At 23.6% G+C, this 57,671-nt stretch carries 51 protein-coding genes and 1 pseudogene (1 of these 52 running past the window's edge); 8 read left to right on the forward strand and 44 right to left on the reverse strand.

Translation table 4 applies throughout. The features are described 5' to 3' along the window. Positions 1-303: 303 nt before the first annotated feature. The 3 genes from AAHM99_RS01390 to AAHM99_RS01400 all read right to left on the reverse strand — a co-directional run bounded on the left by AAHM99_RS01390 (position 304) and on the right by AAHM99_RS01400 (position 2,490). On the reverse strand, positions 304-1,380 hold the full coding sequence (locus tag AAHM99_RS01390; protein ID WP_342274999.1) for a hypothetical protein: 1,077 nt from the start codon (positions 1,378-1,380) through the stop codon (positions 304-306). Between the two features lie 4 nt (positions 1,381-1,384). Then, on the reverse strand, positions 1,385-1,921 hold the full coding sequence (locus AAHM99_RS01395; RefSeq protein WP_342275000.1) for a hypothetical protein: 537 nt from the start codon (positions 1,919-1,921) through the stop codon (positions 1,385-1,387). A gap of 326 nt (positions 1,922-2,247) precedes the next feature. Further along, the gene (locus tag AAHM99_RS01400; RefSeq protein WP_342275001.1) at positions 2,248-2,490 is read right to left on the reverse strand and encodes a hypothetical protein; all 243 of its coding nucleotides are present in this window, start codon (positions 2,488-2,490) and stop codon (positions 2,248-2,250) included. A gap of 238 nt (positions 2,491-2,728) precedes the next feature. Between AAHM99_RS01400 and AAHM99_RS01405 the strand changes: the two genes are divergently transcribed. After that, positions 2,729-2,863: a hypothetical protein gene (locus AAHM99_RS01405; protein ID WP_342275002.1), complete on the forward strand. Its 135-nt coding sequence runs from the start codon at positions 2,729-2,731 to the stop codon at positions 2,861-2,863. A gap of 430 nt (positions 2,864-3,293) precedes the next feature. Here AAHM99_RS01405 and AAHM99_RS01410 read toward each other — a convergent pair whose 3' ends face one another. Continuing rightward, on the reverse strand, positions 3,294-4,664 hold the full coding sequence (locus AAHM99_RS01410) for a hypothetical protein (RefSeq protein ID WP_342275003.1): 1,371 nt from the start codon (positions 4,662-4,664) through the stop codon (positions 3,294-3,296). Positions 4,665-4,959: 295 nt separating this feature from the next. Here AAHM99_RS01410 and AAHM99_RS01415 point away from each other — a divergent pair, with 295 nt between their 5' ends. Next, positions 4,960-5,121 (forward strand): hypothetical protein, encoded by a 162-nt coding sequence (locus tag AAHM99_RS01415; RefSeq protein WP_342275004.1) that lies wholly within the window; start codon positions 4,960-4,962, stop codon positions 5,119-5,121. A gap of 418 nt (positions 5,122-5,539) precedes the next feature. Here the strand turns inward: AAHM99_RS01415 and AAHM99_RS01420 are convergent, their stop codons facing one another. The 9 genes from AAHM99_RS01420 to AAHM99_RS01460 form a co-directional block, all read right to left on the reverse strand. Beyond that, positions 5,540-5,701 (reverse strand): hypothetical protein, encoded by a 162-nt coding sequence (locus AAHM99_RS01420; RefSeq protein ID WP_342275005.1) that lies wholly within the window; start codon positions 5,699-5,701, stop codon positions 5,540-5,542. Between the two features lies 1 nt (position 5,702). After that, entirely contained in the window at positions 5,703-7,787 is a 2,085-nt protein-coding gene (locus tag AAHM99_RS01425) for an AAA family ATPase (RefSeq protein ID WP_342275006.1), read from the reverse strand. Positions 7,788-8,325: 538 nt separating this feature from the next. Further along, positions 8,326-9,198 (reverse strand): IS3 family transposase, encoded by an 873-nt coding sequence (locus tag AAHM99_RS01430; RefSeq protein ID WP_342275062.1) that lies wholly within the window; start codon positions 9,196-9,198, stop codon positions 8,326-8,328. A gap of 13 nt (positions 9,199-9,211) precedes the next feature. Continuing rightward, positions 9,212-9,529 carry a helix-turn-helix domain-containing protein gene (locus AAHM99_RS01435; RefSeq protein WP_342275007.1) on the reverse strand — a complete coding sequence of 106 codons (318 nt, stop codon included), beginning with the start codon at positions 9,527-9,529 and terminating at the stop codon, positions 9,212-9,214. A gap of 160 nt (positions 9,530-9,689) precedes the next feature. Next, positions 9,690-10,709, reverse strand: coding sequence for a hypothetical protein (locus AAHM99_RS01440; RefSeq protein WP_342275008.1), 1,020 nt, complete (start codon positions 10,707-10,709; stop codon positions 9,690-9,692). A gap of 34 nt (positions 10,710-10,743) precedes the next feature. Further along, on the reverse strand, positions 10,744-11,697 hold the full coding sequence (locus AAHM99_RS01445; RefSeq protein ID WP_342275009.1) for a hypothetical protein: 954 nt from the start codon (positions 11,695-11,697) through the stop codon (positions 10,744-10,746). Next, positions 11,690-13,126: a Z1 domain-containing protein gene (locus AAHM99_RS01450; protein ID WP_342275010.1), complete on the reverse strand. Its 1,437-nt coding sequence runs from the start codon at positions 13,124-13,126 to the stop codon at positions 11,690-11,692. Before AAHM99_RS01450 ends, AAHM99_RS01445 begins: the two co-directional genes overlap by 8 nt. Beyond that, complete coding sequence (locus tag AAHM99_RS01455) at positions 13,119-14,984, reverse strand: ATP-binding protein (protein WP_342275011.1); 1,866 nt, start codon at positions 14,982-14,984, stop codon at positions 13,119-13,121. The genes AAHM99_RS01450 and AAHM99_RS01455 overlap by 8 nt, the downstream gene beginning before the upstream one ends. A 2-nt stretch (positions 14,985-14,986) precedes the next feature. Then, on the reverse strand, positions 14,987-16,723 hold the full coding sequence (locus AAHM99_RS01460; RefSeq protein ID WP_342275012.1) for a DUF262 domain-containing protein: 1,737 nt from the start codon (positions 16,721-16,723) through the stop codon (positions 14,987-14,989). Between the two features lie 82 nt (positions 16,724-16,805). Here AAHM99_RS01460 and AAHM99_RS01465 point away from each other — a divergent pair, with 82 nt between their 5' ends. Then, positions 16,806-17,933: an MAG4270 family putative restriction endonuclease gene (locus tag AAHM99_RS01465; RefSeq protein WP_342275013.1), complete on the forward strand. Its 1,128-nt coding sequence runs from the start codon at positions 16,806-16,808 to the stop codon at positions 17,931-17,933. A gap of 1 nt (position 17,934) precedes the next feature. Next, entirely contained in the window at positions 17,935-19,119 is a 1,185-nt protein-coding gene (dcm, locus tag AAHM99_RS01470) for a DNA (cytosine-5-)-methyltransferase (protein WP_342275014.1), read from the forward strand. Positions 19,120-20,061: 942 nt separating this feature from the next. Here the strand turns inward: dcm and AAHM99_RS01475 are convergent. From AAHM99_RS01475 to AAHM99_RS01530, 12 genes are all read right to left on the reverse strand, one after another. Then, a complete protein-coding gene (locus AAHM99_RS01475; RefSeq protein ID WP_342275015.1) occupies positions 20,062-20,511 on the reverse strand; it encodes a hypothetical protein in 450 nt (149 codons plus the stop codon). Positions 20,512-20,514: 3 nt separating this feature from the next. Next, positions 20,515-21,147, reverse strand: a complete 633-nt coding sequence (locus AAHM99_RS01480; RefSeq protein ID WP_342275016.1) for a hypothetical protein — start codon at positions 21,145-21,147, stop codon at positions 20,515-20,517. Between the two features lie 106 nt (positions 21,148-21,253). Further along, on the reverse strand, positions 21,254-21,817 hold the full coding sequence (locus tag AAHM99_RS01485) for a DDE-type integrase/transposase/recombinase (protein ID WP_342275017.1): 564 nt from the start codon (positions 21,815-21,817) through the stop codon (positions 21,254-21,256). A 278-nt stretch (positions 21,818-22,095) separates the two neighbouring features. Continuing rightward, complete coding sequence (locus AAHM99_RS01490; RefSeq protein WP_342275018.1) at positions 22,096-22,392, reverse strand: hypothetical protein; 297 nt, start codon at positions 22,390-22,392, stop codon at positions 22,096-22,098. A gap of 506 nt (positions 22,393-22,898) precedes the next feature. After that, positions 22,899-23,753, reverse strand: coding sequence for an ROK family protein (locus AAHM99_RS01495; RefSeq protein WP_342275019.1), 855 nt, complete (start codon positions 23,751-23,753; stop codon positions 22,899-22,901). 22 nt (positions 23,754-23,775) lie between these two features. After that, positions 23,776-24,513 carry a class I SAM-dependent methyltransferase gene (locus AAHM99_RS01500; RefSeq protein WP_342275020.1) on the reverse strand — a complete coding sequence of 246 codons (738 nt, stop codon included), beginning with the start codon at positions 24,511-24,513 and terminating at the stop codon, positions 23,776-23,778. Positions 24,514-24,913: 400 nt separating this feature from the next. Further along, complete coding sequence (locus tag AAHM99_RS01505) at positions 24,914-25,042, reverse strand: hypothetical protein (protein ID WP_339030533.1); 129 nt, start codon at positions 25,040-25,042, stop codon at positions 24,914-24,916. A 37-nt stretch (positions 25,043-25,079) separates the two neighbouring features. Next, complete coding sequence (locus AAHM99_RS01510) at positions 25,080-25,853, reverse strand: hypothetical protein (RefSeq protein ID WP_342275021.1); 774 nt, start codon at positions 25,851-25,853, stop codon at positions 25,080-25,082. 279 nt (positions 25,854-26,132) lie between these two features. Then, positions 26,133-26,927, reverse strand: coding sequence for an HAD-IIB family hydrolase (locus tag AAHM99_RS01515; RefSeq protein ID WP_342275022.1), 795 nt, complete (start codon positions 26,925-26,927; stop codon positions 26,133-26,135). Between the two features lie 113 nt (positions 26,928-27,040). After that, a complete protein-coding gene (locus AAHM99_RS01520; RefSeq protein ID WP_342274793.1) occupies positions 27,041-27,604 on the reverse strand; it encodes a DDE-type integrase/transposase/recombinase in 564 nt (187 codons plus the stop codon). A 278-nt stretch (positions 27,605-27,882) separates the two neighbouring features. After that, positions 27,883-28,179, reverse strand: a complete 297-nt coding sequence (locus tag AAHM99_RS01525; RefSeq protein WP_342274802.1) for a transposase — start codon at positions 28,177-28,179, stop codon at positions 27,883-27,885. Positions 28,180-28,330: 151 nt separating this feature from the next. Next, the gene (locus AAHM99_RS01530; RefSeq protein ID WP_342275023.1) at positions 28,331-28,576 is read right to left on the reverse strand and encodes a hypothetical protein; all 246 of its coding nucleotides are present in this window, start codon (positions 28,574-28,576) and stop codon (positions 28,331-28,333) included. A gap of 96 nt (positions 28,577-28,672) precedes the next feature. Here AAHM99_RS01530 and AAHM99_RS01535 point away from each other — a divergent pair, with 96 nt between their 5' ends. Then, the gene (locus AAHM99_RS01535; RefSeq protein WP_342275024.1) at positions 28,673-28,981 is read left to right on the forward strand and encodes a winged helix-turn-helix transcriptional regulator; all 309 of its coding nucleotides are present in this window, start codon (positions 28,673-28,675) and stop codon (positions 28,979-28,981) included. Positions 28,982-29,180: 199 nt separating this feature from the next. On the opposite strand, the gene mtnN is transcribed toward AAHM99_RS01535, so the two are convergent. The 5 genes from mtnN to AAHM99_RS01560 all read right to left on the reverse strand — a co-directional run bounded on the left by mtnN (position 29,181) and on the right by AAHM99_RS01560 (position 34,024). Beyond that, the gene (gene mtnN, locus AAHM99_RS01540; RefSeq protein ID WP_342275025.1) at positions 29,181-29,837 is read right to left on the reverse strand and encodes a 5'-methylthioadenosine/S-adenosylhomocysteine nucleosidase; all 657 of its coding nucleotides are present in this window, start codon (positions 29,835-29,837) and stop codon (positions 29,181-29,183) included. Next, a complete protein-coding gene (locus AAHM99_RS01545; RefSeq protein WP_342275026.1) occupies positions 29,837-30,937 on the reverse strand; it encodes a nicotinate-nucleotide adenylyltransferase in 1,101 nt (366 codons plus the stop codon). Before AAHM99_RS01545 ends, mtnN begins: the two co-directional genes overlap by 1 nt. A 4-nt stretch (positions 30,938-30,941) precedes the next feature. Further along, positions 30,942-31,799, reverse strand: a complete 858-nt coding sequence (locus AAHM99_RS01550) for an HAD family hydrolase (protein ID WP_342275027.1) — start codon at positions 31,797-31,799, stop codon at positions 30,942-30,944. 71 nt (positions 31,800-31,870) lie between these two features. Next, positions 31,871-33,592, reverse strand: coding sequence for a hypothetical protein (locus AAHM99_RS01555; RefSeq protein WP_342275028.1), 1,722 nt, complete (start codon positions 33,590-33,592; stop codon positions 31,871-31,873). Positions 33,593-33,781: 189 nt separating this feature from the next. Beyond that, a complete protein-coding gene (locus tag AAHM99_RS01560; RefSeq protein ID WP_342275029.1) occupies positions 33,782-34,024 on the reverse strand; it encodes a hypothetical protein in 243 nt (80 codons plus the stop codon). 164 nt (positions 34,025-34,188) lie between these two features. Between AAHM99_RS01560 and AAHM99_RS05620 the strand changes: the two are divergent. Further along, a pseudogene (locus AAHM99_RS05620) lies at positions 34,189-35,541 on the forward strand (transposase family protein). Positions 35,542-35,677: 136 nt separating this feature from the next. Here AAHM99_RS05620 and AAHM99_RS01575 read toward each other — a convergent pair. From AAHM99_RS01575 to AAHM99_RS01590, 4 genes are all read right to left on the reverse strand, one after another. Beyond that, positions 35,678-37,081, reverse strand: coding sequence for an ISNCY family transposase (locus AAHM99_RS01575; RefSeq protein ID WP_342275032.1), 1,404 nt, complete (start codon positions 37,079-37,081; stop codon positions 35,678-35,680). Between the two features lie 454 nt (positions 37,082-37,535). Beyond that, positions 37,536-38,312: a hypothetical protein gene (locus tag AAHM99_RS01580; protein ID WP_342275033.1), complete on the reverse strand. Its 777-nt coding sequence runs from the start codon at positions 38,310-38,312 to the stop codon at positions 37,536-37,538. A 179-nt stretch (positions 38,313-38,491) separates the two neighbouring features. Continuing rightward, positions 38,492-40,765, reverse strand: a complete 2,274-nt coding sequence (locus AAHM99_RS01585; protein ID WP_342275034.1) for a hypothetical protein — start codon at positions 40,763-40,765, stop codon at positions 38,492-38,494. A gap of 39 nt (positions 40,766-40,804) precedes the next feature. Next, positions 40,805-41,536: a hypothetical protein gene (locus AAHM99_RS01590; RefSeq protein WP_342275035.1), complete on the reverse strand. Its 732-nt coding sequence runs from the start codon at positions 41,534-41,536 to the stop codon at positions 40,805-40,807. A 154-nt stretch (positions 41,537-41,690) separates the two neighbouring features. On the opposite strand from AAHM99_RS01590, the gene AAHM99_RS01595 reads away from it, so the two are divergent. Beyond that, positions 41,691-43,043 carry a hypothetical protein gene (locus AAHM99_RS01595; RefSeq protein ID WP_342275036.1) on the forward strand — a complete coding sequence of 451 codons (1,353 nt, stop codon included), beginning with the start codon at positions 41,691-41,693 and terminating at the stop codon, positions 43,041-43,043. Positions 43,044-43,090: 47 nt separating this feature from the next. Here AAHM99_RS01595 and AAHM99_RS01600 read toward each other — a convergent pair whose 3' ends face one another. Further along, a complete protein-coding gene (locus AAHM99_RS01600; protein ID WP_342275037.1) occupies positions 43,091-44,494 on the reverse strand; it encodes an ISNCY family transposase in 1,404 nt (467 codons plus the stop codon). Positions 44,495-45,334: 840 nt separating this feature from the next. Continuing rightward, on the reverse strand, positions 45,335-47,164 hold the full coding sequence (locus AAHM99_RS01605) for a lipoprotein (RefSeq protein WP_342275038.1): 1,830 nt from the start codon (positions 47,162-47,164) through the stop codon (positions 45,335-45,337). A 796-nt stretch (positions 47,165-47,960) separates the two neighbouring features. Between AAHM99_RS01605 and ispH the strand changes: the two genes are divergently transcribed. Continuing rightward, complete coding sequence (ispH, locus tag AAHM99_RS01610) at positions 47,961-48,845, forward strand: 4-hydroxy-3-methylbut-2-enyl diphosphate reductase (RefSeq protein WP_342275039.1); 885 nt, start codon at positions 47,961-47,963, stop codon at positions 48,843-48,845. A gap of 20 nt (positions 48,846-48,865) precedes the next feature. Here the strand turns inward: ispH and AAHM99_RS01615 are convergent, their stop codons facing one another. The 8 genes from AAHM99_RS01615 to AAHM99_RS01650 all read right to left on the reverse strand — a co-directional run. Next, entirely contained in the window at positions 48,866-49,660 is a 795-nt protein-coding gene (locus AAHM99_RS01615; RefSeq protein WP_339030501.1) for a Nif3-like dinuclear metal center hexameric protein, read from the reverse strand. After that, positions 49,653-50,348, reverse strand: a complete 696-nt coding sequence (locus AAHM99_RS01620; protein ID WP_342275040.1) for a tRNA (adenine(22)-N(1))-methyltransferase — start codon at positions 50,346-50,348, stop codon at positions 49,653-49,655. Before AAHM99_RS01620 ends, AAHM99_RS01615 begins: the two co-directional genes overlap by 8 nt. Before the next feature lie 3 nt (positions 50,349-50,351). Then, positions 50,352-51,743 carry a sigma-70 family RNA polymerase sigma factor gene (locus AAHM99_RS01625; protein ID WP_342275041.1) on the reverse strand — a complete coding sequence of 464 codons (1,392 nt, stop codon included), beginning with the start codon at positions 51,741-51,743 and terminating at the stop codon, positions 50,352-50,354. Next, complete coding sequence (dnaG, locus tag AAHM99_RS01630) at positions 51,743-53,695, reverse strand: DNA primase (RefSeq protein WP_342275042.1); 1,953 nt, start codon at positions 53,693-53,695, stop codon at positions 51,743-51,745. Before dnaG ends, AAHM99_RS01625 begins: the two co-directional genes overlap by 1 nt. A 16-nt stretch (positions 53,696-53,711) precedes the next feature. Beyond that, entirely contained in the window at positions 53,712-55,079 is a 1,368-nt protein-coding gene (locus AAHM99_RS01635) for a glycine--tRNA ligase (protein ID WP_339030493.1), read from the reverse strand. 102 nt (positions 55,080-55,181) lie between these two features. Next, positions 55,182-55,964: a DNA repair protein RecO gene (gene recO / locus AAHM99_RS01640; RefSeq protein ID WP_342275043.1), complete on the reverse strand. Its 783-nt coding sequence runs from the start codon at positions 55,962-55,964 to the stop codon at positions 55,182-55,184. Between the two features lie 9 nt (positions 55,965-55,973). Next, complete coding sequence (gene era / locus AAHM99_RS01645; RefSeq protein WP_342275044.1) at positions 55,974-56,876, reverse strand: GTPase Era; 903 nt, start codon at positions 56,874-56,876, stop codon at positions 55,974-55,976. Between the two features lie 11 nt (positions 56,877-56,887). Continuing rightward, positions 56,888-57,671, reverse strand: partial view of a hypothetical protein gene (locus AAHM99_RS01650; RefSeq protein ID WP_342275045.1) — the 3' portion only. 362 nt of this gene lie beyond the right edge of the window; only the last 784 of its 1,146 coding nucleotides appear in the window; its start codon lies off the right edge, out of view; its stop codon occupies positions 56,888-56,890.

The raw sequence follows: 57,671 nt of genomic DNA on the forward strand, positions 1-57,671 counted from the left end.
CATTAAATTTAAAAAATATTTGATTTTTTTTGTTTGTTCCAATTTATGTAATTCAGAGTTCAATTTTGAAGTTAGTTCATTTAAAAGTAAATAATTTGTATGATTTACATTATCTCATTTTCGTTTTATCTCGATTATTTCTTTCATATTTCCTTCTATTTCAAAATTAATTTTTTTTATTTCATTATTAATATTTAAATTTAGTTTGAATATTTTTTCTAATTGCTCTTCAGAGATATCTTTTTTATAAAAATTATCATCAGTTTTTATTTGTTAATTCATTATATTTTTGGTCAATTTTTTTTATTTGATCTTCATATTTAATAATTTCATTATTCAAAATAGTAATTTTTTGTTTAATTTCTTTTGATTCTTTATATTTAATTCATGATTAGATTTTCATGAAATTATATCTTCAAAGTTTATTTTTTGTACTTTTCCTGAGGAATTAATAATTGGTAACTCAATGGGAAACAAATTATCTCTCATATAAATAAAATTATCCTTAATTGACGAATATTGACTCATTATTTTGGATAACAAAGATTTTTGAAAATACTTTTGTTTAAGAATATTAGTTATCTTTAATTGATCTTTAATATCATTATAGTGTTTATCAAAGTCTCTTTTCATTTTATTAACAGTCTCTATGTCATTAAAACCTTCAATATTATTTCTACTATTAATTTCTCTAATAGTAGCTTTATATATATCTTTATTTAACTTTAATTTTTGATTTTTCTTTTCCAAATTTTTACTATTTATTAAAATATTAAAGTCATTTTCATTAAATTTATTAGAGAAAACTCCTATAAGTAATTCCAAATTTTTCCTCTCAATAAATTGTGTATCATCAAATGATGCAAAATCTATTCCTCATTCAGATTGATCAATATAGAAAAATTCAAATATTGATGATAAATATGGACTAATTAATTCTGTACTTCTATATTTTTCTTGAAATCTAATTCAACCAATATTAAAAAGTTTATCTAAAACTCAATTAGAAAATGCCTCATAATTTAAAACTAAATTTGAGTTACTTTTATTTTTTTGATTTTTGTTACATTGAATTAATAATTCCATTTCTGAATCAAATAAATAAACTGTTCTCCTTTTATCAAATATTTTACTTACAATATAATATATTTCATTACAAATAGAAAATTCTAGTATTGTTGCTAAATTTTTTACTTCATCTTCTAATTCATCCAAGTCGATGGCACTACCTAATGAATAAAATATTGATTTTGCTAACGTTGATTTACCAGCCCTGTTTTCAGCTCTAACAAAATTAAAACCTTTTGAAAATTTTTGGTAAAAAAATTCCTTTTTATTATCGATATTAATAATCGTTATGGAGTTATATAATAAATTCATTCTTTTATTCACTTCCTACTATAAATAAAAGAATAATCAACGCAACTATTTTCTTATCAAGAATTAGCAATTGTTTTTCTAAATATCCATATAAAATAATATATAAATCATTAATTTTCTCATTAATAATTCCAATTCCTTTGTAATTTTTTAAATCCAATTTAATAATGAGATCATTTAAATTAAAAAATTTATTAGTTGTTATTATTATTTTAATTAGTGATTCTATTAATTCTAATAAACTCTTTTTATCATTATAGCAATTTCTTATTGTACTCAAGGCAATTTTAAGATTATTATTTTTGATAATATTAAAACTATCAACTAATAAAATATAACTATCATAAATAGCATCTAGAGAATAATCACTATAATTAAAATATTTGATAACTTGATTGAAGGTTTCAATATTTATAGAATTAGAATTAGTAGAAATATCTTCTATACTTTTTTCTAAGATTTTAATATCTGAATACAATAGCCTACCACTCAACACTTTATTTAAACATATATGAATTTCTTCTAAACTATCAATATCCAAACTCAACTTCTCTTTTGTTAAATAGTAATTTTTAATTAAAGAAAAATTTTCTAACTCTATATTCCTAATAGGCTTATTTACTATATTAAAATATAAATCTTTAATATCCTCAAATTTTAAATAAAAAGATTCATCATTAATTTTATTTAAAAATTTATTTTTAAAATTATCTGTTAAATTATCAAGTTTTTCTGGATAATTAACAAAATTAGTTCTATCACCTAATGAAATTCCCTTTCTATTTGTAAAAAATTCTCATGATATATTTCAAAGATTATAGTCACTAAATTTTGAAAAGTCAGTCTTTAAATTTTTAAAAAAACAAACTATATTTCTTTTATTTCAGAAATATTCACATATCCAGTTTTCACTTTTTCTGAAGCTTTTACTTGAATTGCTATTAGAGTTTTTTCCTTCTTATCAAAGAATAGTATGTCCTCCCCCATTCTATGAATAATATAAGTATCATCACTATTTGAAAAAATTAATTGCATAATTTTTTCAATTTCAAGTTTAAGACCAATTATTTGATTTTGTTCCCCTTGTTCTCTTACTAATATTCCACTCATATAAATACCTCAACCCTTAATTTAATTTTAATATACTTTTATAATATCAAATATATTATAATTTAATTCACAATTCTTTATTTTTATTTAAGATGTATATGAGTAATAAGCAATTATGTCCCTACATATTAACAAGCGATTATTTCCTTCTTTATAATCAATAAATGGAAGTTTTATGAAAGGACTACTACTAAATACCATTAAATAAGAACAACTAAGATTAATTAAGCAATTCTCTTTGAGAAAAGACTTTATTAAAAATACAACCTTTAAATTAGGTTATAATCTTAGACACACAAGAAGAAAACTTAAAGAATATCAAGAGATTGGAGCAAAAACTTTTATTCATAAAATACCTATAAAATACCTATAAATAAAATTCAACAATCATTTAAAGATGAAATAATTGAATTATTTCAAACTAAATATTATGACTTTAGTATTAAACATTATTGAGACCTAAATTGAAAAAAGAAAATAACTTACTTACAATTAGGTACATATTAATTGAAGAAAATATTTTAATTGAGACTCTTAACAGAAAAACAAAAAAAATATCTGTAAAATTTTAAAGGTCCTAAACCAAGAAAATTTAACAAGCGAGTATCTTTCAAAATCAATTATAACAAACAAACCCCACCCTACGCAAAAGAAAATTGTGAAATTTGGAGAGATATATGAAGCTGATACTTCAAATAATCAGTAAGTTAAAAACTTAAAATGTCTTTTGCATATTGTAATTGATAAAGCTAGTAAAAGGATTTTGGCAGGTTATTTCAATGAAAGAATGCGATACCCTAAGTTTACCAGTTTGCAATATTTGCAAACTGTTTTTTTCTATTTATATTATATTTAAAATCATGATTTAAATTTCACATTTCTACAAAATTTGCGAACTTATTATGAAAATCCTTCATTGAAGTAAATTCATTACTATATTGTTTATAAAATTTATTTTTCACTCATCCATTAAGTGATTCGGTTGGAGCATTATGTTTAAAACCCGCTTCAGACATAGAATGAATTAAAAAATTACTGTTCTTATTAACAAAACTAAATATCATTTTATTGGCAAATGCTGTGCCTCTATCTGTTTGTATTAAAAATTTGGATATTGAGAAGTTCTTAACATAATTTTTAATTTTATTAAAAACTTTAAAAGCACTATTACTATTTTCTGTTCTATTGAAGGAATAAGAAACTATATTGTTATTAGATCAGTTGTATCCAAAAATGACAACTTGATTTTCTAATACTCCCTTGATTTTTATTTTCATATGGCTTCCATCAACTCCAATAACATTTTCCTTTTTAAAATTGTTCATAACTAAATCTTTTCTAATGTAATTATTGTTCCTATTGATTACTAAGTTAGTTCTCTTATTTCTTTGAAAAGTAGGCATTTTGAATATATTCTCTCTTTCAATTTTTCTTATTTCTTTAATTGAAATATTTAGATTGTAAGTTTCCAGAATTCATTTATTGATTATATTAGCTCCTGAAACAAAGCCTTTAAAGGCTTTGAAGTATTGTTCAATATAAAAAGTAGCATTTTTTAAAACTTTTCTTTCAAAAATTGGAAAACTTGGTAATGCTAATTTCTCATTGAAAATTTTTATTGGGGATATTAGATCAAATCTTCTTTTAAATTTTGAATAACCTTGTTTAGATACATAAAAGAAATTAATTAATTTATTAGTTCCCATTCCATATAATGCTTCAAATTTGTATATTATACAAAAAGAATAATGCTTATAAATTTTTGTCTTTGTTATCTGAATTAAATCCCTCTTGCTCATTTTCATCATGTTGATGATCATCTCCGCTGTGCAAGAAGGAATGGACTTTTCCAAAATTTCATATCTTGCATTTGAAAGTAGTACTAATTCATTTGACTCCTTTAATTGTTTCTTTAATTTAGCTATTTCTTTTTCATAATTTTTTATACTTTTATCTTTAAAATCTTTTTTCAATTTATTTGCCATTATAGTAAACTCCTTACAAAAGTTAGTATTATTATAGTTCAAATTTGAGTATTCTCTATTTCATAAATAAACTAATTGTATTCCAGAAATTAAATTAAATTCTTCTACTAATTTTTTTGGTGTATAACCTTGATTAAACTTTTTTGTAACCTCTATTTTTAATTCTTTACTGTATTTTGTTTTTTTCATTTTTTCCTTTCATTAAAAAAACCAGTAGTAAAACTACTGGTAAACTTAGGTTACCTTTTTCTGAACAAGAAACTACTGAAAGTTATTATAATATCTATAAAAAAACCTTTAAACATTGGGGTTTACCGAAATTAAATGTCAATGATAATCACAATGTCTTGAGTAGTAAAAATAAGTGTGATCACTTTGGTGATAGTGTTTCAAATACACAATTGTAATTTATTTTTTCACTCTTTAGGAGTAAATACAAAAACAACTTCAGTCCCTCAAGAAAAAGCATTAGTCGAAAGGACTTTTGGAACATTACAAAAAAAGATGACCACAAATAATTAGTCCCTTAGATTTAAAAAATATTGAGCATCTAAATAATTATTTAGCCCCTCTTATTCAAGAATACAATCAAGATTTTTCAATCCCTTTAGACCAATTAGAATCAGTAACTAGAAAATTTGATTAAGAAGAAGATATTGTTTTCTCTTATCGAAGTGAAAGAATTATTGATAATGGTCATAATATTAGTTTTAAAAAAACTAAGTGATTTATTTGTAAGGGCTTTACTCCAATTTACTTTAAGCCAAAGTTAAAAATAATGTTTATGGAAACTATAAATAAAAAGTATTACCACTAATTGGAAATGACATTTATAATCTTATTCAAGCTGAAGATGAAAGTTTACATGGAAATGTTAAAACAACACTATCTAATGAAGAATTTGAAACTACTAAAGTACCCAAAATTAACTCTCCTTAGAAAGCAACTAACTGATATTTTTTTGATAGAAAAAGAAAAAATACAAGATCTATTTATTAGATAAATCTTGTATTTTGGGACATAATCGCTTATTATCTACATTTAAAAGTAAAAACGTATAAATTTTAATAATCTTTTTGAGTATAAAATGCAGTTAGTGAATAAGTAATTTGATTTTTAGGATGTAAAATATAATTTTTTAATGCAGTTTTTTTAGTTTTTTTAGCCTCTTCAATAATTTTGTGACCTTCATAAAGAATTTTGAAATTAAAATTTTTTGGTTGCATTTTATCAAAATCAATTGTTTCAATCTTCTATATTTAAATTTAAAAATACACCTTCTATTTTTTGATCATCTAAATTTATAGGTAATCCTAATAATTCTGAAAAAAGCATTAAATTATTTAACATTTCTCTTATTTTTTCTACTTTTATTTTTGACTTATAAAAATTTTCACTTATCATTTTATTTATTTCAATAGCTTTATTTTTATTTATTTCATTATTAGAAAAAATTACTTTTATATCTTCTATAGGATCCTTAAAACTATTTAAAGCCATTAATGACATTTTTATATTTAATATTGTTCTATAAATTTTAAAAATAATTCATCTTCATATTGATATATCATTTAAATCAGTAATTTCTTGAAATGACTTTACAAATAATGATATATCATCATTTGATATATCATTAATATTAATATCTAAACATTTACTTGACCCCAAATATAATAACTTAGTATTATTTTTCTCCTCATCATTTTCATGAAGATTTGATAGCATTAACATAAGATAATTAAAATTATGCGTCAAAATTATTATATTCTCATAGTAAGATCCTAAAACATTAAATAAATAATCTCTAATTGCGTGTTGTGTATTAACATCTAATGTTGAAACCGGATCATCAAGTATTATATACTTTAGTTTATTTTCTGTTGAATAAAATTCAGTAATTTTAACAAAAAATATAGCCAAAGCTAATTTATGCTTTTGTCCTTCACTTAGAGTATTTAATTTGCTTTCATCCAACATTTTTAGACTTATTTTTCTTTGAGAAGATTTTTTATCAATTACTATTTTCATTTCTCTATCACAACCAAAAGATTTTAAAAGAAAATTTAATTTTTCCTGCAAGTTTTTTTTATAAATATCATATTCTTGTTCTAATTGAAATTCTCATTTAGTTTTAAGTAAATTCATTTCATTTTCAATTATAGTTGGAGAATAATATTCATTTAAATTTTTATTCAAAATATAATTTCTAACTTCAATAAGCTTATCTTCTATAAAATCTAATAAAATATCTCTTTTTATTTTTATATCTTGATAAATAATTTCCTCATTTTCTGTAATTTTATTTTTAAAAATATCTATATCATCTTTAATTTTTTTTAAACTTTCTGTAATTAGTGGAAAATATTGAGTATAAATATCAGTTTTTAAAAATTCATTACAGCCATTAATTATTTCATTAGTTACTTCCAATAAATCACTTTTATTTTGCAAAATCTGCATTTCTAATTTATTTTTTCAGTTTTCTTTTTGATTATCAATATTTTTATTTTCACAAAAAAGACAATTATTAACACTCTCATGTAATAATAATCCATCTCTAATTCAATTTTTATATTTTTCTTTATCATTAGTTCTAAAAAAACAATTTTCTGCTTCTTTCATTTTATTTAAATTTTCTAAATAAGATGAATTTTTATTCTTAATTTCATTATTAAGTAAATCAATATCTTCATTAATAATTTTGTTTAAAATTTTATTATCTTTTATAAATTTTAAAGCTATTTGAATATTTGCTTGTTCATTGATGCTCCTAATAATTATTTCTAATTCTTCATCTGTTTCAATTTTAGTTTTTAAGAAAGCTTCTATTTTTATACTATTAAAATTTTCTTCATCTGTTTTATCAAAATCATAAGAAAAACTATAATTATTTTCAATATCTGAATATAATATTTCTACATTTTGGTAATATTTATTTTTCTGAAAAATTTTATTCAAACTAGAATTTATTTGATTTATTCTTTCTTTATTTTTTTTAAATTTTTCCTCTAATTTTATTAGTTGTTTTTTAATTTTAATTTCATGTTCATCAATAAGCAATTTTGTTAAAGAATCTTTAGTATTAGAATCATCTTTAATTCCATCTTTATCTACGATAAATAAATTTTTATTTATAAAATCAACATTAAATACTTTTGATTCATTAACTTTTATTTCTGCTTCTCTTGAAAATGTTGTTTTTCCAACACCATTTCCACCGTATATATATGTATTTTTTTTACTAATATCTATTGTGTGTTCAATTTTATTTTGAGGATTCATAAATATTATTTTGTTTTCATTTGTTTTCATTTTTACCCTTTTCCAATATTTTTTTTAATTTTTCTAATTTAATTTTTTTGAATAAAATTGCTTGCTGTTGTTTTAATAATTTGATTATCTAAATCCTTAATTTTTATATTTTTTTGTATATTAAGTCTATTTCAAATTTCTTCAGCTACATTTGGTGCATTTAAACCGTAAATTGCTACATTAATTCAATTTTTAAAATACCATTTATTCCTTTAATTCCGATAATGTTATTTGTACCAATCTCATCAGAAACACATAATAAAAGACTATTTATAAATTTTTCTATTTTTTATTAATTTCAGATTTTTTTTATTTTTGATATTTTGCATTTTGATCCTCTATTCTTTTCTTTTTGCTTGTTTTCTTGAAATAACTTCTGAATCTTAATTTCCAAATAAAATTATACTTAACAGTGATTGTCCAATAAATAAATTCACTTCCCTTTTTTATTTCCTATTTATTATACCTCCTAGATAAAAAAAGTGAGGCTAATAACTAAGCATATTATGTCAAGTATAGAATAGCTTTTTTATTCTATTTAGAACACCATGTTTCTCATGGTGTTTTTTTCATGCTTTACCATTATTCTTTTAAAATTATAAAATTGAATGTACTCCAAAAGTTCTTGAAAAGAGCTCAAGTTCTTTTGATATCACTCTTTTTTTAAAGAAGAGAAAAAAGTTTCACAAGCAGCATTATCTAGTGAGTTTCCAGGTCTACTTAAAGATATAGAGATTTTATTTATCTTACAATACATCTGACTAAAAATTGATGTATATTGAAAGCCATTATCTGAGTGAATTATTAAGTTTTTATTTTTTAGCATATAGCCTTCAGCCATTTTCAAAGTTCTAAAATAAATTTTATTATCATTTCTCATAGATATATCATATCCAACTATAAAGCCAGTATTAACATCATTCATAATACTCAAATATGCAAACTTATTATAACCATAAGGCAAATATGTAACATCCGTTACAAATAATTCACCTTTATCAAAACTATTTCATTGCCTATTAACAATATTAGGGTATTTAGAATTTCTAACTTTAATTTCTTTTGGTTTTATATTTCTCTTTATTCTAATATTTGATCTCAATCCCAAAAGTTTCATATATTTATAAACTAATTTATTTAAAAAATTGATATTATAAAAGCGCTTTAAAATTATATTGATTCTAGGATAACCATAAATATGATTATAATAATTAAATATCTCTAAAATATAATCGACTAAAACCTCATCAAACTTATAATTAAATGAGGGCTTTTCTTTTTTTACTCATCTGTAATAACTTGATTGTGTTGTTTTAAATGCTTTACATAAAAAAATAATTGATCAATCAGATTTATTTTTCTCAATATAGTTATACTTTAATTGTTGTTTTTTTCTGAATCCTCCAGGAATTGATTGAACTTTTTTAGTATCTCATTCTCCATTTCCAAAAGTTTATTTTCTTTTTAAGTTCCAAAATCTCTTTTCTAAATGTGTTATTTTTTAACTCTATATCAATTTTTTTAATTCCTGCGGTTTGTTCCTTTCTTGAAGAAATTTTCTTTAGATATTCAATTCCATACTCCTCATAGCCTAAAGTTCATTTTCTTGCAGCAGAATATGAAATATTATGTTTTTTTGCTAATTTCTTTCAACTTTGTTGATTAACTGCTCAGTCCTTTGCAACTTCTATTTTAGTTTCCAAAGATACCATATTAGATTTATTTCCTTTAAAATTTGCCATATAAAAAATCCTCTTCTATATAGAATTATATTAGAATTTTTTTATTATAACTCTATACATAGAGGACTATATTCATACAACAAATAGGAGTATCTTTTATTCTATGATAAAATTACTTGTTATAAAAAATTGCTTACATTAAAATAATTTATTATTAATTTTAATTATTTTTAATATAGTGATTATTTACATCTAAAATACTTTCTAGGATGCCATTTTCCATTAATTCATCCTTACTGGAAACTATTTTAAAATAGAAATCTTCAATATCCATATTTTCTAAAACACAATAATTATCTTCACTTTCATTTACAATTGTTATAAAGTTCTTACTGCATAATAATTCCTTATCAATAAATATTTTCAAATTAGTTAATACATAAATAATACATTTATATATTTTTTCATTACTGATTCCTTCTACCATTTGAAAGTTAGAAACTCATTTATATATAGTATTAATAGTATAAGTTATATTTTCATCAATTTTATAATTATTAAGTTTGTTCAACTCAAAATATTTTTTAATATATAATTCCAAATTCTTATAATCATACTGTCCTTGTGATTCATATAGCTCTTTTTCCATATAATAATTACAACTAACACATTCAGAGTCTATTTCACAAGGACTGTCATAATAATGAAAATCTTCATCTTTGAAAGCACTAACTTCTAAATTATCTGAAAATATTTTTAATTTTCTAAGCTTTTCTATTTCATTCAATAGATCATTTTTATCAGTTTCTTGAAAAAAATTAGAGTTGATTTCATAAATATTAACAAAAGGATTATTTTCAAAAATACCCTCAAGAAAACCATATAATGCTTTATCTGCTGTTAATATTACAAAGATATTATTATGAGATTTTAAATTTATCTGCTTAAAAATATCTAAAACAAGAAGTAAGTCCTTTGATTTAATTTCTGACTTTTTTGCATTACTGCTTTTATAAATTTTATCAAAAATATTCTTAGCAATTTTATCATTATAACTATCTTGCATGTATTTTGTTCTAAAAAAATACTTGCTTAGCTCATTTAATTTTTCTTTATGCTTAATTTCAATATCTACTAATTGTGGAATTAATAAAGTGTCTTCTAAATCTTTTGAAAATAAAAACCTTATTTCCTTATTACTTATTAAATTTGTATCAATAATAAAATTTATTTTATTCATAATTTCAATATCTCCTTTAAAAAAATTAGAAAATCTAAAATATTAAATTTTCTAATTCTACATTGGATTGCTTATTAGCATCAATTTCAAAAACTAAATTATAAATATTATTAGAGTTTGAAGATATCAATGGTAAATCCTTAGAACTAAAAAAATCAACTATAGAGTTTTCAATATCAACTGAAGGTAAACTATTTAATAATTTATTTTCCATAAATTTTGCATAAATTATAATACCTTTTATTTTTTCAATATCATCCTTATTTTCAAGAAAAGGAATTAATTCTTCACTAAATTTACTTAATAAATAACCATCTTTAGATGTAATCAAATTAATACAAACTAAAAAATCTGTTTCCTTATGTTCACAAAAAGTGTCATACTTAATTTTAAAATTTCTATCTGTATTATTTTTTACCTTAATCTTAAAATTTGCTCCACCATTATCATCATAAAATTCAAACCCTAGTTTTTTATTAAAGTTTTCTATTAATTTCTTCAGTTTAACTTTGTCGTTCTTAAATTTTGATAGGAATATTACTTCTCCAAATTTAAAAAAGTAATATTCCTTAATTAATTCTTTTCCATCAAACATTTTTATATAATAATCCAAGATTCATCCAAGATTCATTCTTTTATTTTCAAATATTATGTCTATTGCCCTTAATAAATCTATTGTAAATTCATCTGTTGAATAAAAGTCCTCAAGTACTTCCTTATCATTTTCTTTAGAAATTACATTGTACTTTATAACTTCAACAACTTTATCTTCTACTCCATCTACTTTAAAAGGGGTGTCACTAAAATACTCCAAGTTCTTATTCATAGTCAAAGTTCATTCATAGTTTGGTAAATATGTATCTTGAAGACTATTTATATATTTCTCCTTAAATTTTATTATTCTATACTTTAATGTTTTTTCTACTTCTATATCACAAACATCAAAATATTCACTTTTAAATTTTTCTACTGGAATGAGTTTATGCATTTCACTTAATACCCTCTCCTTCAAATTCTCTTGCTAATTTCTCTACAAATGAATTATCTACTTCTATGCCATTGCCAATTGCTTTAAAAAAAATATTTTCAATATTTCTCATGCAACTATAAAATTTAGATAAATCAGATGGCATTAATATTTTAATTATTTCTTTAACTTTATCTCTATATCCAAATCATCTGCACCTTTGTATCATTGTTGATGGATTAAATCCCTCTTCATTAAAATTTGTAATTAGCTCTAAAACTAGATTTGGAAATGTTATACCTCTACTTAATAAATTGCCACCAATTATAAAGTTAAATTTTTTAGAAAAACATATCTCATCTTCACTTTTTGAATTATAAATATTTATTGAGTAATTATCCCTTAATAAATCCAATTCTTTAGACAAAATCTCAAGTTCTTTTTTTAAAATCTTATTTGTTTTTGAATGTTCAGTTGTAGAAACAGATGTATTGATAAGAATAGAGAAATTTTTCTTTTTATTAATATATGAATTATAATTTTCTTTAAAAATTTCAATCAGTAAGCTTATATTTTTTTTCAACTCATTATTTTTCACTTCAATTATATATCTACTCTTATTCTGATGAAAAAAATTAAAACCATGATAATTTAGATCATTTTCTAATCCTAAAATATAATCTATTTTAATTCCCTCATCATTTATTTGTCTATTAAAAATAATGTTATTGTATGGAGTTGCAGTTACAGCTATGTAATTTGAGTTATCAACTTTATTTAGCAAGTCTTTTATAAGAGCAGGAATTTTTCTTTCCTCTTGTTCTCCTTCCATAAAATTATAATTAATACTTGCTATATCTGACTCATCATCAATTATAGCAATTTTGCATTTATTGATAAAAACAGACGTACTTACTATATTAATTAAATTCTCCAAATTAGTTTTTTCTTTTAATATTGGTATAAATAGTTTTGATTTAAACTTCCTATTTCCAATATCATCAATAAAAGATACTATACTTTTATCTGATAATGTCTTCATTTTGATAAAACCATTATCATTAAAATGAAATTTAAACTCTTCAAATCTATCAGAGTTTTGTCTTTTTAAAATATTAGTTGTTCCACATAATAAAATAACTATATCATACCCCTTATCAAATAGCATTGCAGTTGTAAAGATTGTGTTAATAGTTTTACCAGATTGAACTTTTCCAAAAATTAGCAGTCCCTTTTTATTATTAACTATATTATTTATGGCATTATCTATTCTTTTTAAATTAGTTTCAACAATATTTTCAAAATAATTGTTAGAAAAATTATTAGTTACCTTTAATTTTTCAATTATTCCATTTACTAAATCACTTTTAATATATTTTGGCAATTGTGTACTGTTATTTTTTAATTCTTTTTTAAAAAAATTTAAATCAATTTCCCAAACCTTATTCATACGTATATTCCTTAAATACTAAAAGTTTATTTATAAAATTTTGTGTTTCTTGCTCTGCTAGAGAGTTAGTTTCAAAACTTTGAAGATTTGAGTATAATTCTTCAGCAATTTGTATACTTAGCATAAAAGCAGTTTTATAATAAATTTCTTCCAAGTTTTTTGATTTATTAAAAAACTGGCAGTCAAAATTATAAGTTATTAACAATGAGTTTTCTCCTATAACACTATCAAAACTATACTTAAAATCAATCATGTTTTTCTGTTTATTTGTAAATTCAAATCTAAATTTTAATGCCTTATTAATTAAAGTAAAATATTTTTTATCTTTTGATGACTTTTCAGAAATACCTATTTTAACTTCACCTTTTTTTATAAATTTTTCTATATTGTTTGAAACAATTTCTTTTTCACTATTAATGATTATAGAGTCTATTTTTGAAATTTTTTTAGAGTTTGATGAAGATACTCTATTACTTTCTGATCTTTGGTGATCAACTATTTCATTACCAATTTGATTTAATAATAATTTGCTTGAAATAAACTCAGAGAATGATTTTGTAATGTCTTGAATAACTTCTGAATTAGCAAACTTGCTTTTATCATCAATAGGTTGAAATTCCCTTAATAGAATTTCATTATCTGTATCTAAATTAATTTCAGCTGTTCAATATTTATCAACAGTTACATAATCTCCACTTCTATTGAAGCCAAGTACTTTTTGATTAATTCTTGAGAAAACACTTGTGCTTGGATTTTTCTTATTATAATTTCCCATATTTATTGCTCTTCCATCTTGCATCAATACAATTCCAGAAAAAATATCTTGTACAGAAAATTCCTCTATATATTTATTATTTAGAAATGAAAAACTTACATCTAACAATTCAGTCTTACTTTCACCTCTCATAGAGTGATATGGCATTTTAAATTTTCAAGATGCAATACCCTTTTTAAGATCTCCTATAATTTTTTCAATATTTATTCCAAACGTATCTAAATACTCCTCTTGAACATTTGTCCCATAGAAGTCTGAGTATTTTTTTTCCAATGCATTAAAATCAAAATTTTCAAACTGTTTTAAAAAATCTTCATTATTAAATATATAATCCCCTAGTTTTAAATCTTTTTTTGTTATAAATATTTTTTGATCTTTAACTGTAGTTCTTATTTCAATATTTAATTTTAAATTCTCATTTCCCTCAATAAATTTATAATATTTCAAGTAAAGAAATAACAAAATATTATTATCTTTATATTTACCATCAATTTTAAATGAATTTTTTAATGGAAAAATTTTATCATTAAAAGTCTTTGCAGATTCAAAATGACTTTTTGAAATTGCAAAAACTGTACCGGTTCCATCTTTAGAAATTTTACTAATTAAATTTCTAAAGATTTCCAAATTTTGATTATTAATTTCTTGAATTTCCATACATTTTTCAATAGGAAAACTATCATTTTCTTTTGATATAATTTCATCAATATCCAAATATGTTCCACTTTCAGATAATAGTGTTTTTGTATATAACTCTATTTTTTTCCCTAATCAAAATCCTCCCCTTTTAAAACCAACATGTTTTCTATTAAAACCTATATTATCAAGTTGATCATATTTATTAAACAAAATTCATTTACTTTTAATATCTTTTGCATCAATTCCAGGGCCATTATCAATAAAAAATATTTTTTCTGCCTCATAATCAACTATCATTTCAAAGTTCAATTCTTTAAGATTTGCAATTTGACATGCAGAGATTGAATTATCAATAAATTCTCCAATAGTTGTTATTAAAAAATAATTATCAGTTGTAAATGCCTTTAAAAGTCCAGCTAAATTTAATCCACCACTTCTGTCCATTTTTATTCCTCCTCAGGGTATGGATATTGTTCTAAAAAATGTTTAATTATTTTATTTGATCTATTTTCAAATAAATTTTTATCAATTTTAACAATATCCTCATATTTCATTGAATTTTTTAAATAATTTAAAGTAAGTAAAGGAATATTATTTTCATATTTTTGCCCCTTTTTAGGTTTCTCATCAAATACAAAAAAGTTTCCAATCATTCTCTCAATTTTTGTAACTTGCTCTGGTTCAACTAGCCCCAAATCTTTTTTTTCAGAACTTGATATAGTTTTATTTTTAATAATACCATTAGTTGAAGATCTAAATAATAGAAAATCTTCATAAAGTTTGTCAAAATTATTATTATAATTAAAAGTCTTTTTATCTAAATAATATTTTGAAACCAATTCTTTTTTTAAACTCAAATCAGAGAAATCATATAATTTATTTTGTTTCAAAATTTCATAATTAACTTCAGCATTTTGATTTTCACTATTTGAAGTAAATAACTCTTTTTTTAAAATACTTTTATAATTTATGCATGATCTATAAACTTCTTCATTATCTCTTAACTTTTTAACAATTGATGGAAATTTTCTTTGAATATCTTTTGTTTTCGATGAGGGTAATAATGCAATTCTTCTTATATAAAAATTTGCTATCAAATTTGTATATTCTTCAAGTTCCTCTTTTGAAATCGACTCCATTAACATCTTTTTTACTAAGTAGATTTGCAAATATCCCGTAATATTAAATGAGTTAAATACTTTTAAATTTATTGTATCTCTTTCAAATTTTTTTGAAAGAAGGCCCTCAAATTTTCCCTTTAATATAATTAAATATGATACTACATATAAGTCCATATCAATAATCAAATTATCATAATTATCTTTAAAATTCTCATAAGAGTATTTTTTAAATAAATCATAAATTTCTCTATAATTATTTTGCATTTTCTCGCCATCTTTTTGTAGATTTACTGAAGGTTGTTTACCAGATCATATTGTTACTAGTTTAATTAAAAAATCATCCATTTTTTCGCCTAATGATCTAGATCAAATATCTCACTTTTTAGTCTTTATTGAATGTTGAACAATTGGATCTTCATATCCCATTAATATAAAATTTCTAACTAAATCAGTTAAAGACAAAGGTTTTCCAGTTGAATTAATTGATTCAAAAGTTAATTGCTCCATCTTTGGATCAGAGATTTTTATGAATGCTATAGACAATTTATTAAAAAGATTGAGAAAATTAAGACTCTCAATAAAGCTAATATTTTTTTGAAAATAATTTAAGAAAAAATTATACGCTTTTGCAATTTTATTATCAGCCAATTCATTTATTTCATTATTAAATAACTGAAATAAAAAGATTTTATCATCATCTAATGATTCTAATTTAATCTTATTATTAATAAATCTTATTTTATTATCAAAATCAGCTAGATTATTTTCAGCTCATAATAAACTATTATGATTCTTATAAAAATTTGAGAAAGCTACTGTATATATAAACATTGTAGTAAGTCTTTGTTGACCATCTAAAACAATTAATTTACTTGGTCGTTCAGAAACAATAATACTTCCAATAAAATATTCTTCTACACCCTTGTTCTGAATAATTTCTAAAGATTCCATAAATTGCTCAAGTTGAGTTAAACCTCATCTATATTGTCTTTGAAAAGTGGGTATTACAAACTGCAAATTTGATAGTAATAACTGAGTTGCAGACATTTTTTTAATTTCCATTAATATTTCCCCTTATAACTATTTAATTATAGCACTATATTTTTTTTATTTTTTTATTATAATAGTAAAAAAGGAGAAAAAAATGTATTATATACTAAAATTTCCATATGCATCAAAGAAAAAAATTGGTATAGGTTCTAACTCTAAATACTGCTTTTCTGGTAATGCTTACTATTTTGTAAATAAAGAGGATGGTTCAGTTTTTCATCAATTTGCAACTATTGATGATGGATTTGAATACAGATTAAATTCATTTGAATTGACAGAAAAAAAATATTGAAAAAGAAAAAATCATAGAGAGCCAAGAAATATTTTTTTTGATTGAAGCAATAAAGATAAGCAAACTCAAAAAATAAAAAGTGGAAAAATAAATGCAATTAATAAATATATTATAGAAAATTTTAATACAGTTTTAACTACTGAAAGTTTTATTACTGGTAGCAATTCAAGTGGATCTAAGAAAAATATAAAAAACTCCCCTATACTTATATTCTCCAAAGATATAAATTATACATTCAATTTATATAGATTTACAAATTTTTTTAATGATGTTTTTGAAAAAAATAAAAGTCTTTTAAAATTAGCATTTGAAGACAATTTTTCTAAATCATTAAATAACAAAGAAATTACATTGGAAGAATATTTTGAAAAATATAAAAATAACAAAAGAAAATTTATAATAGACTATAACTATTTCATGACCGATGAATTTAGTGAAGAAATAGAGAATTCAAATTTCAAGTTAGAGGCTTTCGATAAGGAAGCTGTTGATATACTTATTAATAGACATGATAATAATATAATCAGCTTAGATGAATTAAAAAGAAAATTGAGACTTATTTATTCTTCTCAAGTAAATGGATTTATAAGTAAGAGTGTTCATAGAGAATGTTATTTTAAAGATGTTAATTTTAATAGTACTGAAAAAGCTCACATAGTATCTTTTAATAGGCTTTTTAAACTTAAAAGATACTATGATGCTGTTGATCCAAAAAACTGTATATTAATTGACCCAACTTCACATACTCTATTTGACAAAAATATTATTACATATAATTTAAAGGGTGAGGTTATAATAATAAAACCAAACTTAATAAAAGATGAAAAACTTTATAATTTAGATATTAATTTGTTAAAATCTATTGGTGCTTACAAATTTTTAGAAGAAAATTATAAGCATTATTTAGATACAGGAGCTAATTGTATATAATATGAAAATAAATATATTTGAAACATTCGCTGGAATAGGTTCTCAATCAAAGGCATTAAATAATTTGAAAAAAAAATATAAAGATTTTGATTTTGAAGTTGCTTATCTTAGTGAATGATATATTGAAGCAATAATTGCATATTCTGCTATTCATAATAACCAAAAGTCAAAAAAATATTTGGAATATTATAATGAGAATATAAATATAATTAAAGATTTTTTAAAAACAAAAAACTTTTCATCTAACTCAAAGGATCCAATAAAGGATATATTAAAATTTAAAGAAGAAAAATTAAGAAAAATTTATGCCTCTGTTAAAATTAATAATAATTTAGTTGATATTACAACTATAAATGGAGAAAAATTAAAGAGAAAAATTGATCTTTTAACATACTCTTTTCCCTGTCAAGATCTTTCAATCGCAGGAAAAGGTTTAGGAATGGAAAGAAATTCAAATACAAGATCAGGATTACTTTGACATATTGAAAGAATTTTAAGTGAATTAAACTCATTTAAAAATTTACCAAAATACTTATTAATGGAAAATGTTACAGCTATAAAAAATTCTAAACATATTAAAAATCTTGAAGAGTTTAAAATAATATTAAAAAAAATGGGTTATACTTCTAAGGATTTTATTTTAAGTGCAAGTGATTTTGGTCTTCCACAAGATAGAAAAAGATATTTTTTAATATCAAAATTAGAAGATTCTAATTTTGATATATTCCCGAAAACAAAAATATTAATTAAAAAATTTAAGGATTATTTAAAAGTAGATGAAATGAAAGTATCAAATAGAAATGAAATTTATATTAAGTCAATAAAAAATAAGATTAAATTAGAAAAATTAGAAAATCCTTTAAGCATTAAATTTAAAAACCTTGGAGTTTATCCTACATTTAATCAAGCCAACATTGTTACTGGAATAGAAAGAAAAACAATATCCACAATTACTTTCTCAGGGGAAAATTCAAGACAAAGAGTTCTAATTAAAGAAAATAATAAATTTATTGTAAAGCAATTAGGACCAAGAGAAAATGTATTACTTATGGGCTTTGATAAAAGTGATTTTAATAAAATGAAAAGAGCTGATATCTCAAATGAAAAAATAAGGGGATTAGCTGGAAATTCTATCGCAGTAAATATCCTGGAGGCAATCTTTGAAGAACTTTTCATTCTAAAATAAAATTTAATAGAACTTTCTAAAAAATTATTATTTGTCAGCTTTTAACTTCTCTAGTTTATAAATGTCTGAAAAATTTTTATATTATTTTTTAATGATAATCTTAAGTATATCTAATAAGCAATATACTTATAAATTTCTATTTTAATACTATTAAACTAATCTATTTTAAATATTTGGAACTTTCAATTTTAATTTATAAGTTTTTTTTTTTTTTTTATGTTACATTAACTAATAGATTACTTAGGCTATGTAAAGAAAAGTAATCTATTTATTTTGGATTAAAACCTTAATAGTCTGTTTAAATAGATTTAAAGACTCAAATAAAATATTTAAGTGAAAATATTTGACATCAGTTTTTGAATTTTCTGTAAGTAATTTTTTTATAGTCTTTTAAGTAGGCTTAAATAATCTTTATTCCCATTCATTACTAATTTTTTTTATTTTTTTATAAAATTAATTAATCATATTTTAATTCAATCATAAATTTGTATATCTTATATTCATATATCATTAAACCCATTCTGTTGTAGTAAAAACTAAATTATGGTATTTTTTTACTTATTAATATCTAACAACTATTAATTTATTATTTTTAATTCACAAATAATATAATCCTCCAATTATATTAAATATTTTACATAATAAAATAATAACTAATTTATCTTTTAGTTTGAAATAACCAATATTTTTTTATATATTAAGTTTTTAGTTTTTTTGAATTAATTTTTTTTTAAGACTTTATTTTAGGATTCTTTAATTTCCAATCTCATAAATCTATTTTAAATTTCTTCCTAAATAATTTTTGCTTTTAATGTTTTTACTTAAAAAATATAGTCAGGAAGTTATATTTAAGATTATTTTTATTTATTAATTTTTAAGATTATTCCATTTTGTATGCAGAAATTAAAAATTAATTAATCATATTTTTTATCATTATAAATTTTAAATTAGAAATAGAAATAATAAAGATAAAATTACACCACAAAACTCGGTAATTATAGTGTAACAAACTCATTTATTTTTTCTTTGAATTACTTTTAAACAGATGTCAATTTGATAATTCATTTGAGCAATGATATTATCTTGATTTCAATATTCCTTTTCTCTTGAAAAAAAATTGTACTTTTTATCTTCTTCATATTGAAATTTTTTTATAAAAAATGTTTTTGATGGAAGTAATCCAAATAAAAAACACCCTATTGGGAATAATAATGTCAAAATAACTCCTACAAAATTTAAAAAGTTTAACTCTTTAAAATTAGTTATTCCAAGAAAAATTAATGAATTAGTTGCTGAAATTGATGCACCCAAAATATTTAACTTATTTTCCAAATACTTTTGTTCTTCTTTTAAAAAAAATAATTCTTTTTCTACTATTTTAATATTATTCATAACCTACTCCTTTCAACTAATATTTGTAAAATTGAATTTCTTTGATTTATATTTAAAATCTTTTTTATCATCGTCAATTAACTTTGAATAAAAATTTCTAGTAACTGCGATATTATAAGTTACATTTGATACTTTCTTAGGAGTTATCCCTGATAATTTTGAAGCTTTTGAAATAGAATTTCCTACATATAAAACATTATTAATCTTCCCTGGCATATTTTTAATTTTTTCAATATATGTTTCAGCATCTCATGCAATCCCAATACCTGCATTAAATCCATAATTATACATTTCATTGACTCAGGTTTTAAAGTTCTTTATGTAACTATTTATATCTATTGCACAATGATAAACATTAGTAAAGTTTTCATTATTATTGTTGACATTGCAAATAGCAATAATGCCATCTCCTGCATATATATAATTGTAAAAACATCCTCTGTTCTTCAATAAAATAAAACATTCTTCAATAAAAGGTTTAATAACTTCAATTGTCTTTTCATTACCAATTTGTGATTTCATTTGTGTTGAATTCCTAACATCCACTGATAAAGCAATAATAGATTGTTCCTTTTCTGTAAATGACTCTGTGTAAAATCTTTTCTTAGCATTTCTTTTATTATATTTTGAACCCATTTTTTATCCTAATTTCCTTTATAATTATTCTAAAGTAAATTTCTATATTATTCTAGTAATTTTAATATACTTTTTTTATGATGTACTGTTCCTTTTTTTCGGACACCTATATTTTATAACTAACTCTATTATTATTATAAAAATATTGATACATTTTCAAATTATAAATATATTCATTTACAACATTGTATTTATATCCTTCCTTAATTGCTTCTCTTTTAAGAGTACTTCAAAAACCTTCAATATATCCATTGTCCGTTGATCTACCAATTCTAGACATACTTAAGCCAAAACCAAATCACATTGTAGCTAAGCGATATTGATAAGATTTAAATTCTGAGCCATTATCAGAGTGAATAATTGAGTTTGGTTTAAAAGTTCCAAACTCATTAACCATATTAAAAAATGACTCTAATACTAATTTCATACCTTTAATATTTTTAGTTACCAAACCATAAACTTTTTTAGTGTTTACATGATAAAAAGCACAAGTATATAGTTTGCATCCTGCTATTATTTTCTCTGTAATATCTACAGAGAAAATATCTCCATAATTTTTCAAATCTGTTTGATATTTGAATAATCTAGGATACTTACCAATTTTTTCTGGAGTAACTGATTTATTCTTTTTTATTTTATAGTTATTAGGTTTTAACTTTAGAAACTTCATTATTCTCAGAATTTTTTTATGACTACAATTTAAATCTAAATACTTCAATAATCTTCTAGATCCATAGATTTTAACTTCATTTTTATAAACATCATTAATTCTCAAAACTAAATCTCAATTAATAGCCTTAATTTTTGGTTTACCTTTTGATATTCAATCATAGTAAGTACTTTTTGCTAGATCAATTAGTCTGCAAAGTCTTCTAATTGCAATATTTGGGTATTTAATTGTAAAGTTATAAACTACTTTTGATTTAAATGTGTTTAACTCTCACTTATTTACTTCTTTCTATCAATCATTTCTCTTAATTCTTTAAACATTTCATCTCTTAATTTTAAATCTTCACTCTCTCTTTTTGATTTTTTAAGCTCTTTTTTTAAATTTATAATCTCCTCATTATTGGCTTTAAAGGACTTTTTAAATCCATTTCTTCCATTTTCATCATAAATTTTTATTCAGTTTTTTAATCTTGATTTATCAATTCCTACTGCTTTTGAATACTGCGTTAATAATAAATTGGATTTATAAAAATTTAATACTAATTCAATTTTTTGATTTATTGAATACTTAGTCAAAATAAAACCTCTCTTCGTTCACAAATATTTTATATCAATATATAAAGTATTTTTAAAATGTGTCCGAAAAAAGGTTACACTACAATACTTTTTTTATGAGTTATGAGTAATAAGCGATTATATCGTTACATATTAACAAGTGACTTTGTCTTTGTTAATAATCAATAAATGGATATTTATAATAAAAGTGTAGATAAATCTACACTTTTAAATCTCTTGTTCATTTTCATTGTTTTCTCTTTTTATAGCTAAATTGTTTAATCAATCTTGCTTATTTTTTGTAATTTTTCAAATTTCATAATGACAATATGCAATTACAAATCCTAAAAAAATCCTAAACCAATAGTTGCTAATAAAAGTTCTCAAATATTTCTACTTTTTACTCTTTTACAAACAATAATTGTAAAAATTAATATCCAAGCTAAAATTAAAATTGTTCCTAAAAATATTATATGTTTTCTCCTTAAATTACTTAAAGAGTTTATAATTAAAAAAACTTAATTTGTCTACATTTGACAACATCCTAATAGAGTTGAATCATCTAAATCTAAAGCAAATTCAAATCTTGTTTGATAGCCAATATCTGCTGTAATCTCAATTACTTTTTTAAATATTGATTCAAAAAAGTCCTGATTAAACATTGCCACGCTTCCTCCAAATACTATTATTTCTGGATTAAAAAAGTAAATAGCAGTAGATATTAAACTTATTAATTTTTCTTCAATCATTGAAAAAAATTCATTGACAATTTGATTATTACCTTTTTTGTATAAGTCAAAAGCCTGTTTTGAGGAATTAACTTCTACTCCTAATTTAGCTAACTGTAAGCAAATATTTTTACCACTTGCTAAAAATTCAATTCCACTTCTATTTGAATTTTCACTATTATATATTGGTAAAGCATTGGCTATCTCTAAAGCAGCACCACTAAAACCTTCAAATATTTCTCCTTGGTTAATAAAACCAGCACCTATTCCAGTTGAAATTGTAAAGTATAAAAGTGAGTGCAAATTCTTTCTTATGCTAAATTGACCTAAAGCAGCTACATTACCATCATTGTTTATTTTGACATTTTCAATTTCAAATAATTCTTTAAATTCTTGTAGAATACATTTATTATTTCAATCAGGTAAATTATAAGTAACTAAAATTGTTCCTCTTTTTAAGTTTAAAGGTCCAGGGCAACAAATACCAATAAAATCAATTGGTTCATTTCAACTATCAACTGTTGCTTTAATCTCATCTAAGTTTTTTTTCATGTTATTGCCATCTGTATCAATAACTTCTTTTTTTATTATTTGATTATTTTCAATTAAAGCAAACCTAATCGATGTTCCACCAATATCTACTGCTAACTTCATACTTACTTACCTTTTTCTTTCTTTAAACTTTTTTAAAAATAAATGTTATTGTTTTAACATTTAAGTTTCTTTTATTACCATAGTTTATAATAAAAACTCCATCATTAAAACCAATATTTGCTAATATATTACAAAATTCTTCACATCCATATCAAGATAATTTGAATTCTTGGCTTTCTTGTAATTGCTCATTAATATAATAATCAATTTGATTAATGCTATATTGTTCAATTCAATTAATTTCCTTACTTAAATTTTTTACAACTATTGTTTGATCATCAATATAGTGACTATATTCATGATTACTTCCCGCTTTAAACTCAATTGGCAGGATTAAGTCAATAATAATTGTCCCTTGGTGTTTTAAAGAGTCATAAAAGTTCTTTAAAACTTTTTTAGCTTTAATTCTTGTTTCAAGTAAATTGAAAGTTGCATTAGGAACTATAATATAGTCATAAGTTTCAAGTTCTTTATATTCTTCTAAATCTTTCCAGATTAAGTCACCTATTAAATTTTCTTTTTCTAAATTTTTTTGACAAATATTGATCATTTCTTGTGACTTATCAATACCAACAATATCAACTTTATATTTTAAAAGCGGAATAAATAATCTGCCATTACCTACTCCTGCTTCTAATACCTTTCCCTGAATTGGTAAAAGTTGAGACTTATAAAATTCTAAATCTCCATCAATGCTTGTTCCTGGAGGTTTGGTAAAGTCATATATTAAACTACTAATTTGTTTATAGTTATTTGCCATTTTGTACCTCTTATCTCTTTAATTATATTTTAAAATTATTTAATTAAAAGTAATATTTATAATTAAAAGGTGATATAAAGACTAGTTTAAAAAACAGAAAAACTAAAAAGGAACAATTAAATAAGTTAATATTAAAATCTATTTAGACAATTTATAGTATATTTCCTGTCCATTGGAAATTATACTTACACAATGTTTAAAATTAAATGTGTTCTTAGCTTTGAATAATGTAATATCTTTTTAAAAAATAATTTAAAAAAACAATTTTTATCACATAAAAGTGTTAATATGGATACTTTTTAAAAATAAAAATACAAGAGCCATTAACTAGTTCTTGTATTTAGAAACTTAATAATTTAGTATTTAATAATAATTACCAAAAAGTAAATAAAAACCTAATTTATCTAGTACTTAAATTCTCAAATACTGATTTTAGTTTTGGGTTATTAGCAACCTCTTCAACACACTCTAAGTTTTCATTTTTATCAAACTCATACTTTGCAAATTTTAAATCTTTTTCATCTATCATTTACTAACTTCCCCCCTCTTATATATAAAAATATATACTAAATTTTTATATATGCAATAGATAATATATGTTTTTTTATATAGCTGTGTAGTTCTTCATAATCTATTTTTTCTCCAATTGGCTCAAAGTCTATTAATTCCCCAAATTCATCTATAATTTTTTTCTGATAATAATGTGTTGCAGCAATTGTAACAATTTCCTCTCATGAATCTAAATATTCTTTGTTAATATTTCAAGAAAAAAGAAGATAAATATTTCTTGTTTGCAAAAAAGAAATTAAAAATAAAACTGCATTTCTTTTATTTCCATTAGGTAAATGTTGTGTATCAGCTAATCGAATAAAAATATCAATCCCAAAATCTAGTATGCAATATTCCTTTTTATTTTTTATTTTCTCTAAAAAATTAAAATAAAGAAGCGAATTGACACTTGCAATATGATGCTCATTTGCACATTGATAAAAATGTAAATCCTTAATTTGTATTGTCTCTCGACCAAATCTAGTTGCCAATTTTGGAACATTTTGAACAGATTTTTCCAAAATGTCTTTAATATCCTCAAAAAAAGCCTTTAAATCTTCTTCATTTTCTCAATTCATTTTTGTTATTTTATATTCAACTCTTTTACAATATCCATTTTTATTATATATAATTTCAAAACCCAGATTAGATGAAGGAAAAATGATCTCTTCATTTGAAAGTTGTCTAAATGAGAAAGACCTATTCCTACTTGTTTTCTCAAACAATAAATTATATAATTTTATATCTTCTTCGATATTTATTAATTTAATATTTCTAAAAGTTGTTTCCATTTATTACTCCCCCTCTCTTTTTTAAAATTAAATCTATTATATTTTTAAAAATACTTATTTCCTTTTCTTGTGGATTAATTTTTTACTTTTAGTATTTATAATTAATTGGTTTTAAACTTAAAAATTTTATTAATTTCAGAGTTTTTTTATTACTACAATTCAAATATAAATATTTCAATAATCTTCTAGAGGATAAAATTTATTTTGTTAAGCATTTAAACAAAATGAAAACCATTTTTGTTTACAAAATAAATTAAACTAGATTCACATTTATTTAATCTATTTAATATATTTACCAATTTCACTAACTGAGCTAATTTTAGTTTTACCAGCACTTAACGCTAATGGTGTAGCTGATTTTATTACAAATGAGTTTTCAAAACTCTTTAGCATTTCAAAATCATTGTCACCATCACCACTTACAACAATATCATTACTGTCAATTTTATACTTATCTTGTAAGTATTTGATCCCTAAATGCTTACAAACATTTTCATGCATTATTTCTAATACAAATGGCGCTGTTTTAACTATTTTAATACCTTCTACATTTTTAAATAAGTCAGTTATTAAATCAAAATCTGGAACATGTGCATATAATGAAATATTATTTGATTTTTCATTTTGTAAAATTTCTTCCATAAAATCTTGAAATCGATCTTCTACATTAAATCAATGTGGAAGTACTAATGTTTCTTTATATCTTGGAATTACTTCGTCAATTCCAGATATTATATTAGTATTTTTTGTATCTGATATTTTAATGCCACAAAACTTATGCAGTTTTTTAAGATTTTCTAATATTTGTTTTCTTTCTTTCATTGGAATTGACAGTTCATAAATAGACTCACTATTTTTAAACATTGCAGCTCCATTATTAGTTATTCGATATTCTACATCAAAGCCCTTTTCTTTGATTATTTCATCCAACTCTAAAAAACCCCTACCTGTAGCAATTACAAATTTATTCGATTTTGTTCATTGCTTAACAAATTTCTCATCTTCAAGAGAAATCTTATGATTATTTTCTTTTAATGTAAGAGTTCCATCCAAGTCACTAATTCATCACTTCATCCTTTTATCATTCCTTTCTCTATTATTTTAAGACATTTTAATAAAAAATAAACCATAATTTAACTTTTCTAATGAGTTATATTCTGGTTGTACTGTTCCTTTTTTTCGGACACCTATATTTTATAACTAACTCTATTATTATTATAAAAATATTGATACATTTTCAAATTATAAATATATTCATTTACAACATTGTATTTATAACCTTCCTTGATTGCTTCTCTTTTAAGAGTACTTCAAAAACCTTCAATATATCCATTGTCCGTTGATCTACCAATTCTAGACATACTTAAGCCAAAATCAAATCACATTGTAGCTAAGCGATATTGATAAGATTTAAATTCTGAGCCATTATCAGAGTGAATAATTGAGTTTGGTTTAAATGTTCCAAATTCATTAACCATATTAAAAAATGACTCTAATACTAATTTCATACCTTTAATATTTTTAGTTACCAAACCATAAACTTTTTTAGTGTTTACATGATAAAAGGCGCAAGTGTATAGTTTGCATCCTGCTATTATTTTCTCGGTAATATCAACAGAGAAAATATCTCCATAATTTTTCAAATCTGTTTGATATTTAAATAATCTAGGATACTTACCATTTTTTTCTGGAGTAACTGATTTATTCTTTTGTATTTTATAGTTATTAGGTTTTAACTTTAAAAACTTCATTATTCGCAAAACTTTTTTATGACTACAATTTAGATCTAAATACTTCATTAATCTTCTAGAACCATAGATTTTAACTTCATTTTTATAAACATCATTAATTCTCAAAACCAAACCTCAATTAATTGCCTTAATTTTTGGTTTACCTTTTGATAATCAATCATAGTAAGTACTTTTTGCTAAATCAATTATTCTACAAAGTCTTCTAATTGCAATATTTGGGTATTTAATTGTAAAGTTATAAACTACTTTTGATTTAAATGTATTTAACTCTCACTTATTTACTTCTTTCTATCAATCATTTCTCTTAATTCTTTAAACATTTCATCTCTTAATTTTAAGTCTTCACTCTCTCTTTTTGATTTTTTAAGCTCTCTTTTTAAATTTATAATCTCCTCATTATTGGCTTTAAAGGATTTTTTAAATCCACTTCTTCCATTTTCGTCATAAATTTTTATTCAGTTTTTCAATCTTGATTTATCAATTCCTACTGCTTTTGAATACTGTGCTAATAACAAATTAGATTTGTAAAAATTTAATACTAATTCAATTTTTTGATTGATTGAATACTTAGTCAAAATAAAACCTCTCTTCGTTCACAAATATTTTATATCAATATATAAAGTATTTTTAAAATGTGTCCGAAAAAAGGTTACACTACAAGTTATATTCTGGTTTATTTATACAAAACTACTGTCCATAAGTAATTGCTTATTTAAAGTTTCATAATTATCTTCAAAGATAAACTAAAGTATCTGCAGGTTTTTGACAACCACAAGTTCCACAATTATCTTTTGTTTCTTTGAACTGTATTTTTGCAAATCCATCTTTCATTTCACCTTTATTTAATGCTTGTGTTAATAATTCACCTTTTTGTAAAGCTGCTAAAACTGTTTTTCCTTGTTTCAATTGATTATCAATTTCACCAAAATCACCTTTAGTAATTTCAACTAAGTTATTTAAGTCTAATGCCATTTTTTTCACCTCCCTTATTTGTTATAATAACTATTATTAAATAACAATGTAAGTAGGCACTTTAAAGTAACTTACTTTAAAAAGGAATAATTAAAAATGCAAGTATGTCCTGTTGAATTTAGTTTATCTATTCTAAAAAATAAGTGAACTATTTTTATTATTAGAGAACTATTAACAACTGAAAAAAGATTTAATGAATTAAAGAGAAACATTAATGGTGTAACTACTAAAGTTTTAACTGAAACTTTAAAACATTTGGAAAAAATGCAAATAGTTAGTCGTGAAGTTGAAGAAACTACTCCAGTAAAAGTTACCTATTCTTTAACTGATTTAGGTTTAAGTTTAAAACCAATATTAGATTCACTTTCTGAATGAGGCGTAAAAAATTTAAACAATAGTAACTAAAGAATTAAAAAGACCTAAAAATATTTAGGTCTTTTTAGTCTTTTTGACTAACCGTGATTTGTGTCAGTTGAACACATTTGACAGTTAGCACAGTTATCATCAAATTCACATTTACAATTACAATCTTTGCAATCTTTTGTACATTCCATGACTACTCACTTCCTTCCAAATAAATTATAATCTATATCTACAATAATATTTATTTCTTTATAATATTTAAAAGTAATTGACTAAGCTTTAAACTACCTTTTTGTAAAATATCTTTAAATTGTAACTCATTGCTACCATTATCAATATGATCACTTACTAATTTTAAAGCAATTATTGGCTTTTTAAATAAATATGCTGCTTGATAAAAACCAAAGCATTCCATATCAAAAATTGCTATAGAATCACTAATTGGAGCAATGATTTCATCCACTTTTTCTTGGGAGTTAATAAAAACATCACTTGAACAAATATCTACTTGTTGAAAAGCTTCAAATAAATTTAAAAGCTCTTCACTTGAACAGTAATATTGCTCCATTCCTGGAATTTGACCTAATTTATAGCCAAATCCCCTAGCATCAGCATTACCTAAATATGCTTTTTTTACTACAATTGGCTCTAAAGACTTTAATTTTTTAGAAAATGTACCTACTAAACCTGCATTAATAAAGTAATCAATTGTAAATTTTTGATTAATATAAGTAAAGCAACTTGCTGCATTAATTAATCCAATTTTAGATATTGCAATGTAAATATTATCTTTTTGATAAATTTCAAAGTGCTCATCTTTTACTAATTTTGGTGAAAGTTGTTCAATTAAACTTTTAGCTTCTTCTTTCATTGCAAACAAAATAGCATAGGTTTTCATTATTTATTCTCCCTAACTCAAAAATTATAAGCTTCAATTAAATTTCTTCCAATTGAATCTTTAGAGTGTTTCTTAATAGCTACTTCATATTGGTTTTTAAGCAATTGCTTAAAACCAGTTAATAAATCAGATTTTACTAAGGCTCTCAAATTATCAACTCCAGGATAATCTCTTTCTGATGAAATCTTATCTGCACAAAAAACTATTATATCAAGCATAGTCATATCTTTTGAACCTACAGTATGATTGTAGACTGCTTGAATAATTTCTTGATCTTTAAATAACCAATCATTTTTTAAGTGATAAGCTCCGACAAACGAATGTCATGTTGGTTCTGGTTCTTCTAATAAGGCCTTATTATACTTTAAAAGAGAGGCTTTCATCTCATCTTTACTTCACCTTTTTGCTATATCGTGAAGCGTTCCAGCAATCAAAGCTTTATTTAAGTCATAATTGTTCAAGCGTGCTAATTCCATAGCCATTTGACCTACATTAAGTGAATGAAAATACCTCTTTTCATCCATTTTACTTTCAACTCTTTCATATAAATACATTAAATTATTGTTAACATAATCATTAACTTCTTTAATTTGTAAATTTAGATCAACAAGATTTCTAATTTTTGTTGAACTTAGATAATTATTTTCAAATTCAAAAGTTTCCAAATTATACTTCTTAACAATAATTTGATTAAAGTCTTTTGTTCGTAAAAAGACTTTAAAGTCTATTTCTTCAATTAATTGTTTAAAGTTATCTCATTTTTCAAAGTCATCTAATTGATCTGAGCCCATTACAAAGGAAAACTTCATTTTAGGAAATTTTGCTTTGTAATATTTAACTGTATCATATGTAAAACTTGAAGTTTGCTTTGAAATTTCATAAGTTTCAATTTTTACATAATTTAAATTTTGAGTTGCTATTTTTAGCATTTCCAATCTTTGAGTAACACTTGAAGTTGAAAGTTTTTTAAAAGGATTAACATAAGCTGGCATTATTCAAACTTCATCAAAGTTTAAGTTTTTTTTACAGCTCTTGATTATATTTATGTGATCACTGTGAACTGGATCAAAACTTCCCCCAAATAATGCAATTCTTTTCATCTTATTATCCTTTACTAATTAATTCCTTTAGAAATTTACCCACACCATTATTTTCAATTCTATCAATTACTTTTCAAGCCTTCTTTTTAACTTCATCATGGGCATTTCCCATAGCAATTCCAAAGGGCATTTCACTTATCATTTCTAAATCATTGTTGTTATCTCCAATAACAATTATATCTTTTAGATCCACTTTCATTATTTCAGCTCATTTTTTAACACCTGTGGCTTTATTTATCCCCTTTGGCATTGCATCAATTAAAATTCTTGATTGAATAATAGTTGTTGGATAATACAAATTTTTTGACTCTAAGTACTCTTTTAGTTTATTAGCAACTTGTGTTTCTTTTTCATAATCAAGTGAATACATTACTCTAATAATTTTATGAACATCATTGTTAATATCTTCAAGTAGTTGATTATAATCTTCATATAAAATAAAGTCAGGTTGGCAATCTTTTGGATAATGACCATAAAGCTTTTTATAGGTTTTTATTCTTTCTGCAATTGATAATGAACAAACACTAGTTGGTGTATATAAAGATACATCTAAATCATTTTCCATAGCATATTTTAATAAATCAATTATAATTTCTTTTTCCATAACTTGTTCATAATAAACTTCTCAAGTTATTGGATCTACAATTACAGCCCCATTAGAACAAATAACTGGCAGTTTAATATTTAATTGCTTGATATAATATTTTATATTTTGTAAAGATCTTCCAGTTACTACAAAAAGCTTATTATTTGATAAGCTTTGGTATTCATTGATGTTTTTAGCTGTGCTTTGCAATATTTTAAAGTCACTATTTTGAACAACAGTTCCATCCAAGTCACTTCCAATATAAGGTAATTTCATAATATTATATCCTCCAAACTTATTTTACAACATTGAACAAAAATAATCACATTGTTAGTGTTAAAAATAAGTTACTTTTTATAAATATAACTATTTGTAAAATGTTCCATTGCAGAAATTGAACTGACATAAACATTCACTCCATTTACTTCAACTTTAGGAATAGCATTTAAAATGTCATTGACAAATAAAATCCCCTCTACTTCAACAGTTTTTTCATCACTAAATTTAAGTTCCAATTTTTTTAATTGTTTCTTTATTTTCTTCAATTCCTTTAAAACGAAATTTAAAGGTTCTGAAAAAATATTTGCAACATAATTTGAATTTTCAGATAAAGTATCAATTGTTCTTTTTTCATTTAATCAATCAATATTTTCTGGAGGAAAGAAATTTACTAATATAACAAATATTTTGTTTAATCAAGGGTCATAAATAATACTGTTAGCAATGTTATTATTTTGTTCTTTATCATCACTTGGTTTAAAAATCAAAAGTTCATTTGCATTAAAAACTTTAATATTATTAAATCTTCTTTCAATTTTCTTTAATTGTTGATTTAGTATCAAAGAATAATCTTTTTTTAACATCAAAAAAAGCTTGTTTGAAATATTGCTATCAAAGAAATGATATCTCTTTTGCATATGCTTTGCCATTCATAAAAACTCTGGATAACTTATCAAAATTTTAGCTTTATTTTGATTTAAAAAAGAAAGTATTGGTTTCTTATAAATTAAACTATAATATTCATCGATATTTTTATTATTAAACTCTCCTGAATTTTTATTAAATACTAAATAATTGCTTGTTAATTCTATTTGTTCATCTGAGTAATTTATAGAACCAGCATCTGAACTTTCCTGCGCCATATTTGCTTGAATGTCACCAAGAGAATAAAAGTTTCTTTTTAAAAACATATTTTTTAGTAAATCTACTAAGTTAAAATATTCTTCAAAATTAAGATTTTCTAAAAAATCTGCACTCTTATAATACTTTTTAATTTGATTATTAATTACATTATCATATGCCTCAAGCGATCATGCTTTAAAGTCATTAATAATATTTTTTCTTATTTCAGCTTCATCAGGATATTCTCCTTGATCAAAGATATATTCATAATTTAAAGGAGCTAAAGCATTTCCTGTTACCTTTGGAAAGAATGACTTTATTTCACTTGCATTATTTTTATATGTAGTTAAATCACAAGAGTTTTTAACATGAGTATAAAGTCAAAGATATAAAAAAATATCTTTATATCTTTTCATTAAATAAACATCTTTTTTAATATACTCATCCATTCTTGATAAAATACTTAAATTTTCAATACAATCATCTGTAAAATATAATCCTCAAGCTGTTAGGGTTTCATAAAAACCCTTTAAGCTATTTTTATAATTTTTAAAATTAAAACTGCTATCAGAATTATTTTCATCTTGATATAAAAATTCATTTGAGGTACTCAATGTAATATATTCTTGAGAAATTAATCTAGCTGCTAAAAAAATAGCACTAATTACTAATGCCTTTGAGAGTTTTTTTTCTTGTTCTGTTTTATTTTCAACAAAACTATTATCCTTTTTATTAAAAGAGTTATTGACATAAAAATTAAATCTTTCAATAATTTGATTTTCCATCATATTTCTTAAGTTTTTCATATTTTTTTCATATTTTTTTAATACATCAAAGGCATTCGTTAAATCATTATTATTAATATCAAAATACTCAAAAAAATTTAATTTCTCTTCAAAATCAAAAAAACCATTATTACCTGCTATTTTATTAAAATGTTTTCTCATATTTTTCCTCATTAAAACATAATTTTATTATACCTTTTTTTAAGCTATTTTCTACTCCCATATTTAGACGCTTGTTTTAAAAATAAAATAATCATATAAATTAAATAATAAATTTGAGAGATATTTCTCCTATTTTTATTTAATATAGAATAAAATAAAAAATAATAGTTTTAAGTCCTTAGTTTAATATTAAATTTTTTGATATTGTTTTAATAAACATTCTTCGCAAATTTGTTTTAATCTATTTAGTTGATTGATTACAATATAATTTGAATCCTTATTGCACTCATTACATTTAGAGTTACTATTTGCTATTTTAGCACCTGATGCAGTTATAATACAATCTTTACAAATAAAAACTAATATATTTACTTGATTAATTTTTTTGTAAGATGCTGGTTTTTTACAATTTTCACATATGTAGTTTTGCATTTTTTTCACTTCAATTCTAAGATATAAACATTATATTTAAAAAATATACAATTTTTATTTATATTTTTAAATTTTAAAAACATATTTATGAGTAATAAGCGATTATGTCCCTACATATTAACAAGCGACTTTGTCCTCCTTTATAATCAATAAATGGAGGTTTTATGAAAGGACTACTATTAAATACCATGAAACAAGAACAACTAAGATTAATTAAACAATTATCTTTAAGAAAAGACTCTATTAAAAATACAGCCTTTAAATTAGGTTATAGTGTTAGACACACAAGAAGAAAACTTAAGGAATATCAAGAAATTGGAGCAAAAGCTTTTATTCATAAAAATACAAATAAAATACCTATAAATAAAATTTCACAGTTATTTAAAGATGAAATAATTGAACTATTTCAAACAAAGTATTATGACTTTAGTATTAAACATTATTGAGAACTAACTTGAAAAAAGAAAATAAGTTACTCTGCAATTAGGCACATATTAATAGAATAAAATATTTTAATTGAGACTCTTAACAGAAAAACAAAAAAAGATATTCGTAAAAATTTAAAGGCCGGAAACCAAGAAAATTTAACAAGCGAGTATCTTTCAAAATCAATTATAACAAGCAAACCCCATCCTACGCAAAAGAAAATTGTAAAATTTGGAGAGATATTTGAAACTGATGCTTCAAATCATCAGTGAATTAAAAATTTAAAATGTCATTTGCATATTGTAATTGATAAAGCTAGTAAAAGAATTTTGGCAGGCTATTTCAGCGAACAAGAAACTACTGAAAGTTATTATAATATCTATAAAAAAGCCTTTAAACATTATGGTTTACCAAAATTAAATGTTAGTGATAATCGAAATGTTTTTAGTAGTAAAAATAATCGTGATCACTTTGGTGATAGTGTTTCAAATACACAATTACAATTTATTTTTCACTCTTTAGGAGTAAATACAAAAACAACTTCAATTCCCCAAGAAAAAGCATTAGTTGAAAGAACTTTTGGAACATTACAAAGAAGATGACCTCAAATAATTAGACTCTTAGATTTAAAAAATATTGATCAGTTAAATGATTATTTACCCTATCTTATTCAAGAATACAATCAAGATTTTTCAATACCTTTAGACCAATTAGAATCAGTAACTAGAAAGTTTGATCAAGATGAAGATATTGTTTTCTCTTATCGAAGTGAAAGAATTATTGATAATGGTCATAGTATTAGTTTTAAAAAAGATAAGTGATTTATATGTAAGGGTTATACTCCAATTTACTTTAAACCAAAATTAAGAGTAATGATTATGGAAACAATAAATAAAAAACATTATGCATTAATTGGAAATGACATTTACAATCTTATTCAAGTTGAAGATGAACGCTTACATGGAAATATTAAAACACTATCTAATGAAGAATTTGAAACTACTAAAGTACCCAAAATTGACTCTCCTTGGAAAGCAACTAACTGATATTTTTTTGATAGAAAAAGAAAAAATACAAGATCTATTTATTAGATAAATCTTGTATTTTGGGACATAATCGCTTATTATCTACATTTATATTTTTAAATTTTAAAAACATATTACTTTTTAAAGTTTTTTTAAAAAAAATGTCAATAACAAATGAAAATGTCTCAAAATCGTAGATTTATTAAACTGTAAATCTACGATTTTTATATTGTTCCTTTCATGTTTTAGAAAAGTAAATATAATTTGTATATCTAAAGTGATTAGATGGAACACTAGGTTTTTTAATTTTAGACTCAGTTTTTTTAACTTCATTAACCTGACCAACTGGTGTATTTTTAGTTTTGACTTCCACTAATCTATAGAACTTATCTGTATAATTTGCATAGAGCTCATTATCATATGTTTCAGTTATTAGTAATTTTGTTTTACTTGCAAAAGTTGTTATATCGTATCCATCATATGTTAAATATGTTTTTGTTTTATATTTAATTATTCCACCTTTATGAACTTGTCTTTCCTCTCTTCTAGCTAAAACAAAATTAATATCCGTATTTTTATTTCAAATTTTCATTTTATTTTTGTTATTATCAATTTGAGTAGAGAACTTGTGATTAAAATTAGGTATGAAAACATTAATTAAGTAATCATTGGCCTGCTCAATAGTTTTGATATTGAATTGTCTTAGTTCTTGGGGAAGTCGTTTTTGAAAAGAACCTCAAAGACGTTCAATCTTGCCTTTGGTTTGCGCGCAACTAGTACTTGTTAGCTTAATTCCAAGTTGTTGACACGTAAAGGCATACTGTATATTAGAGTCTGTTTCAGTAGACTCTTTTTCTTTTGTCTTATAATAAAATACTGTTCTTTTATCTGTAAGTATTTCCTCAGGAGTTCCATAATTTAGAAACATTTGTTTTGTAGCTGTATAATATCCAAATAATGTTTCTTGATAATCAAAATAACCTGCTAATACTTTTCCTGTTGAGTCATCAATGAAAGCATGTAGCGATCATTTTTCATTGGTTACTCAATTATGGCTACATGCGTCTGTTTGAATTCTTTCTCCAAAATATTCCTTTCTATTTTGCATGGGTCTACATTCTTCTAAACTAATAATCTTATCTTTAAAAAACTCTTGTTCCTTATTTGTTAATTTATTTTCTAAGGACTTTTGTCTTAATTGTCTAATTAATTCTTTTCTAGTTGATCTGTGCATATAAGGGGAGTAAACCTCATTTTTAAATAATAAATCTCTTAAGTAAGTGTAACTAACTTTTAAATATTCATATTCTTCTAAGGATTCTTTGAAATGAACTAGATTATAGTCATGATATTTTTCATTTCTCAAATTTAATATTTTTTGTTCAATTTCATAGGGTGTAGATCTATTTGATAATTTACCTCAGTTTTTATGTATAAATGCAGATATACCTTCATTTGATAATCTTTTAATATTTCTATTAATTGTTCTTCGTGTGCAGTTAAGAATTTGCTCTGCTCTCATTTTTGTTATTTCCCCAGAAATAACTTTTTTAATTGTTTTATATTTTAAATTCTCCATATAACTTAATTTCCTTTTTGATTTCATAATTTGTTACCTCTAATACTTAATTGTAATTGGAGGATATCAATATTTATATAAATATTGGGACATTTCTATTTGTTATACATTGAGACATTATCATATGTTATTTACAATTACTTTTTAAAGTTTTTTTAAAAAAAATTGATTTTTAGAGTTTTTTTTGATATATTTATTATGTCCTTTGGACAGGGCTATGAATATTAAATTTTGATAATACAAATTTGTCAATAGTTTGTAAAAATTCATTCTTTAATTCAATATAACATCCTTTCTTTCGATTAGGTCACTTTGTTTTCATAGCCTTTTATGTGACCTTTCATTACTCATTCATATCTTTTTAATTATTAGCAAATCAATAATATGCGAAAGCATGATTAATAATAATAATAATAATAATATATAAAAAAAGCACTTCCCTAAAGTGCTTTTTTTTCGTTTTATTAATATCTTGTAAATTTTAGTCTGCTTTTTTTAAAGCTTTTTTTTGCTCTTTTTTAAGTTTCTTTAATTCTTTTTTAGACTTGGGCGTGTCTACGTTTTCCCTATTTAAATAAACTTTTTCTGCTGTTTCTAGTTCAACTTCCTTAGTATCTTTATCTGTGTTATTTTCAATTATTTCATCATCTTCTGATTCATTTTCTTCATCTTCGTCTTCATCATCTTCAGATTCTTCATCTTCAGATTCTTCATCTTCAGATTCTTCATCTTCATCTTCGTTTTCGTCCTCTTCATATTCTTCTTCAATAATTGGAGGTTGAGGAATAAATTCTTGTTTTACTTCTACTTTTTCAATTATTTCATCATCATCATCATCAGAGTTTACAATAATTGATTTTAAAATTTCATTTTCATTTAAAATTGCTGTTTTCTCTTCAATAACTGAATTAATTTTACTATTAAGATCTCTTAATTTTTTTTGCAATATTTTATTTTGTTCACTCATATTTTTAACAGCTATCATTGTTTCATCAGGTTTATTATGATTTTGTTGGCATTTTCCATGAGAGCAACAATCATAAGTTCTTTTTATACGAGTATTATTTCTAGAAACAGGTACATTTTGAGGTGCCGTGTTAGAGAATTTATTCATATTATTTGGAAAACCAAAATTGATAGTATTTGCTGCTTGAATGAAATTTGTTGCATCTTCTAATTTAATGAATTTAGCAACTAATAAATTTGAGAGAGTATTAATTACACAATAATTTCCGTCAATATAATTTATAATATACATTTTTTAACCCCCACTTATTTTAAAATTCTATATATTTATTATAACATAATATTACTTCTTATTTAAAGTTATATATTATAAACAATAATGCAATTAATTACTAGTATTATTACATTATTTTTTAAATTAACTAATAACTAATTAAGTAGTTAATTTCTTACTTTTACTGCTACTTTTCACTATAAAGAAGGCTTATAATCTGGATTTTTTGGATTATTTGAAACATGTTTTTGTCAATATTCTATTAATTTACTTTTATATTGATTTGGCATTGAAACTAGTGAATTAAAACTTCAATATATTCTATCTTTATCAGTCCACCAATTATTTATATCACTTATATCTTGATCATATCTTTTTCCATAAATATTTGTTTTTCCTGCATAAATGTTTAATTCCAATTTATTTGTTCAAATAGACTCTACTCCCGAATTATAAATATCTTCTCTATTAGTATTGCTACTATTGTACTTTTGATCAGTAACAATAAGAGGCACTTCATTTTCTTTAATCAGTTCTGCAAAAGCAATATCATCATCAGCTTTAGCATAATCACCTGGTGTTTTATTTCAATAATCAAGTGAGATATTGCCCTCATGAATTCCTATTTTATTATTCTTATCATATGAAAATAAAGACTTTATTTTTTCATTTGCCTTACTATTTATTAACGCCATTAAATGATAAATTCTTCATGAATCTGCTGTTACATTTTCAATTGAAGCTTCTGGATCTAATTTAATAGCTTCTCTTAATTTTTCTAGCATTTTTACTTCTATTTGTTCATCAGTTGGATTTGCAATAGATTCATCAAAGTCAAAAATATCATAAGTTATCCCTACTTTTTCATCATATTTTTTTAGTAATTGAGCTCTATCTTTTGAAGTTTTTGAATTGTCAAATCTATGACTTAAGAATATATTTCTAAAACCTTTATCTGCAATATATTCATCCTTATTTCTTTGATCATCAGGAGAATATCATTGATCTTCTCCCCCGCTAATTGGTGTTGAATTACCTCAATATTGAACTTTAAATTTGTATTGATCATTGAAACCAAAATCCAAATAATCAGTGATTAATGTTAGAGGTTTTTGTTCATTACTTTGATCTGCAACTTTAAATAAAGTTGCATTTATTTCTCCATTATAAAAGGCTTTTTGATATGAATTAGGATTATTTTCATCTCTTGAGTTCTCAATTACTAATTTTAGAGTTTCTTTAAAATCATTTTTATTAACTGTTTTAAACCTACCATCTTCATTTTGAATTGTGTTTAACATATTAATTAATTTTTCAATATTTTGTGAATTAGATTTTGTATTATAAGATAATAACATTTGTTCACATAATTTTTTAAGTTTATTTATCATTGATTTAACTATAATTAAAGATTCTGCTTGTTCTGCTTCATCAACAAATAATGGTTTTCCTTCTTTATCTCTTAAATTTTCTCTATCAATTGAATTAGTCATTAAAATAATATATATTTGATTTTTTATAATATTATTAATTTCTTCAACAGCTAAACCCTCTCCCAAGTAAATTGGGTTATTTAAAAGATAATCATTTAAACTCTCTTCAATTTCCTTTTTACTTGCTTGTAAAACTTTATTTACAAAATCTAATAAAATTATTTTATTATTCACAAAATCAGTTGCACTAGGTGAATAATTAAAAAAGCCAATTGGAATTGTTCCAATATCATCACTTAAAATTTTTTCTAAGTCAATTAATTTAGACGAATTAGCATAACCTTGATAAATTACACCTAAATCAGGATTATTGGGATTTAAAAAACTATCTTGAGCATTAGCAATATTACCACCATATACTACATTCTTGTTTGAAAAATCACGATTAACTGTTCCAAAATCATCTGCAACAAGTTTTCTATTTATATTAATTCTTGCATATTTAGCAGGTTCAACACCATTTCAACCAGTTTTATCTTCATTTAAGAATGTCACAGATAAAGACCATTTTGAATCATCTTCTTCTTTTCCCTTGTACATTCATCCACTTACATTATTAAATAATGACAAATCCTCTCTTGCCATTAAATCTTTTATTGACCATTGTGATTGTCAAGTTAATTTATTTGAAATTCATCCATATCCAGGAACTTTTGAAGATATTTCATTTAATAATTGATTTGACATAATAAAAACACCCAAACTGCTTTTTAATAAGCTTCCATTAGGATTTTCATTAACAATTTCACTCAGTTCTAGTGCTTTAATAACAGCATCAATATCTTCAGGAGATACTAAAGTTTTTATTTTAACACCATTTTTAACTAAATCTTTGGTTGTCAAGTTATAAATAGACATAATTTTTTCTTCATCAGTGTAATTTAAACTAAGATCAAGACCACCCTTACAAGCAACAACACTTGCAGATGAAAATACAGCCAAACTTAATGAACCTAAAATTGAACATAACTTTTTCATAACTTAACTTCCTTTCAATTTTATTTTATTATACTCTTCTTATTCTTGTTTTTTCTTCTTGTTTGCTTTTGCTTCTAATTTTTGAAGTTTCAATTCACGTTTCATTTCTTTTCTTGAATACCTTCAATTATTAAACATATCAATAAGTTTTTGAAATTGTTTACCAACTCAAGAAAGCATCATTCATATTACTCAAAAAATTATAATTGTGGCAAATAGACAACCAACACTATAATATAAAATTCCACTTATTGCAGCTATTCTTTCACCAACATTGTCACTAAAAGTATTTTCCACAGCTATAAAGGCTTGATGAGGAAGAATTCCTCCTCCACCAAGATAAGTTAAAAGTCCTGGAATTATTAAAAAAACTAATGCTATTGCTGAAAAATGAATAAAAGTTGATCAATATAAATATTTACTTTTTGGAACATCAATAAACTTATCACTTAGTTTCTCTTGAATTAACCAATTGGTAAATGTGAAATATAAAAATGGAATAATTGGAATAATTGGAATATAGCCAATTATTGTTGCTGCAAAGATAAAACCTTGACTTGAATTAGGTTCATGTCTTGACTCACCAAGCAATGAATGTAATCCCTTAAATCAATAATGAAATCCCCCATTGGCATGTGGAACAACATATGAAAGCGACAACATAAAAATTTGAAAAACTAACAAACTCGTAATTGTTAATATCATTCAAAACATTTTATATAGTCTTTTATATGGCTTTAATTTTATTAAAAACTCACTAATTTTTTTCATATTTTTACTCCATAATATTATTTTAAAGGAAAATCTCTCTTTTAATTTAAGAAAAAAGAAAAAATTACTTCCTTGTTATGAGTAATAAGCGATTATGTCCCTACATATTAACAAGCGACTTTGTCCTCCTTTATAATCAATAAATGGAGGTTTTATGAAAGGACTAATATTAAATACCATGAAACAAGAACAACTAAGATTAATTAAAGACTTATCTTTAAGAAAAGAATCTATTAAAAATACAGCCTATAAATTAGGTTATAGTGTTAGACACACAAGAAGAAAACTTAAAGAATATCAAGAGATTGGAGCAAAAGCTTTTATTCATAAAAATACCAATAAAATACCTATAAATAAAATTTCACAGTTATTTAAAGATGAAATAATTGAATTATTTCAAACTAAATATTATGACTTTAGTATTAAACATTATTGAGAAAGAAATTGAAAAAGCAAAATAAGCTATTCTGCAATTAGACACATATTAATAGAAGAAAATATTTTAATTGATACTCTTAACAGAAAAACAAAAAAAGATATTCGTAAAAATTTAAAGGCAGCAAACCAAGAAAATTTAACAAGCGAGTATCTTTCAAAATCAATTATAACAAGCAAACCCCATCCTACGCAAAAGAAAATTGTAAAGTTTGGAGAAATCTATGAAACTGATGCTTCAAATCATCAATGAATTAAGAACTTAAAATGCCATTTGCATATTGTAATTGATAAAGCTAGTAAAAGGATTTTGGCAGGTTATTTCAGCGAACAAGAAACTACTGAAAGTTATTATAATATCTATAAAAAAGCCTTTAAACATTATGGTTTACCAAAACTAAATGTTAGTGATAATCGCAATGTTTTTAGTAGTAAAAATAATCGTGACCATTTTGGCGATAGTGTTTCAAATACACAATTACAATTTATTTTTCACTCTTTAGGAGTAAATACAAAAACAACATCAATCCCCCAAGAAAAAGCATTAGTTGAAAGAACTTTTGGAACATTACAAAGAAGATGACCTCAAATAATTAGACTCTTAGATTTAAAAAATATTGAGCAGTTAAATAATTATTTACCCCGTCTTATTCAGGAATACAATCAAGACTTTTCAATCCCTTTAGACCAATTAGAATCAGTAACTAGAAAATTTGATCAAGATGAAGATATTGTTTTCTCTTATCGAAGTGAAAGAATTATTGATAATGGTCATAGTATTAGTTTTAAAAAAACTAAGTGATTTATTTGTAAAGGCTTTACTCCAATTTACTTTAAACCAAAGTTAAAAGTAATGGTTATGGAAACTATAAATAAAAAGTATTATGCGCTAATTGGAAATGACATTTACAATCTTACTCAAGTTGAAGACGAACGTTTACATGGAAATGCTAAAACACTATCTAATGAAGAATTTGAAACTACTAAAGTACCCAAAATTGAATCTCCTTGAAAAGCAACTAACTGATATTTTTTTGATAGAAAAAGAAAAAATACAAGATCTATTTATTAGATAAATCTGTCAATAACAAATGAAAATGTCTCAAAATCGTAGATTTATTAAACTGTAAATCTACGATTTTTATATTGTTCCTTTCATGTTTTAGAAAAGTAAATATAATTTGTATATCTAAAGTGATTAGATGGAACACTAGGTTTTTTAATTTTAGACTCAGTTTTTTTAACTTCATTAACCTGACCAACTGGTGTATTTTTAGTTTTGACTTCCACTAATCTATAGAACTTATCTGTATAATTTGCATAGAGCTCATTATCATATGTTTCAGTTATTAGTAATTTTGTTTTACTTGCAAAAGTTGTTATATCGTATCCATCATATGTTAAATATGTTTTTGTTTTATATTTAATTATTCCACCTTTATGAACTTGTCTTTCTTCTCTTCTAGCTAAAACAAAATTAATATCCGTATTTTTATTTCAAATTTTCATTTTATTTTTGTTATTATCAATTTGAGTAGAGAACTTGTGATTAAAATTAGGTATGAAAACATTAATTAAGTAATCATTGGCCTGCTCAATAGTTTTGATATTGAATTGTCTTAGTTCTTGGGGAAGTCGTTTTTGAAAAGAACCTCAAAGACGTTCAATCTTGCCTTTGGTTTGCGCGCAACTAGTACTTGTTAGCTTAATTCCAAGTTGTTGACACGTAAAGGCATACTGTATATTAGAGTCTGTTTCAGTAGACTCTTTTTCTTTTGTCTTATAATAAAATACTGTTCTTTTATCTGTAAGTATTTCCTCAGGAGTTCCATAATTTAGAAACATTTGTTTTGTAGCTGTATAATATCCAAATAATGTTTCTTGATAATCAAAATAACCTGCTAATACTTTTCCTGTTGAGTCATCAATGAAAGCATGTAGCGATCATTTTTCATTGGTTACTCAATTATGGCTACATGCGTCTGTTTGAATTCTTTCTCCAAAATATTCCTTTCTATTTTGCATGGGTCTACATTCTTCTAAACTAATAATCTTATCTTTAAAAAACTCTTGTTCCTTATTTGTTAATTTATTTTCTAAGGACTTTTGTCTTAATTGTCTAATTAATTCTTTTCTAGTTGATCTGTGCATATAAGGGGAGTAAACCTCATTTTTAAATAATAAATCTCTTAAGTAAGTGTAACTAACTTTTAAATCTTCATATTCTTCTAAGGATTCTTTGAAATGAACTAGATTATAGTCATGATATTTTTCATTTCTCAAATTTAATATTTTTTGTTCAATTTCATAGGGTGTAGATCTATTTGATAATTTACCTCAGTTTTTATGTATAAATGCAGATATACCTTCATTTGATAATCTTTTAATATTTCTATTAATTGTTCTTCGTGTGCAGTTAAGAATTTGCTCTGCTCTCATTTTTGTTATTTCCCCAGAAATAACTTTTTTAATTGTTTTATATTTTAAATTCTCCATATAACTTAATTTCCTTTTTAATTTCATAATTTGTTACCTCTAATACTTAATTGTAATTGGAGGATATCAATATTTATATAAATATTGGGACATTTCTATTTGTTACACATTGAGACATTATCATATGTTATTTACAAAATACAAGATCTATTTATTAGATAAATCTTGTATTTTGGGACATAATCGCTTATTATCTACATAAGAAAAAAGAAAAAATTACTTCCTCTTTTATGAGTAATAAGCGATTATGTCACTACATATTAACAAGAGACTTTGTCCTCCTTTATAATCAGTAAATACAGGTTTTATGAGAGAGCCACTATTAAATACCATGAAAGAAGAAAAACTAAGATTAATTATGCAATTATATTTAAAATATGTCTTAAACCAGAGTCTTAGGATATACTATACTTTTAACATAATAGACAAAGTTTAAAGAGCAGTTGGAGATACAAAGTATGAGATAAGATTCACTACGCATTAATTGCAAATATCATTTAAAATCTAGTTTAATTAAAATTAAACCTATGAATAAAAAGTACTAAGACGTTTATCTAATAATCATTTTAGCTATTAAAATACCAAAATATTGATTCTCATTTAAAGGATTTGATTACTATTTCCTTAATAAAAAACTGCAAGATATATCTATTAGATAAATCTTATATTTTGGGACTTAATTGCTTATTATCTATATCTTATCAAATCAAAAAATTTAAATATTGCCTTTAAATATAAAATAAATATAAAAATAGTTTGCAATATTTGCAAACTATTAAATTTCTTATAGGTGATCTCTTTATAAAAACATTATTTTATACTTGATGCAGTATTATTTTTATTTATATTTAGAGATGCCAATACTTTTTATGAAAATACAATAAAGTCTTTTTCCTCTAAAGTTTTTATTCCATCCATTATTTTATCTAAATCAAAGTGAAGATTTAGGTAACCTAAATTTCAATACATTTGCTTAGCTTCCCACATTGTATTGTTATTAAGGTTATAAATGTTAAAAAATACTCCTCTTTCACTATCATAATTTCTAAAGTATTTACTGCAACAAATCATTGATGGACTATCAGAAGAAGAATAAGAATTTCTAAAATCGAATAAATATATTGAATCCAATGGTAAATTTGATTTTTTTAACAGTTTCTCTCTATAAGGTAGTGTCTCATTAATATCTAATGACAAAGCTTTATTAATTAATGATACTCCACCTATAGAATCTTTTTCAAATTTAATTGAATTTGTAAAATCAGATTTCTTAATAGCCATTAGAATATCTTCCTCTGAATTATTTTTTTGCAAATAATCATAATCATAATCCACTCCATAAACCTCATGAAATGCCTTAATTGAATTTACAGAAAATTCATTCAGATCATTCAAAATTTCATCTGAACTTTGATTTAAATCAATTATATAATTAATAGCAATTTTAAAATCAGGTAAATAATGAATATATTTATCATCAGGAAAATTAATTGAAAGTCCAGTTAAATTAACGTGACCCATTGAAAATGAGCTCTTATATTGTTCAGTTTTTTCAAACTCTTCTAAGTTTCCATTTAATTTTTTAATAAACTCTTCTTTTAATAATTTATAATCTTTTGTTCAAACATCAAGATTTTTTTCAGTAAAATAGTTACTTCTTAATAGATAATCTGTCGGACTAATATCAGGATTTTTTCTAAAAATACTTTCCAACATTAATTGACCTACTTCAGTTTTATAATCAAACTTAATTGACTCATAATCTTCAAGTGCTTTTGGTTTATTAATCGAGTTAAATAAAGAAGTTTCATTTAGAACTGTACTCTTATAAAAATTATCTGTTTCAAATATAAGAGGTAAAGTAGGCAGTTCATTAAAATAATTAGCTTTAATAAACTCAGTAATAGAATCTGTAAATCCATTTTGTTTCGCTGTATTATTTCAATAATTATCAATTTCTTTTTCAATATCTCCATATCCATCTAATTTACTTTTTGAACCTTTGATATCATTTCAAAGTAAATTTGAGTATTTTTGAGCATCTAAATCTTGTGTTGAAAAATAATCTTTTGTAATATTTTTATAAAAATTATCTGATGAGTTTTTTATTTTTTCTTCATTTGTTAGTGTATATTTAAATGATTCACTAATTCTTAATACTTCAATTTCTTTTTCTCCTTTGTATTGAACTTCTATTTTATAATTCAATAAAACATTAGCTAAATATATATCATTGCTTTCATTTGAATTAATATCCAAAGTGTTTCAATCAAAAACAATCCCCTTGTATAAAGTATTTACATCATTTAAAAGGATATTGTACTTATTAACAAGTTTTAATTCATTTAATTTAGATTCTAATTCTTTAAGTTCTAATATGTTACTAATATCTTCAACTAAAAGAGCTAAGTTTTTTTCTCCTATTTCACTTGCAGGTTTACCTTTAAATATTTTAATAGTAGTTCTATTTAAAAACTTGTTCTCTTTCTCATTAATAGTTAAACCTATTAAATTTTTATAAACATTATTCTCTAAATGTTCTACAAAAATGTTATTAACATCTTTTTCAAGGTCCTTAATTAGTCTGTTATAATCTATTTTTTCTGGCTTTGTTGTTGTATTACCACAAGCAACTACACTAGCACTTGTAGTTGCAACTAAACTAACTCCACCTAATAAACTTAGTAATTTTTTCATGTTTTCTCCTTAATAATTTATAATTATAAATTTTATTTTATGCTTTTTTAAAAGTACAATCAATATTACAAAAATAGTAATTAAAATTATAAAATATTTTTAAAATTCTTGTATTATAAAATAGTTTGATATGAAAAATCTAAATAAAGATTTTTATAATTACAAAACTGAAGATATTGTAAAACATTATTATATACTTCTTGAAAAGATTAATTTTTGATTTACCAATACTATTACAAATAAAAAAATAAGTTCTTTAATGCAATGGAAAACTACTTAACATTTTTTTCTTTTTCTTGATTATAGTTTTTCTTTTTTTATATCTTATATGTAAATTTCACTTTTCTAATTAGTCTTGTGGATTCCTTATCTACCTCAACTTTAATAATATATTTTTAATTTTTTTGATCCTTAAGAAATAAATATTCTTACCCTACTAAGCATTCTCAACCTTGAAGTTTTTATTAAACTTTTGAAATTGCTTAGTATATATCTTCAACAGTTGATATTTTTTATACTCATGAGATTGTTTTTAAATTAGAATTACAAAAATTTTCTTTAAAACTAAATTTAATTTGTAGTGTAGTATCAAACCAAAAATTAAAACTTAATGTTGAAAATAATGCTGAGAAAATCTACCCAAATAAACTTAATAACTTTTTTATATACTTTTATCTTTTTGTATAACTTATAAAAAGAGAAAAATTACACTTTAAATTGCTTTTAAAAAACAAAAGTTATACTTTCCTACCTTTACTATTAAATAAATAGTAAAATAATAAAAGTGAGGTATTTAATGAAAGTCTTAAAAGTAACACCGCGTGGTTTTTGTCTTGGAGTTGTAATTTCTATAAAAATGGCAAAAGATACAGTAAAAGCATATCCAGATAAAAAAATATATATGATTGGTCTATTAGTACACAATAAAATAATAGTAAATGAACTAGAGGAACTTGGCATAATAGCTATTGATGATTGAAAAAAGTCTCGTTTAGATATTATAAAAACTATTCCTAAAGGCAGTGTTGTTATTTTTTCAGCTCATGGAACTGATTTAAAAGTTTTAAAGGTAGCTGAAGAACAAGGATTAATTATTGTAGATACTAAATGTGAGTGAGTTTTAGAAACAGAAAATATAATAAAAAAATACTTAAATCTTGGTTTTGATATTGTATTTATTGGTAAACATTCTCACCCTGAAACTATAGCTTTAACAAGTTTAGATAATAAAAAAATCCATTTAGTAACAAACACTCAAGAAGTTGAAAATTTAAATATATCTAATAAAGATATTTTTATAACAAATCAGACAACATTGTCAATAATTGACACTGATTTAATTTATAAAAAAATAAAAGAAAAATATGAAAATGCCATTTTTAAAAATGATATTTGTGAGGCCACTCTTGTAAGACAGCAAGCAATACTTGATTTAAATCCAAAGGAAGTTGACCTATTATATGTTGTTGGAGATGAAAGAAGTAATAACACAATGAAATTAGTAGAGTTGGCATCAGATAAAGGAATAAAATCGATAAGAATAAATCGTAAAGAAGATATTAAAATTAATGACTTAGAAAATATTGATACAGTGGCTGTTACTGCAGGAGCTTCTACATCAAGTATTATTCAAAATCAGGTTATAAAATATCTTGAGGAAATAAAAAACAAAATTACTTAATTTCGTTTTTTTAATATATTTTATAAAATGATAAAAGTATTTTTAATATCAAAGGCACTTATTTTAACTTCATCATTAAATGTTTTTAATAATTTATTTTCTAAATCATCAATAAAATGATTTTCCATATAATGTCCTAGAGTCAATAAGTCCATTTTATTTTGATCAGCATAAAGTCATTCATTTCACTTTGCCTCTCCAGTTACAAAAAACTCATTTTGTAACTGTAAGTCCATCATAGTTGATGCCCCAGAACCTGGGGTTAGAAAAATATAATTAATTTCTTTTTCTAAATTTGAATTTCTTGTTAAAAGTGCTTGCTGTTTTCCAAAAATAAATTTTAACTTTTCAATTATTTCTTTTAAAGTTAATGAGCTTAATAATTTAATTTTATAACCTTCATTAAATACTCCCACCTTTTCGACATTTTTTACATTTAATTGTGTTTCAATTAAATCAATAATATTTTGCTTATCACTATTATCGTAATTAGTATGTATAGAAAATAATTGAATTTCATTTTTTATACATAATTCATAAATTTCCTTTTTTGCTAAATTTTTTAATTCTGTTTCCAAGTCAAAAAATAAAAATGGATGTCTACTAATAATAAAATTCGACTTGTTTGCAATTGCAAACTCCACTACTTCTTTTGTTACATCAAGGCAAATAACTATATGTTCAATCTCATCTTGACTTTCCAAGTTATATACCTCTTCTAATTGTAATCCTACCTTATCTCATTCAGATGCATTTTTTTGTGGAAATACATCATTTAAATAGTTAATTAAAGCATTTGCTTTTATTTTATTCATTAATTAAATTTCTCCTTCTTAGAAGTTTATTTATAATTTTTTTCTTTTTTGCAATCTCTTTATATTTCATATCTTTTTTAGGTACATGTTGTAACAAATTTAAAAGTTTTTGTTCTTCTTCTAATCATTTTTGTAAAAATAATTTATTATTTTTTTCACGCCTTAATAAAGGTCCAAATATAATATCTTTTTTACTTTTAATTTTTGTTCCAGCAAATTTATTAATTTTTATTATTTCATAAATAATCTTATTATCTTCAACAATTATTTCATTTTCTACAAAATATTTAAATTTTTTGGCTCAACTTCTAATTGGTTCTAAATTAGTATTAGGTGCAATAACATAAGAATAAATATTTTCATTATCTTGTTCTAATATATCTAAAATTGATGTAGAGCCCATCCCTGCAATAATACAAGAATCAAGTTTTATGTTCTTAGAAATTGTTCACTCAATTCCATCTGCAAGGATTGTTTCAACTTTATCTGTAACTCCAAATGAAGCAATATTGTTTGTTGCTACAGCAAGTGGTTTTTTTGCAACATCCGTTGCATATATTTTTTTTGCTTTACCTTCTTTGGAAAGATAAATAGGAAGATATGCATGATCTGTTCCAATATCAGCTACAACTTCTCCTTCTGTAATTAACTTTGCCAATGAAAATAATCTTGGTGTAAGAAAACTCATTTCTTATCCTTTAAAGAAATCTCTTAAAACTCTTGCTTTAGGATTTGATGCAGATGGTTTAAATTTTCTAATTGTTTTTGCTTCAATTTGTCTAATTCTTTCTCTAGTAACTTTTAATTCTTTTCCAACTTCTTCTAAAGTTTTAGGTGAATCAAATTTTGAAAGATGTAATTGGATAATAGCACTTTTGTATTTTTGAATTCTTTCAATTGATGTATCATAGTGAATATCTAAATTAGCAATTTCTTGTTTTAAATCTTCAAAACTATCATCATCACATTCTTCTGCTAATCTAACTAATGTTCTTAATTTAGTTGGCAATATTCCAAATCTCATTCTTACAACTTTTTCTTCTCTTGGTGCAAGAATATCACAAAATACTTCATCGATTACTTCTCTTAAAGCTTCTTTTTCAGCATATTCATCTGGTGAAGAAATATCTTTATCTTCAACAAAGTCACCAAAGTGAGTGTCATCTTCATCTCCAAATGGTTTTTCTAAACTAACTGGTTCAATTGATAATTTTTTAATTTCAATAACTTTTTGTGGAGTAATTCCTTTACCAAAAGTTTTTGCAATTTCTTTTGAAGTTGGATCTCTTCCTAATTCTTGAGTTAATTGTCTTTCAATTCTTGTAAGTTTATTAATTGTTTCTACCATGTGAACTGGAATACGAATTGTTCTTGCTTGGTCAGCAATAGCTCTTGTTATTGCTTGACGAATTCATCAAGTTGCATAAGTTGAAAACTTAAATCCTTTTTTATAATCAAATTTATCAACTGCTTTCATTAACCCAATATTTCCTTCTTCAATTAGGTCAGCAAAATCAAGTCCTCTATTTAAATGTTTTCTAGCAACAGAAATAACTAATTTAAGATTTGAAGTAATTAATTTATCTCGACCTTCTTTAGCAATTATTGGGTCACTATCTTCCAACATTTTTGCATATTCAACTTCTTCATCTTTTGTTAAAATTTTTGAAGATCCAATTTGGTTAAAGTATGATTTAATGATATCTTGAATTTTTGTTTCATTACTAATTCCCCCAACACGATATTTAACAGGAGCATTATTTTCGTTTGCTTTTTTTAGATCTTTTCTTTCTTTATCTCTTTTTCTAAACTCACCTTCAAGTTCATCAGCATCATCTTCATCCTCTTCTTCTTCATCTTCATCTAGTTCTTCTTCAATAAGGTCATCTGTAAATACTACTTCTCTTTTTGCTAATTCATCAAAAAGTAAACTAATTTCTTCTTCTTCTATATCTTGAAATTTTTTAAAAATAACTTCTTGAATTTCCTCTTGTGCTATCTCATTGTCATTTTTATCTAAATAAATTCAAAGATAGTCTTTAAATTCTTCCATTGTTTCAAATTTTTTTAAGTTTAGTGCCATTATATTTTTCTCCTTTTTTCATATATTTTATTTCTAAGTTTTAATAATTCTTCTCTATGTTCTGCATAATTAATTTTCAATTCATTGTCTTGAGTTGAATTAATTTTTTCGCTATAAAGCATTATTTCATCTTCAATTTTATAAAGTTCTATTGCGTCAAAACAATCTTCTAATCCCTTGGGTGATAAAGTTTTTTGCAAAGCTGTAAAATGTCTATTTTTAATTTCAAAAATATATTCACAATAATTTTTATTTAGTTTTTTTATTTCATTTGCTATTTGTTCTCAATTATGACCAACATAGCCATTTTTTTTATATTGTTCAATTATAAAGTTTATTGTTCTTTTAACATTAATATTTTCAATATTATTTATTTTTCTATCCAAATTATCAAGTAAAGAATCATTATCTAAAATATTTCAAACAATCGCAGCCTCTGCAAAATTTTTAGAATGATTTTTTTTAACTTGCTGAAGATTAGATTGTACTATTTTATCCTTCTTAATAGTTTCATAACCATATTCAGGAATTTCAAATTGACTATTTTCATCATTTACAAAAGCATTTAACATTCTGTTTATATAATCTTGTCCCTCGTTGAAGTCAACCATATTATTTTCTTGATAATTTACATCTATATTTTTTGAAATACTAGATTTTACTTTACTAGTTGCTTTGTTTAAAGTTTTAAATATAGTACTTTTTTCAAGTCTTGTAATATCTGCCAAATTTGCAACAACTGATTCAACAATGTTTTCTTTACTTTCATATTTCAGAACTGTAATAACTTTTTCAATAAAATCATTAACCTTTAAAGAGTTTTGTATATCTAAATCTTTTGAAAAAAATCTAGTAGCAAAGTTTGCAGGATGGGAACTATTTTCAATCATTTGATTAATTAAATTTTTTTCTCCAGCTTTAACTAGTTCATCTGGATCTTTACCAGTATTATTTTCCACAACTGTTACATCAATATTTTTTTCAAGTAAAAACTGAGAAATTTTTAATGCTGCATTGACTCCTGCTTTATCTCCATCAAGAAACAATTTATATTTCTTAGCTACTCTTGAAAATAATTTTAAATGATAGTCACTCATTGTTGTTCCCATAATAGCAACTGAGTTTTTTATATCAATGGCTTCTAAACTTATAACATCCATGAAGCCTTCCAAAATAATTATTTCATTTTTAATTCTAGCCTCTTTTTTTGCCTTATCAAAATTATAAGCCAATTGAGATTTTTTAAAAATTAAATTTTCACTACTATTTTTATATTTTGGAGAATCATTTGAATTAATTACTCTTCCAGAAAAGCCAATAATATTTGAGTCTTCATCAGTTATTGGAAAAATTAATCTATTTTCAAAAGTACAATTGTAATCTACTCCACTTTTATAAACTATTGCTGAGTCAAAAATGTTTTCTTGTGAAAAACCAAGTTTAATTAAATAATCATAAACTTTTACATTTTTTGGACAAAAACCTATTTTAAATCTTTCAATTTCTTGCTCACTAATTTGTCTTTCCTTTAAGTAATCTCTAGCCTTAATTGAAAGTGAAGAAATTAATAAACCATTGAAGAAGTTCGCGGCAGCTTTATTTATTTCAAATAAAGTACTCTCTTTTGAATTATGTTTTACTTTATTTTCAAATTCCTTTAAACCATCAATTTTAATATTTAAATCTTTTGCAATTAAGGAAAGTGCCTTGAAAAAAGTTATATTATTAAATTCTTGTACAAACGTAATAACATTTCCACCAGTTCCACATACAAAGCATTTAAAAATTTTTTTATCTGGGGATACATTCATGGATGGATCTGAATCATCATGAAATGGACAAATTGATACATAGTTTCTTCCCTTTTTTTGAAGGTCAATATATTTGCCAATAACATCCACAATATTAGCTTTTAATAAAACTGAATCAATTTGATTCTGTGATATTGCCAAATTTATCACTCCTTACTTAAAGTATTTTTTTTAATAAATACTCTTTGAGACTTTTAATTTCAATTCTCTCTTGAATCATAGTGTCTCTATTTCTAACAGTAACACTGTTATCTGTTTCAGTATCAAAATCAATAGTTATGCAATATGGTGTTCCAATTGCATCTTGTCTTCTATAGCGTTTTCCTATATTTCCTGTTTCATCAAATGTTGCATCGAAATCAATTAACATTTTATCATAAAGTTCTTTTGCCCTTTTATTTTGCTGTTTTTGCAAAGGCATAATTGCTATTGAATATGGAGCAAGTTTATAAGGAAGTTTCATTACAATTCTTTCTCCACTGTCAATTTTTTCTTCAACATAACTTTGACAAAAAATTGCTAAGAGTAATCTTTCAACTCCAACACTTGGTTCAATTACATTGGCTAAATATTTTTCATTTGTTTCTGGATCTAAATAAGTTAAATCCTGTCCAGAATGGGTTTGATGTTGTTTTAAATCAAAATCACTTCTATGAGCAATACCCCATAGTTCACCTCTCCCAAATGGGAAATCAAATTCAATATCCACTGTTCTTTTAGCATAATGAGCTAACTCATCTTTTTCATGTTCTCTTATTGAATATTTTTTTTCATCAATGAGTACTATTTTTTCTAAAAAAAACTTAACTTTTCCCAATCAATACTCAAATCAATCAGTTTTATCATTGGGTGAAAAGAAAAATTCTAATTCCATTTGTTCAAATTCTCTTGTTCTAAAAATGAAATTCCCTGGTGTTATTTCATTTCTAAATGATTTACCAATTTGTCCAATACCAAAAGGCAGTTTTTTTCTTAAAGCTCGCTGAGAATTTTTATATTGCACAAAAATCCCTTGAGCTGTTTCTGGTCTCAAGTATACTGTAGATGCTTCATCTTCAACAACACCTTGATTTGTTTTAAACATTAATGTGAACTGTCTAATATTTGTAAAATCATTAGCGTTACATTTTGGACAATTTATTGATTTTTCTTTGATAAATTCTTCAATTTTTTGATTATTTCATCCACCAACATTAATATCATTAAATTTTTCTTCAATTAACTTATCTGCTCTAAAACGAGATTTACACTTTTTACAATCAATTAATGGGTCATTAAAATTACCTAAATGACCCGATGCATTTCATACTTTTGGATTTAATATTATTGATGAATCTAAACCAATATTATATTCATTTCTTCTTACAAAAAAATCCCATCAAAGTTTTTTTAATTTATTTTTTACTTCTGAACCTAACGGTCCATAGTCTCAAGAATTAGCAAGACCACCATAAATTTCTGATCCTGGAAATACAAAACCTTGTGTTTTTAAATGCGAAATTAGTTTTTCTATTTCTACCTTCATTTTTTCTCCTAACAATAAAAAAAGCAAACTTGATGTTTGCACATATCGAGATACTTATGCATTTTCTTACATTAAATTAGTCTTGTCAATACATTATAAGTGTTATTTATAATGCTCTGCTATTTTTTCATTTACATTTAAAGCTACTGTATTTTTTAATAGATATATTGGCCCTAAATAAAATCCTAAATTATTTTCATAATAGTTAATTACAATATTGTGAATAACTATTAAATCAATATACTCATACTTTTGTTCAATATTAAAGTGAATTGTCTTTTTATGAATATTTGAAAGCACTTTTATAAATGACTCTGGTTGAACAATTTCATCAGGTCATAGACATCTTGCACAAATAAACCCATTTTCACTATATTCAAATCTTACAATTGGAAAAGTTGTTTTTTTACATCTAATGCAACCATTTAACCTAAAAGGTTGTACTGTTTCTTGAATTAAATGAGTAATAAAAAATAAATAGTTTATAAATGGATTTTTATTATTATTTATATTTTCTAAAACAAAAATTAGCATTTTGAAAATCTTATAATTTTTATTACTAATTTGTTCTATTTGATCAAGAATTTTAAAAATAATTGATCCATAAACATAGTTATTATAATTCTTAGCTATGTCAAAATATTCTTTCTTTAAAACTCCTGTTTTTAATTTACTTATTCTATCTTCGCCTCTTGATTTAAAGATTTCAAAGTCACTTCAACTAAAAGTTTGAACTGAATATTTATTCTTTGAAGTTGATTTATTAACACCTGGAGCTATAAAGCTTAATTTACCAAATTGCTTGCTAAATACTTTAACAATTTTGGCATAATCATCAAAATCACTAGATTCAATAACTACTGCATTTATTTTTGTTGCTCCCATTTTCATCACCTAATAACTATCTTTGTCATATCCCAATTGTTTGATTAATGATGCTGATTGTCTTCATTTTTCTTTTGTTTTAACAAATAACTCTAAATAGAATTTTTTGTTAAATAATGTTTCAAGTTTTTCACGAGAATTAATACCAATTGATTTTATTTTGCTACCTTTGTTACCAATAATAATTCCCTTTTGACTTTGCCTTTCACATATTATTGAAGCAATTACTTTAATAATATCTCTTTTCTCTTCTAAAATATCTATTAAAATTGCAACCGAATGTGGAATTTCTTGTTCTGTTTGCAATAAAATTTCTTCACGAATAACCTCACGAATTAAAAAACGTTCAGGTTGATCAGTAAAAGTTTCATCAGGATAAAATTTAATTCCTGTTTCAGGTAAGCTTTTTTTAATTTCATCTAAAAGCATTGCTAAGTTACTTCCCATTGTTGATGAAACACTAAGAATTTTTTCAAATTCAAAATCTTGTTGTTTTCATTCTTCTACTTTATTTAGAAGTTGACTTTCTGAAAGTAAATCACTTTTAGTAATAATTAAAAATACTGGCACATCTCTTTCCCTTAAGGCATTTAAAATAAATCTATCATTTTCTCCAATAAATTCATCACTAGGTGCTAAAAATAAAATAACATCTACTCCTTTTGTTGAAGATAACGCTACTTTGTTCATATATCTTCCCAATTCATGTTGAGCTTTATGAACTCCTGGTGTATCTACAAAAATATATTGAGCATCTTGATGAGTTAATATTCCATTAATACGATTTCTTGTTGTTTGTGCTTTATTAGTAACAATTGAAACTTTTTTTCCTAATAAAGTATTTAATAATGTTGATTTACCAACATTGGGTCTACCTATAATACTAATAAATCCTGATCTTATTTTTTCCAATGTATTGTCTCCTAAAGTGTATCTTCTGATCGCTTAACTACTTCTTTACTATCGCGTTCTTCTATAAATTGTTCAAAGGCACTCTCACTTTCAAACATATTTAAAACAACTGCCTTAATTTCTTCTTTGTCTTTAATTGTTCAAGTATATCTTACAGCTGATTTAAACGAAATTATACAAGGGATTATTAATAATAGATATAAGTATAAATATCACATTGTTCATTGTCATGCTACATTTTGAACCATATATAAACCATAAACTGTAAAAGAAAATAAGAATATAAAGTTGTTTCAATAAAAAATTAAACTTAAACTATTATATGGTACTACATAGGCAGATAAAAAGATAATATAACCTGCAACTAATAAAACATATTTTACAGTATTAAATTGTGTATTTGCAAATATATCCATTAAGTGAAAAATACTTGCTGTAAATATTAGATATCATCCTGTTGAAATCATTAATCTTCTTGCACTAATTTCTCCAGGTGTTACTCAAGTTTTAAATACAAAACCATTTTCTCTATCTTCAGTTTTTCTATAACGATCAACTCTAATTCATTCTCTATTTCACATATTTACATCTGCAAAAACTGATTTTAAAGGTAATCAAGAAAAGACTGCAATAAATATTGCAATAACTCATAATCATTGAGTTCTTATTGCCATTAATAATTCTTGTGGACTTTGAAATTTATGAAGTAAACCAACTCAATCAAGAATGAATAAGAAACTACCATAAAGAAGTGCTTCAGATATATACAAAATATTAAATATTGCTGTAAATATC

Origin of the sequence: Spiroplasma endosymbiont of Cantharis lateralis (assembly GCF_964030855.1) — a bacterium.
Lineage (GTDB): Bacteria > Bacillota_I > Bacilli_A > Mycoplasmatales > Mycoplasmataceae > Spiroplasma_A.